This is a genomic window from Companilactobacillus insicii (assembly GCF_003946015.1).
Classification (GTDB): Bacteria; Bacillota; Bacilli; order Lactobacillales; family Lactobacillaceae; genus Companilactobacillus; species Companilactobacillus insicii.
Window position 1 is genome coordinate 1 of sequence record NZ_RHNU01000023.1, and the last position, 41,292, is coordinate 41,292.

Here is a 41,292-nt window from a genome sequence, read left to right on the forward strand (position 1 = left end):
TGTCACCAGTAGAATACCGGGAACATGCTTTAGCAGCTTAAATATTTAATTTTGTCTAACTTTTGTCTTGCACTTCATAATCTACTAAGCATTTTTCTTTTCCATAAAATCAAATGGCGTGACATTATCCATACCAATCATTGGATCTATAGCACTATTCATTACCATATCTAAAGTTAAAATATAGTCTTTAAGTTGTTCTGGTTCTGGTTTTTCTTTATCATCATCACTATCTTCCGGCTCATTTTCTTCTAAAACATCAGGATTTACTTTAAAAGTCTCAAAAACTCTTTCTTTCAATGTAGTATTACGTTCAGATGACTGATCAGTAATAGAACGTTCAAATGCAGACTGATCTCCCACCATAATAAGCAACTTACGAGAGCGTGTTATTGCCGTATATAGCAAATTACGCCTTAACATACGAGATTCCTCATTAACTAGTGGTAATATAACCATCTCAAACTCGGATCCTTGTGCCTTATGGATTGATGTACAATAGGCCAACGCAATATTGGTCCAATCTTTTCTATCCAATGTTACTTCATTTCCATCAAAGTCAATTACTAATTTATCAACATGATCGGTATTTTCCTTAGCTAACAAAATACCAACAATTTTTCCTATTTCACCATTAAAAACATTATCCTCTGGTGTATTCACCAGATATACAACTTTATCCTTTATTCGATAATGTACATTCCCCATCGCTACTTGTTTACGTTTAGGAGTCATAGGGTTAACAACATCTTGAATGGTTTGATTTAGGTTATCAATTCCTGCGATTCCTCTATACATTGGTGCTAATACTTGAACATCAGAAATATCAAAACCTCGCTCACTTGATTTACTGATGATTTGCGACAATACTTCAGGAACATTTCGACTACTACTACGAATAAAGCTTCTATCCGATTTATTTTTAAAAATATCATCATTAACTATACCTTCATTAACATCATGTGCTAATTGAATAATAGTTGAATCCTCATCCTGACGATGAATGTCCTTCAATATTGTCGTAGGAAACACTTTACTATTAATTAAATCAGAAAAAATTTGTCCGGGACCAACTGAAGGCAATTGATCCTTATCACCTACAAGAACTACCTGTGTTCCCGGTTGAACAGCAGTTATTAAAGTTCTAAATAATCTAGTATCCACCATCGACATTTCATCGATTATTAAAAGTTTGCAATTCAATGTTGGTTCAGCATACTCATCATCCTCAGTTCCTGTTAGCCCCAAAAGCCTATGAATTGTCATTGCAGGCAATCCAGTTGACTCTCCCATATGTTTAGCAGCTCTTCCGGTAGGTGCGGCTAAAGCAATCGCATAGTCCTCAGATGATGGATCCAAAGTTGCATCGTTTAATTTGGCATACGCGGCTACAATTCCATTAATAATGGTAGTCTTACCAGTTCCTGGACCACCAGTCAGCAGAAACAATGAATGGGTCAAGGATTGTTTAATGGCTTCTTCTTGTGAAGGATCATATTTTACTTTAAACATTTTTTCAACGTGTTTTAATTCTTTTTTAAAGTCTTCATCTTTCCACGAAACGCCCTTAAAGGTATCAGTAACCATTTTTAATGATTGAGAAATGGACCATTCTGCATCAAAATAATTTTTATCGTAAACTCGATTATCTTCGACTAATAAAACACCATCATTAACTAGATCTCGCAGGCAATTAGCAATCTTTTCTCCTAGTTCCGCACCGTTTTGATTATTAGACTGCAGAACTCCTATTGCCCTCTTTAAGAGATCTTCTTTATTAATATAAGTATCACCAGTACTTTGGATAATAACCGTAACAAATTGCACTAAGGCTCCCTTTATACGACGAGGATTGTCCTCAGGTATACCCAATCTTTTAGCCAATTCGTCAGCTCTTTTAAAACCAATTCCTTTGACCTCTGTAACTAGTTTATATGGATCCTCATTAATAACTTCTAAAGTCTTAACACCGTATTTTTGATAAATTCTAGCACCAAGGACATTCCCAAATCCAAAATTATTTAATTGATACAATACTTGTTCAGTTTGGTGATTTTTCGAAATCTGTTCAACAATCAAATTTGTCTTCTCTTCACCCAGCTTTAAAAAATCTAAGGCATTCGGATCTTGAAGAATTTTATCAATCGCATCGGTCCCTAATTCATCAACAATTTTTTCAGCTTTTTTCTTACCTATTCCTGGAAACTCTTCACCAGAAAAGAAATTGATCAACTCTTTTCGACCATTAGGTCGGCTATGTTGATAAGTATCAGCTTGAAATTGTTTACCATACTTAGGATGATCTACCATTCGTCCTTCAAACTTATATTCTTCCTCTTCAGAAATTTCACCAAAACTTCCCGTTACAACAATATCGCTGCCATCCCAGTCGGTATTGGTCTTCTTTATTTTAATCGTAAAAATTTTAAATAAGTTTTCAGGATTCTCAAAAAAAATAGCTTTGACAGTCCCAATGAAATATTCTTTTTCATTTTCTGTCATCGCTATCTCCTGTCTTGGTTAAAAACTGTTGTAAATTAGACAACTTTTTCTCATTTTTTAAATAGTATTTTTCATCCAACTCTTTAGACTTGTTCAAATAACTCTGATATTTTTGATTGAGGTTCATGGCACACAATGCCATATTGAAATAATATTTTGCGGATGGTTTTATTGCATTAGCTTTTTCATAGTAATTCATAGATTCGTTAAAATTACCATTTGATAGCAACAAATCAGCCATTAGTTCCAATCCTGCAATGTCCTCTGGATTCTTCTCAGTCGCTGTTAAGGCATAAACTATAGCCATTTGTTTATTGCCTTGCTCATCTAAAGTCTTAGCTTGCATAAAAAATGCTTCAAATCCATAATCATCTTGAATTAATTTCTGGAATATTTCACTAGCCTTATCATATTTGGATGCCATAAAATAAACATTACCAAGGTTATAACGTAGATCCTTTTCGCCTGGAAAATTAGTTAACGAACGTATTAGTAATTCTTCTGCTTGTTCTAAATCACCTACTTCAACCAAATAAGCAGATAATTTAAGAACTTTGTTCAATTGTTTGTTGTTTAACTTTAAATCCTTAACTAAATCTTTAATTTCTTTTTCAATTTGTTTCTTATCCATCTAATACCTCATATTGTATCTGTACTTGAAAGTTTCTTGTCCAGATACCCTGTCTCATTCCACTTAATCAATTTATATTGACCATCAGAATATCTCAAATGGGTCAAACTAGTATTTGATAATCCGCCATCTTTACGAATATCCGCAATTTTTGTACCAAGTAATGATTGAATACAAGTTACAAGTGCAGCACCATGACTAACAATTAATGCTGTACTATTTGAAGAGCTTTTATCAACTATTTCTTGAACCGATTCATTGGTACGCTTAGCAACTTGTTCAAATGACTCACCCTTAATTCTTTGATAGTCATAAGTACTTGGTTCAAACCTAAAAGAGTGTATTACTTCTGGCATTTCTTTTTCTAATTTTACAAATTTTTGCCCTTCCATAATTCCAAGATCAAATTCTCGCAGTCCCGGAACAATTGTTAAAGGAATTTCACGATGCATATCCTCAATCAAAGTTTCGGCAGTCGTTTTTGCTCTTGGTAATGGACTTGTATATGCATGGTCTATTCTTACATCTTTTAGTCTTTCAGCCAATTTACTAATATCGTGTAAACTTTCTGGCAATAGTGGTGAATCACCATGACCACCTTGATATTTTCCCTCTAAATTCCATTCAGTTTTTCCGTGTCTGACAAAATACAAATCCATATTATTCACCTTACAAAGTTAATTAGTTACTATTATGAAGATTTACACCGTTTTTTTCAAGTTGTAACAAAGCATATACAAAAATAGACCAAGGTTTTAAACCGTGGTCTACATACTTTTGCTATTTTAATTCTAAATATATTGTAACTTCTTAGTTTTCATGTAAGCAGCATCGATAGTTGCGCCACCAAGACACTCTTCACCATCAAAGAAAACAACTTCTTGTCCAGGTGTAATTGCACGTACAGGATTGTCAAAGTCAACACTGACCTTACCATCACCTAATACGTGAACTGTAACACCAGTATCTTGCTGACGGTATCTAAACTTAGCTGTGCAGTGGAACTCATCACCGTAGTCTAGTCCTGTAATAAATGACAAATCAGATGCTTCCAAATGATCAGCATATAATCTTGGATTATCATATCCTTGGTCAACGTAAAGAATATTCTTAGACATATCCTTACCGACTACAAACCAAGGTTCATTTGACTTACCATTTCCACCAATTCCAAGTCCTGATCTTTGACCAATTGTGTAATACATCAATCCAGCATGCTTACCTTTAACTTCACCATCTGGAGTCATCATTGTTCCAGCTTGTGCAGGTAAGAACTCACCTAAAAACTTTCTGAAGTTTCTCTCACCAATAAAACATACACCAGTTGAATCCTTCTTCTTAGCAGTAGCCAAACCTGCCTCTTCAGCAATACGGCGTACCTCAGACTTTTGCATTCCACCAATTGGGAACAAAGCCTTTTGTAGCTGATGTTGTTGAACCGTACTCAAGAAATAAGTTTGATCCTTATTAGCATCGCCGCCACGAAGTAAATGAACGACGCCATTATCATCACGAAAGCTTTGTGCATAGTGACCCATAGCAATATAATCAGCATTAAGCTTCTCAGCGTAATCCAAAAAGGCCTTAAACTTAACTTCCTTATTACACATAACATCAGGGTTTGGTGTTCTGCCCTTACGGTATTCATCCAAGAAATACTCGAATACACGATCCCAATATTCCTTCTCAAAGTTAACAGAATAGTAAGGAATGCCAATCTTGTTGGCAACCTTAGCTACATCTTCATAGTCTTCTGTTGCTGTACAAACTCCAGCGTCATCAGAATCATCCCAGTTCTTCATGAACACACCGATGACCTCATAGCCTTGTTGTTTAAGTAAAAGAGCACTAACTGATGAATCAACTCCTCCACTCATTCCAACAACAACGCGCTTCTTCTTATTATCCATAAAAAACCTCTCCACTCTAATCCTTGATAAGTACTTTCTTTTCAATCATAAAATCTAATAAATATCTAAGATCACTTACTTCTTTATCAGTATCTTTTAATTTAAAGATGTTAAGATTGTGCATACCACTTTTATCAGTAGTAGCTAATTTAAGATTATCCAAATCTTTATTGATGGAAACCTTCAAGACATAACGTGCATCGTATGGTGAACTACCATTGATTGGACGTTCAAGGCGGAAATTACCTTGTTTAGTTTCTTGAAAACCAACATCTCGTAATGCATACTTTTTAATTTCAGGACTAAGTTCATAAAACTCTGTATCGCCTAAAATTTGTGCCTTTTTACTCATAGTAAAAACCTCCTAAGTGAATTCTCATAATAATTAAAGTCTGAATAAAAGTAACTAATTAGTCAAGTCTTTAATGATATCAACTAATTTATTAGAGAACTTAACAATTTCATCTTCAGTATTGTCTTTTCCAAAACTGATTCGAATCGAATCGTTAACCTTAGGACTGTCTTCACCAAACATAGCTACTAAGACGTGTGAAGGTTCAAGGCTTCCTGCTGTACAAGCAGAGCCACCGGAAACAGCAAATTGTTCTAGATCCAGTCTAGTTAACAATACACCGCGATCAACCCCTGGCAGATAGAGATTGAAGACATGATTCAGAGCGTGTTCGTCGGTTGGTCCGTTAACCTCAAATGGGACATTATTTGTTTTTAAAATTTCTTGAATTTTTTGTTTAAATCCATAATAACGATCACGGCGTTCATTTTTTACTTCAGGAGTAATTAACTTAACCGCTTGGGCAAATCCAGCGATTGCAGGTACATTTTCAGTACCAGCACGTCGTTTTGTCTCTTGATCGCCCCCCTTAACAAATGAAGGAATATGAATATCATCATTTATATATAGAAATCCAATAAATTTAGGACCATTGATCTTGTGAGCTGAAGTTGACATCATATCAATATGCTCAGCTTTCACATCAATATCTTCCTGACCGTATGCTTGAACCGCATCAGTATGGAAGAAAGCTTGATGGTCTTTCAATAAATCACCAATTTTAGATATTGGATTTTTTGCGCCGGTTTCATTATTACCATACATAATAGAAACTAAGATTGTATCATCCGTTAAGGCTGATTTTACTTGATCAACAGTAATTTTTCCACGAGAGTTTGGCATCAGATAAGTGATATCAAAGCCCAATGTTTCAAGATACGCCATCGATTTCAAAATAGCCTCATGTTCGACAGCAGTAGTAATAATGTGTTTACCTAATTTTTGACGTGATAAAGCTGTTTCAATAACAGCAGTATTATCACTTTCAGTTCCACCACTTGTAAAAACGATTTCTGAATCTTTAGCATTAATACTTTTAGCAATAGTATGACGACTTTCATCCAATACTTTACGTGCCTGACGACCAAAATAATTGGTTGCAGACGCATTACCAAAATTATTTGCCATTTGTTCAGAAATGACATCAACAACTTCAGTAGCCATTGGTGTCGTGGCAGCATTATCTAAATAAGTAAACTCCAATTTAAAAATCCCCTTCTATACTTCTTGATTCAAGAAATTTAATAACATTTGTACCGACTTACGACCAGCTTCAATAACAAAGTCGTCGAAATTAACACTAGCATCTTCGTCTCCCACATCACTCATTGAACGAATTACAACAAATGGTGTTTTGAATTGTGCACATACCTGAGCTACAGCTGCACCTTCCATTTCAGATGCCAAGACATCTGGGAACGACTTTTTAATTGTAGCAATTTTTTCTTTTGAGTCAACAAATTGATCTCCAGTCACAATTAAACCTGTATGAGAAACTAAACCTGTCTTCTTTGCTGCAGCTTCAATTTTTTCTACATAATCTTCATCAGCATAAAAATACAATGATTGTTGTGGCAATTGTCCAACAGCATATCCAAAACCAGTAGCATCCACATCGTGATATGCCAAGCGGCGTGAGATTACTACATCACCTATTTTCAATCCTTCGCCAATACCACCTGCAGAACCAGTATTGACAACAAAGTCTGGTTGATAACGATCATTGATCAATGTAGCAGTCATCCCAGCTTGAACTTTACCAATACCACTTTGTGCTAAATAAACTGAATGTGATTTGTAATTACCAATGGTAAATTCCACACCAGCGACCGTTTCATTCTTTACATTACTCAATGATTCTCTGAGTAGTTTAATTTCTTCCTCCATTGGAACAATAACGCCAATTTTCATTAAAAAATCTCCTTTTTAGTTTTAAACAAAAAATAATATCAAAAAAACAATGACAATTAAGCCGAATACCGTAATGATGGCAATATTTAATCTTTTTTTCAAACGATTTGTCTTATTCTCAAAAGATATCATTTTTTCTTGTTTTATTTGATCAGGATGTTCTCTTTTATACTCTAATTCCACACGTTTTCGTTCCTGATCACGTAATTCTCTTTGTCTCTTTTCGACCTCATCAGCCGAAACCACTGAACCGTTAGATTCTTCCTTTTTACCACTTGAAAAAGTATCCATCAAAATATCTTTAAATTTATTCCAAAGTTCATTAAGCTTTTGCATTCATTAACTCCCAATATGTAACAGCATAAATAGATTTGGCATCACAAATTACTCCAGCCTTAATCTGTTCTTTGGCCTCTTTGAGAGTCAATTTTTCAACATTAAGAAATTCGTCAGGATCAAGTGGACGTTTATTTTCAACTTCTCTTAAATTATCCGCTCTAAACATTGTTATTTTTTCATCTGAATAACCAGGACTTGAATAGAACGACGTAATCTCTTCTAATTGATCTGTAGTCAAGCCTAACTCCTCATTCATTTCACGAAGAGCAACTTCCTTCAAGTCTGAACCTTCATCCTTATCAATTTTTCCAGCAGGAACTTCCAGTGTCTCTTGTTCCATTGGCTCGCGCCATTGACGCACAAATACCATTTTATCATCAGACGTAAAAGGAATAATTCCTACGGCACCATGATGCCTTACCAATTCTCTGATTGCTGGAACACCGTTAGGCAAAATGACTTGCTCAACGTCAACATTAAAAATTTTCCCACCAAACATTCGTTTTGAGGCAACTACCTCTTCATAATATCTTGAATCTTCTTTATCCATTCTTTAAACCTCGTGATTTTAATAATCTAATAACAGACATAATTATAGCAATTAAACAAATTACTAATGCAAATGACATTGTAACACGCATACCATCAATAAAGATATCTGGTCTGCCATCGATGTATGTTGTAACCGGCTTGCCATAGAATTGACTCATCGATAAAAACAATACCGTGGTTGAAAATGATACACCTATTATCATCCCTAAATTACGTGACAATGCATTCAAGCCACCTGCAATACCTAAGTCCTTGGGGTCAACAGAGCTCATAATCATCGTATTATTGGGTGCTTGAAATAACCCATTTCCTAAACCATTCAAACCAATGAACAACAATATAAACCAGAGTCCTGTATTTACATTAAAGAATAGATATCCCATTTGAGCAATAGCCAAGACACTTAAACCAGCAATTGTTAGCAAAGTTGGATTAATTTTGGCTGACATCTTACCAGAAATAGGTGCAACAATGACTTGAACAATTGGAAACATCATTAAAATATAACCTGCAATAGAAGCTTTCATACCTAAAGCATTTTCTAGATAAAATGGAGATACAACATTAAAGAAAAAATTAGTTACAAAAATTAAAAATCCAACTACTAAGCCAAGAGTAAAATCATGGTTTTTGAATATTCTTAGTTCAATCATTGGTTGATCTGTAATCTTTTGTAAATGAATAAATAGTAAAAAGAACGCTACAGATGCAATGAATGTCAAAATAATATATATATTACTAAAGCCAACCGATTGACCAATGAATATTGCTGCAAAGAATAATATCAATGTAATAAAGTAAACGGCAAAACCTCGGCCATCGATTTTTTCGGGATTCTTTGGTTCTTTTTTAGGTAAATTCAAATATCCTAACAGTAATGCAATCGCCCCGATAGGTAAATTGATCCAGAAAATATAACTCCAGTGGAACTGCGACAAAATCAAACCACCAATACCAGGCCCAGCAATCGCACCAATAGATACAAATGAACCTATATAACCCAACGCGTATCCTCTCTCATTAAACGGAAATGTTTGAGTGATAATACCATTATTAGTCGCCATTGCCATTGATGCACCCAAAGCTTGTACCACGCGTCCAACTAATAGAATGGGTAAATCTACACCAAAACCACATATCAGTGATCCGATTATAAATAGCATTGAACCTAATTTAAAAACTTTGATCTTTCCAATCGAGTCAGCCAACTTACCGAACAATAATAAAAATATACATATGGTAACTAAGTAAACTGATACGATCCATTCAGCCATATTCATCGGAATATTCAAATCTTTACTAATTACAGGCAAAGCAATATTAACGATAGAGCCATCTAAAGTTGACATTAAAGTAAAAATACCTACCGAGATCAATATCATCCATCGTTTTGGATTTACTTCCTCACTCATATAAACTCTCCTAAATAAATTATTTCAATAAAAAAGAAAGCACTATTCAGCGCTTTCTTCATCTTGTTCAGCTTCTAATATAGTAATATTGACTGCTTGTGGACCCTTGAATCCAGGAGCAACTTCAAATTCTACATTTAAATCAGGCTTAATAAAGTAATCTTCACGATTAAGAATTGAATCCGCAAAGAAAAAGATATCTTCTTCTCCATTATTAATAAATCCAAAACCACGTTCAGTATTAAAACGTACTATTTTTCCTTGAAACATATATTAGCCCTCAAAACCTTCTTCAATTGTTTGAGGATATTCCTCAGTAACAATCTTAGCACATCTTGCACAGAATGTTGGGAAGTTTGAGTCATCTCCAACATCTGTCTTGATCATACGACATCTTTGACATACCTCACCATCAGCCTTTTCAACTAATACACTAGTATCTTCATACTTATCCGCATTAGCTGGAGCAGCGTCAGTACTGATTTCAAATTGAGAAACAATTAATAGTTGACCAAAGTTACTATCAATCTTAGCAAAAGTCTCTTGCAATTCTTTACTTGGATAAACTGTAACTTTAGCTTCGAGTGATTTACCGATCAACTTATCTGCACGTGCAACTTCTAGTGATTTAAGTACATCGTCACGGAAGTTCATGAATACTGACCAGTCTTTTTCGATTTCATCTGAGTCAGGAATTTCTTCAACTTCTGGCATTTCAGCTAATTGAACGTATTCCTCAGGCTCTTTCAAGTATTCCCAAACTTGTTCCATTGTATGTGGCAAGATTGGTGTCATCAATTTAGCAATCTTAACAACTGCGTCATAGATAACTGTTTGCATTGAGCGACGTGAATGTGAATTCTCAGGATCAATATAAACAACGTCCTTGGCAAAATCCAAATAGAATGTTGAAAGTTCGTTAGTAATGAAGCGAACAACATTCTTAGTTACATCTGCAAAATCATATTCATCATACTCTGCATGCAAATCTTTAACTAAATCATTTAACTTAACAGCAATATACTTATCTTCTGGGCGAAGATCTTCATATGCCACACGATTAGTCTTAGGATCATAATCAGTTGTATTAGCAATCATAAATCTAAGTGTATTACGGATTTTACGGTATGTTTCTGAAACTTGCTTAAATGAATCTACTGAAACTTGGACATCTGAACTTGAATCTACTGAAGCAACCCATAGACGAATAATTTCAGCACCAAATTGTCTTTCAATATCAGATGGAGCAATAACATTACCCAATGATTTACTCATCTTAACGCCATTTTTATCCAGCGTGAAACCTTGAGAAAGAATTGCCTTATAAGGTGCAACACCAAAAGCAGCAACAGATGTAATCAATAATGAATTAAACCAACCACGATATTGGTCAGATCCTTCAAGAACTAGATTTGCTGGGAAAGTTAGGTTATCGCGCAATTTAGCAACACCAGCATGTGCTGTTCCTGAGTCAAACCAAACATCCATAATGTCTGTTTCTTTAGTAAATTTACCGTTAGGACTTGCTGGATTTGTGTATCCTTCTGGAAGAAGATCCTTTGCTTCACGTTCAAACCAGACGTTTGAACCATACTTACCAAACAAATCAGCAACATGATCAATAATTTCTTTTGTCATGATAGGTTCGCCATTTTCAGCATAGAAAATTGGAAGTGGTACACCCCAGGCACGTTGTCTTGAGATTACCCAATCACCACGATCACGAATCATATTGTATAGACGTGTCTTACCCCAGTCAGGGATAAAACTTACTTTTTCAAGTTCTGACAACAATTGAGTTCTAAACTTATCGATTGAAGCAAACCATTGTGGTGTAGCACGGAAAATAACGGGCTTCTTTGTACGCCAATCATGTGGATAACTGTGAGTGAAGAAGTCCAACTTCAATAGTGAGCCGTTCTCTGTCATTCTCTCAGTAATCATCTTGTTGGCATCATCGTAGTAAACACCTTTATATTCAGGCACTTCATCAGTAAAACATCCGTGCTCATCAATAGGTGAGAAAATCGGTAACTTATATTTCATACCGACAACAAAGTCATCTGCACCAAAACCAGGTGCTGTATGAACCAAACCTGTACCATCATCTAATGTAACGTGGTTACCAAGAATCAATAGTGATTCACGATCATACAATGGATGTGTTGCTGTTAAACCTTCAAGTTCTGAACCTTTGAAAGTCTTAAGAATTTCAACATTTTCCCAACCAAGTTTTTCTTCCAAGAAACTAATACGTTCTTCAGCAACAACATACTTGTTACCGTCAGCATTAATTAATGCATAGTTGAACTTAGGATTAACACAAATAGCTTCATTTGATGGTATTGTCCATGGAGTGGTTGTCCAAATAATAAATGAAGTATCATTATCTAATAAGTCTTTACCGTCACGAACCTTGAATGCAACAAAAATTGATGGTGATTTAATATCTTTATACTCAATTTCAGCTTCAGCAAGTGTAGATTCTGATGATGGTGACCAGTAAACGGGTTTCTTTCCGCGATAGATATAGCCCTTATCAACCATTTCGCCAAATACTTTAACTTCTTCTTTTTCGAACTCTGGTTGATATGTAATGTATGGGTGATCCCAATCAGCTGAAACACCTAGACGTTTAAATCCAGCCATTTGCTTTTTAATTTCACCTTCCGCAAAGTCTAAGCACATCTTACGATATTCAGACATACCGATTTCCTTACGTTTTACACCTTTTTTGGCCAATTGTTGTTCAATTGGAAGACCATGAGTATCCCAACCAGGAACATATGGTGAACGAAAACCATTCATAGAATGATAACGTACAATAATATCCTTTGAGATCTTGTTCAAAGCGTGTCCCATATGAATATCACCATTAGCAAATGGTGGTCCATCTAATAATTCAAAAGTTGGTTTACCTTCATTTAATTTTTGACGCTTTTCATAAATTTTGTTTTCTTCCCAAGCCTTTTGCCATTCTGCTTCTTTATTCGGCAGATTTCCACGCATCGGGAATTTTGTTTTTCCTAAATTAAGTGTATCTTTGACTTTCATTCCTTCACCCCATTTAAAATTAAAAAGAACCCATCCAATTCTAGGACGAGTTCTTCGTTATACCACCTATTGGTAATTAATTATGCGATTGTTTAAGAGTTGATATACTAAATAAATTATTTTACTAACCTCACACCATACGTTAGCTCGCTGAAAAAATGTTTTATAAAGCACTTGTTCTCTTAATTATTAGATCCCTTTTCATCAGTACCAGAATCATCAGGCTCATCATCGGCAAAATTAAAAGTTGGAGCATTTTGCTCATGATTAACTGTATAAGGATCTTCTGGTTCCTCATCGGGAATATTGTTATTATAGTTCATTTGTTCTTCATTGGGAATGGTATCTGACGAATTTTCATAATCAGTTTGTACATTTTCATAGTTGTCACCTTGTGAATCAACATTATTTTGATTAAAATTATTCGATTCTGAATTATCATTCTGACCCTGAGCAACATTTTGATTTGCATTTTGATTATAATCATCCTGCATACCAACACGTTGCTTCAAATCATTAGTTGATGTTTCCTGAGATAACTTTTCCCATTCTGGACTTTTAATCATATTTAATTGTTGACGCAAAATTTCTTCCAACCCACGTCTATAATCAGCAGACTTTTTCTTTAAATCATCCGTCTCAATTGTAACTTGTCTTGCTTTACTAGAAGCATCCTCAAGTATTTGATTAGATTTAGCAGTAGATTGATCCAATAAGTCTCGAGCTTTTTTTTGCGATTCCTCTACTATAATCTGTGCTTCTTGTTCAGCGTTGGTTTTTACCTTATCCGCAGCATCTTGAGCAACTATAATTGATTGGTTCAAGGCATCTCGCATATCTGTAAAATACTTTAACTGTTCTTTAGTATCTTTCAATTCTTTTTGAATCTGTTCGTTCTTTTGCAGGGCAAGATCATAATCCTGAGCAACCTGTTTCAGAAATTTATCTACTTGATCGCGGTTGTAACCACGGAATTTATGTTCGAATTCCTTATCATGTATTTCTATTGGTGACAATACCATAATCTCCACCCCTATTTATTTATTAATGATATTAACAAACAATATATATTTATTGCCCTTAGACTTACCCATAATATCATTAATTCTTACTCGACCATAACCACGTACACTCAAAGTGTCATTAATCGTAATAAAAGAACTTGCGTTTTTATTTGGCACCCAATTAATCTGGACTTTACCATGTTCAACTAACGTTTTTGCAGTTTGTCTTGACAGATCGTACGCTGTCGCAACAACCGTATCCAAGCGCAATGAGTGTACATTTATTACTTCATCGTGTGAATCGTCCTTTGGTAACAAAAGCTCGTCAAAATTTTTTTGTGACAAATGAACTTTGTATGGTCCTATCTTTTGGACCTGGTCAGATACAAAATTCTTCATCTGATCAAACACAAAGAATTGCCAATTTTCACCATCAGTAATTATATCTCCAAAGTGATCTCGTTCAACTCCTGATCCAGTTAAAGCACCTAAGATTTGTCCGTGATGTAGATTAGCAAACTTTTCTGGATACCTAATCTCAAACATTGAAATCTTAAAGTCAGATTCTTTAGGTACAAAATAGTCAGGAGCAATAATACCCCTGACTCTCTCTGCACCCTCAAACCCGCCAAAATAATGAACATAAAGATCATCATACTTGTTGACGAGATTATTTAGAATCAGCTGTTCTCTTAAATTAAGAAAATCAGTTAATTGTGGGATATACATAGTTTGTGTTCTAAGTAGCAGATCGCTCATTTTATCAATGAAGGGCTTTTCTTCTGGACGAAAATATCCACTTTTTAAGCTTACATTTTCTTTTTCAGTCATTAGATTATATAAAAAATCACTTTCTGTACTAATTCTAGAATAATCAAAGCAATCAGTGGGGAAAAATCAATCATTCCAAATCTTGTTGGAATAATCTTCGAAATTGCTCTGAAAAATGGTTCAACCAGACTAGCAATAAAGCGGCCAAATACGGAATTATATAGTGCCGGTATAAATGTCAAAATACAATAAACAAACACAATCAATTCATATATTTGGAACGCCCCACCAATTATTACTGGTAAACCGTAAGAAATACGATCCATAAGGTTCCCCTATCTATTTTATTCGTTTAGTTCTGGAATACTTCCATCAATTTCAAACTTAGGAGGAGTACATAAGAAAATTTTGTCTCCAACACGTTTGATTTCACCATTAAGAGCATAAATTGAACCAGTTAAGAAATCGACGATTCTCTTTGACTGCTCATCATTTATATTATTGAAATTAACAATTACAGCTTTGTTATTCAATAATTGCTTAGCAACTACTTTAGCATCTGAATATACTCTTGGTTGATAAATAGCTATTTTACTACTTGCAGTTCTAGGCTCGCTTGCAGCATTCATAGAAACTACCTTCTCATTACCAGAATAGTCAGCTGTTGGTTGTTCAACATTATCTTGTTCATCATAACTATCTTCGTCATTAATTCCAAAGAAATTACCTAACTTTTCAAAAGCCATAATAGGTTCTCCTTCTTACTAAAAATTACTTATTATTTCTACGCTTGAAAATTGGAGGAGTTGAATCATCGTCATTATCATTCAAATCAATTGTTTCAGGTTTCTTAAAGATTTCAAAATCACCCTTTTCGCCAGAAACATTGTTACTATTTGAACTTTCATCATGATTAATATCCCAATCAGCCAATGGGTCACTTGCTTGTTGCTTTGGAGCTTGTTTAGGAGCTTCACCTTGAACATTATTATCCAAAGTTGCCATGCGATTATTTAATTGAGGACGCTTTGGAACAGGTCTCTTCTTATCTTCACTTTCAACACCAGTGGCAATAACAGTAACTTTAACTTGATCACCTAGTGTTTCGTCGATTGAAGTACCAAAGATAATATTAACATCAGAAGTAGCTTGTTCAGATACAATTTGTGCTGCATCTTGTGCTTCAAACAATGATAAGTCTGGACCACCTGTAATATTAAGCAATACTTGCTTAGCGCCATCGATAGAAACTTCCAGTAATGGTGAAGAAATGGCTTTGTTTGTCGCATCAGTGATTCTATTCTCACCATTAGCTGTACCAATACCCATAAGAGCGGATCCTTGATCAGACATAACTGTTTTAACATCAGCAAAATCCAGGTTAACAAAGCCAGGTGATGTGATTAAATCAGAAATACTTTGAACACCTTGACGTAGAACATCATCAGCAATACTGAAAGCTTCGCCCATAGGTGTCTTCTTATCAACGATTTCCAATAATTTGCTATTTGAAATGATAACTAATGTATCAACATCCTTCTTAAGCTCAGTGATACCATCAGCAGCAAAACGTGAACGTTTTGAACCTTCAAAAGCAAATGGACGTGTAACGACACCAACGGTCAACGCACCACTTTCCTTAGCAATACCAGCAACTATAGGAGCGGCACCAGTACCAGTTCCACCACCCATTCCAGCAGTGATAAAGATCATATCTGCACCATCAAGTGCTTCTTTAATCGCTTCTTCACTTTCTTGAGCTGCTTTTTGACCGATTTCTGGATTTGAACCTGCACCAAGACCTCTTGTCAGTTTAGGTCCCAATTGAATTTTTGTTTCGGCTTGAGAACTTTCTAGTGCCTGTACATCAGTATTGGCCGCAATAAATTGCACACCCTTGATGCCAGAATCAACCATTCGGTTAACGGCGTTGCCACCAGCGCCACCAACACCGATAACTTTAATAACTGCTCCCGTATTGTTATTTGAATCCAATGAATATTCCATTAAGGAGTTCCTCCTACTACTTTTACTTTTATTAATAATTAATGTTTAATCAAAAAACTTACTCCAGAAGTCCTTAACCTTGCTCATCTTTTTACCCTTTGCAGGTTTTGATTCTTGAACCTTTTTCTTTGGTTCAGGATCTGATTGAACTGGTTTTGATTCAGGTTCTTCTTCAGTCTGTTGCTGTAAAACTCGCTGAGGAGTTGAATTCTTCAAACTGATAGTAGCACCATTAACAACATTATCAGCTATAACACCAATATCATTCAACCTTGAAGCATAAGTAACTAATCCTAATCCAAGTGAATATGAAGGATAACGCATTCCCATTTGTGAAGGAACATAACTCTTAACTTTTACGTCAAAAATTTGTTTAGCAAGTTTTTCAACGTTCGGTGTAGCAGCTACACCACCAGTTAGAACAATACCTCCAGGAAGTGAGAGAGCACCCGCATCTTCAAGTGGGTCTTTTAATCTTGTGAAAATTTGTTCCAGTCTAGCTTCGATTATTTCAGCTAAATACTCTTCTGAAATTGCTTCTGGTTCATTTTTACCGACAACATCTACACTAATTGTTTCATCAGTGGAAGCATCATCAGCATCAGCATTTCCATAGTAAAGCTTCAATTGACTAGCATTTTCAATCGTAGTATTTAATACGACCGAAATATCATGAGTAACATAGTCTCCACCTTCAAAATCAACTGTTGAAAGTTTGAGATTATGATCGTGAACAACTGAAGCCGTTGTCTGACCAGCACCCATATCAATAATTACTGCTCCAAAATCACTTTCACCATCATCCAAAACAACTTGGCTTAAAGCCATAGGTGATATAACTTTGTGAGTAATATTTAGGCCAGCTTGTTGGATAGCTTTTTTTGTATTATGAACGATCGTTTTGGGAGCGGTATAGATAAGTCCCTTCATCTCAAGACGAACACCTATCATACCCCTAGGATCTCGAATATTATTGAAACCATCCACTGAAAACTGTTTTGGTATCAAAGAAACAACTTCACGTTCACTAGGTAAGTTCTGAACCATGGCTGCGGCCATGACTTGTCTTACATCATTTTCATTTATTTCCTTTGACTCAGTACCAACTGCAATCATCCCTTGGCACTTTTCAATTTGTAACATATTAGCGGATATTGCCACTACAACGTCACGTATCGTTATATTTGCCTGAGTTTCAGCTTTTTTTACGGCCTTCTTAATGGCACCTGCAGCTTTGTCTATATCGACTATAACGCCACGGTTGACTCCTTCAGATCTCTCGCTTCCTACGCCGACGACACTAACTTTGTCCCCTGACGATTCAGCAACCACTACTTTGATTGAATTGGTACCTATATCTAGACCTACAAAAAATTCAGAATTGTCCATTAATCGTGGCAGCCTCCCTTACCTAGAAAAAAATCTATTCATTAGAAAATTTTAACACAAATTTGAGTATATTAAACCTATTTCTTATCATTAAACGGATAAGAATATGCACCTACTTCGAGATTTATGACACCTTTCTTTTTCATCTGTGAAGCAATGCCAGGATAATACTCCATCTTTGCTTGAACTGTTCTGATATCCGCTACAACCTTATTACCATCGTTCATATCAATTTTTACTCGATATGGATTAAGTTTAGTTGGAGAATTATAAAACTCTGAAACATTGGTTTTAACATTATCATTTAATTTTTTATATATATTTGATATTTTTTTTAATTCATTTTTATTATCAAAACCACTATATATCGGATAATTACCAATAGGTGCTTTCATCTTTTGATTTATAATGCGCCCATTGTTTATTATTCGATAATAATAGCCGTCTTTATAAATCAACCCTAGGGTTTGATACTCAGTAACTTCAATAGTTAAATCTCTAAAATTATTAGTTTTAAATGAAACATCCTTAATGGATGGCAATTTAGCTCTTGTTCGATCTGTTATTGATTTCTTTTCAAAAAATACACTCATAAGTAATGTATTATCGTTAATCTTAGTTGCATCAATAACTTGTTGACCACCTAAATCATTAACACCTTTAACAGAAATATTTCTGACTTTACTTAAAGGTGAACCAAAATAGGCTATAAAGATAATTACTAAGGCAATGAAAAAAATCACTATATTTTTAATATTATTCTTTCTTTTCGATGCCATTGTAAAAACCTCAACATTATTTATTTACTAAATTAGTCATGACTTTAATCAATCGATCAGATGCATCTGGTACTCCTGCCTTTTTAGAAGCTTCAGACATAGAACTTTGAATAGTTTTGTCATTCATAATCCGATTTATTTCATCAAATAATCCATCAGCAGTTAACTCTGATTCTGGTATAACTTTAGCTGCACCATTTTTAGCTACAGACATTGCATTCTTAGTTTGATGGTCATGTGTAACGTATGGACTAGGAATGAATATTGATGGAATGCCCAAAGCTGTTATTTCCGCAATACTTGTTGCTCCACTACGACCAACAATAAGATTAATATCGGGTAAAACCTCGGGCATATTATCAATATATGGTAATACAGAGATATTTGCACTGTTTAAGTACTTTTTATCAATATTTTTAATTACATCATCGTAATGTACACGACCCGTTACAAATAATACTTGATAGTTTTCGTTAGAAAACTTTTCCATTGCACTTATTGCCGCATTATTGATTGGAGTTGCACCTCGTGAACCACCAAAAATCATGACAGTTGGAATATCAGGCGTTAAGTTTAATTCCTTTAGTCGATCATTTGGTTCAATACTAACAGCTTCCTGAGCACGTGGATTGCCTGTAAAAACAATTTTACGTTTCTCAGAAAATTGGTCTTGAGCTTCTTTAAAAGCAATCGCAATTTTATCAACAAAATGTCCCAAAAATTTATTAGTCACTCCAGCAATTGAATTCTGTTCGTGAATAATCGTAGGTATGTGCAACCTATGAGCTGCATATACCACAGCACTAGATACATACCCACCAGTACCAATAACGATATCAGGTTTAAAATCCTTAACAATCTTTTTAGATCTACCAACACTGGATAAGAACAATTGCATTACTTTTACATTTTCAAAAGTAAGCTTTCGTTTGAATCCTCTTATTTCAATTGTCTCAAATTTAATACCCGCTTGCTTAACTATTTTGCTTTCTAAGCCGTTTTCGGTACCAACGTACAAAACATCATCAATCATATCTCGTTCCTTTAGACGCTTAATTAACGCCATTGCGGGATAGATATGACCACCAGTGCCACCACCGGATACTATAACTCGTAGTTTGTCCATTAGTTTTCCCCTTTTAATGCTTCGACCTCGTCAATATATTGGTCTCCACGTTGTTCAAAAGTATCAAATTGATCCCAACTAGCTGCTGCTGGCGACAATAATACGACTTCGCCTTCAGTACTTTGCTTATAGGCTTCTGGAACAGCCTCTTTCAAATTGTTTACTTTAGTAATGTTACCAATTTCAGCCTTTTTTGCAGCATCAACCATCTTATCAGCTGTTTGACCATACAAAATAATATTTTTGACTTTTCCCTTCAAATATGGAACTAACTCATCAAAACCGTTTCCTCGATCAAGACCACCGGCAATCAAGACAATCGGTTGTTTAAAAGCACTTAATGCAACAATTGTTGCTTCAGTATTAGTGGCTTTCGAATCATTATAAAATTTTCTGCCATTGAATTTATCTACATATTGGATACGATGCTTTACACCTCTAAATGATGTGAGTACATCAATAATATCTTCATTGCTTACATCAAATAATTTAGCAACATTAATGGCTGCTAAAGCATTTTGAACATTGTGCTCACCAGGAACTTGAAGTGAATCAGTATTCATTACAAATTCCTTATTGAAATAAATTTCATCGTTTTTAGCATATGCACCATCAGTCAAAGTTTGTTCATCAGAGAATGGTTTGATGACAGCCCTTGATTGTTTTGCTAAGTTTCTCCACTCTTCTGTATTCCAATTTACAATGAAATAATCATCTTTAGTCTGATTCTTTGTAATATGCATCTTTGCTTTAATATAATTTTCACGACTACCGTGAAAATCTAAATGTGTTGAATAAATGTTATTAAGGACAGCAACATGAGGATGTAAATCAATTGTACCTTCAAGTTGAAAACTTGATAATTCTGTCACAACAACGTCATTTGATGTAGCTTTTTGTATAACATCTGAAATAGGAATACCTATATTACCTGCGTAGTATGAATTCTTAAATTTAGGCGAATGAGCAAGCATTAATTGGATCATTGTTGTAACTGTTGTTTTACCATTTGTCCCTGTAACAGCAACCATAGTAGCATCTGAGTAACTATAAGCAATTTCTGGTTCAGTAATGACTGGCACTCCAATTTCTTGAGCATGTTTTATCAATTCATTTGAATAAGGAATTCCAGGATTTTTAACAACATAATCGTAGGAATCATCAACCAAATTTGCATCATTACTACCGGTAATAACGTTAAATCCTTCATCCAATAATTGTTTAGCTTCTTTATTTCCCTCAAGTGGATTTGAATCAACTACAGTTACATTCGAATTCATCTTTTTTAGTAGTTTTGCAACTGCAAAACCACTCTTTGCAAGACCTAATACTAGTATTTTTTTATTTGAATAATTACTTTCTGTTTTCATGACTGACTTCCTACATAAATAAGATTAAATAAATTCCTGAACAAATAATACCTACAATCCAAAAAACAATATCAACTTTCCATTCATTCCAACCTAACATCTCAAAGTGATGGTGTATTGGTGTCATTTTAAAAATACGACGATGAAAAACTTTGAATGAAAATACTTGTAACATAACACTTGCCGTTTCGATAACATAAACCAAACCAATCAATAACAATGACCAGTATCTACCGAGCAAGATAGAAATAACTGCCAATCCGGCACCTAATGCTAAAGATCCAACGTCACCCATAAAAATTTTTGCAGGTTTATGATTAAATACTAAAAATGCTAATAAAGCACCAACAACCGCAAAACAGATTATTGCTAGATCTATACGATTTTGATATAGAGAAATATACCCATAGGTGGCATATGAAATGGTTCCTAGGCCACCAAGTAATCCATCCAAACCATCTGTCAAATTAGTTGCATTAGAAAAGCCAACCAACCAAAAAATAGTAAATAAAATAAAAATTACTGGCGAATCAATCGATAGAAGTCCTGGGATAGAAAAATTCATTGGTAACTGATTATCGTTATATACATACAAGAAAATGATACCAACAATAATTTGCAAAGACATTTTTTGCCATGCTCTAAGTCCCAAATTTCTTTTTTTAAATACCTTGATAAAATCATCAATAAAGCCAATGCACCCATATATTACAATCACAAAAGTAGTAATCAATAATGAATGAGTCAATTGACCTTGCCAAAGTCCAACCCAAATACTCGTAATAGCAGTAGCTAGAATTATTAGCAAACCACCCATAGTTGGTGTTCCTGATTTTTTTTCATGCCATTTTGGTCCTACTTCACGGATCGACTGACCTTCTTTATGTGCTACTAGATATCCAATTAGAAACGGCATGAGTATGGCAACAATTGCCGCAGCACTAGCGATATCTATAACAATATTACTAAGTTCCATAAAAATCCCCTTAATCATTTAACAATTTATTTATTTTCCAACGTAACTATAATTTTACCACTATCACTAATTACTTGACCTTTTTCAAGAGACTGTTTTGTAACATATCCATCACCTTTGGTCGTAACATGTGCACCAGTGACTTCAGCAAACTTCATTACATCATTCTTAGACCAACCAGTTAAATCAGGCATAGTCATCGCACCATTGGTTAACAGTACAATTCTTTGACCTGGCATAACTTTTTCACCGCTAGCAGGAAGCTGCTGAACAACCTTATTACCAGTGCCAATAACACCTGCTTGCAGTCCCATTTTCTTTATCTCTTTAGTAGCTTCTTCAGTTGTATTATTTAACAAACTTGGAATGCTTACATACTGACTACCAGCTTCTGTGGTATTAGTTGGAGATTTCCCTTGACTGATTAAACGTTTAACTAAAGGATTGAAAATTTCTGAAAGAATTTTTTCAGGGGCCTCACTCATTTGCTGTGGCTGTTGCATTGTTATATACACAATGTAATTAGGATCATTGTATGGAATCAATCCTGCAACAGAAAAAATATAGTTATTTTTACCAGTTAAATAGCCACCATCTGGTGATGCAATCTGTGCTGTACCAGTTTTAACTCCAACTTTGACACCAGGGACATTATAAACCATACCAGTACCATAATTCTTCGTAACGACTTGACGCATAGCTTTTTGAACTTCTTTTGCGGTACTTGATTTAATTGGTGTATCGACAACTGTTCTTTTATATGTTTTGGTTGTTTTTCCAGTTGTTGGATCAACAATTTTTTGAATAATTTGCGGTTTTATCATTTTACCGCCGTTTGCAATCGCTGAAAATACCTGTAACATTTGCATGGCATTTACATTGACACTCTGTCCAAAGGACGTCATTGCTCGATCACTTGTATGTTCATACGAAATACTTCCTGAAACCTCACCAGGTAAATCAATATTCGTCTTATCACCTATATGGAACTTTTTCATATATTCCATCCAAGTTTTTGAACCCATTTCTTCTTCTAAGTGAACCATTCCCACATTTGATGAACGTGGAAATGCTTCAGAAACTGGAATATACCCCCAACCAGCATTGTTCCAATCACTGATTGTGCGTCCACCAACTTCAACAGAACCTGATTTATATAATTCATTTGGCTTATAATTACCAGAATCAATTGCAGCAGACAAAGTCATTATTTTCATAACTGATCCAGGCTCATATTGATCTTCCACTAAGGTGTCACGCCAACTATCATTTAATCCCTTTTTCGTAGTTGGATTAAAGGTTGGGCGTTGAGTAGCAGCTTCAATTGCGCCTGTTTTAGCATTCATAACTACAATTTGTAAATTCTTAGGAACATATTTGTCAGTGATATCTTGAGCTAATATTTCAGCGTATTGTTGAATTCGACTATTTAAGGTCAAATAAATATTTGAACCATCAATTGAACTCTTTTCAACTATTTGTGACCCAGGTAACTCATTACCATTTGAATCAACCTTAGTAATTCGTTTTCCGTTTTTACCAGTCAAAATTTTATTAAAATACTTTTCAATACCCATAACACCACTAATATTACTATTAGTATCATTAGCATTATCGGCTTTAGTAATTCCAACTAAATTAGTAGCAAAAACACCATTAGGATAAGATCTAGAAGGTAGTTCTACAAAATGTATTCCTGGGAGTTCATTATTTTTAATCTTATTCTTTATTTCAATAGATAATCCACGACCAGCTTGACCAAACTCCACTTGATACTGTCCCTTGTTTTTAGGATTCAAGAATTTAATTATTTCTTTTCTAGAAAGGGGCAAATATTTACTTAATACTCGTGCAGTTTTTTGTTTATTTTTAACAAAGTCATCTTTTCCGTCTGTCGTTTTTGCTTTCTTAGATAAAACAGCGTAAATGTTATAGATCGTGGAATCACCAGCAATCATATCGCCATTTGCATCTAAAATATCTCCACGCTTGGCATTTACTTTGGAAACACGCTCATATTTCATTTTTGTTCTTTGTTCCAAATTAACGCCGCTATATTCCTTGCGCGTAGATATAGAAGCAAATCTGTATATACTGACAACAAAAAAAAGGGCAGTCGCAATCAATATTATCCCACCAACGATATAATGATTGCGTCTTGCCTTATTTTTAAATATTTTTCCAAATTTCATTTTGATACGTTCCTTACGTTTTTGTTACTCATTTTTAAATTGTATTTCTTTGCAAAGGCTGAAAGACGATCAAAGCTGGTCATTTCAGATATTTCTTGACGTAAGTTTACGTTATCGGTGTTTACTTTTGTAATTTCAGTTGAGATATGATCCAAATTATTTTGAGCAGAAGTCATTGAAACCTTAATACTTACTAATGAAACCATCAAAACCAACGTTAAAAAACCAAGGCCAACGATTAAAGTTGCCTCTAATTTTGATAACGCTACTTTATGTGTTGCGGGTTTTGGCGCCGCAGCTGGATTTGATTGTGGTTGTTCTACTGTTTCATAATTTGGCAGATTTCTGGCTGTACTTTCTCTCATTATAAATTCTCCATAACTAAATCTTCTCAACAACACGTAACTTTGCACTATGTGCACGATTATTTTTGTCTAATTCATTTTTACTAGGTAAAATTGGTTTTCTAGTAATTTGTTTTAATAACGGTTTTAAATTGTCCGGTACCACGGGGAGACCCCTTGGTAGATCAATTTCTGAATTTTCTTTGAAAATGTGTTTTACAATTCGATCTTCTTTAGATTGGAATGTAATAACGCTGATTCTACCCTTAGGTGCCAGCAAATCAATTGCTTGCTCTAACGATCTCTCAAGTGATCCTAGCTCATCATTTACAGCAATTCTAATGGCTTGAAAGATTCTCTTAGCAGGATGACCACCTGTACGACGTCTTGCAGCTGGAATAGAGTTTTTTACAATATCAGCTAGTTCTAACGTCGATGTTATTCTGTGGTCTTCTCTAATACGCTCTATTGAACGAGCTATTTGTTTAGAAAACTTTTCATCACTATATTTATAAAAAATACTGACTAATTCATTATACGACCAGTCATTAACAATCTTTTCAGCATCTAAATCTTGTCTTTGATCCATTCGCATATCTAATCTTGCTTCTTTTTTATAGCTAAAGCCACGAACCGCATCGTCAAACTGTGGTGATGACACCCCTAGATCATAAACAACTCCATCAACTGCGAAGACGTTTAATTCGTTCAAACACTCTTTCATATTTTCAAAATTGTCACGAATCAACACAAGCTTATTAGTACCAATAATATCGGAACTTTGCTCAATTTTTTCACCGGTCTTTATGGCAGCTTCATCACGATCAAATGCATAAACTGTACTATGGTTAATGCGTCCAAGTAATTCCTTGGTATGCCCTCCGCGACCAAAAGTCGCATCGACAAAAATAGCATTATCCCTAGGATTTACTTCATCAATTGTTTCTTTTAATAATACTGTTTTATGTACAAATTCATTAGAAGTCAAAGTCAGTCATTTTCTCCGATATTTCTTCAAAATTGTCCTCAGCTTGTTGGCTAAACTCTTTCCATTTATCTTCGTCCCAAATTTCAATTCGGTCCGAAACACCAACTACCACGCAATTCTTTTTTAATTTAGCAAATTCTATTAAAGACGAAGACAAGTTAACTCGTCCTTGTTTATCAAATTCCATTTCACCTGCTGCGGAATAAAAGAATCTAGTAAAAGAACGAGCATCCTTTTTAGTTAAAGGCAACTTATCCAACTGAGCCTCAAGTTTGCTCCATTGTTCCATGGAATATCCAAATAAGCATCCGTCCATACCCCGAGTAATTACAAACACATCCCCAATTTCTTTACGAAATTTTGCAGGAATAATTATTCGCCCTTTACTATCTATGGTGTGATGAAACTCACCCATGAACATCCACGGTTCACCTCTATTCTTTAACACTTTCTAATTTACCACAAATCACCACAATTAACCACTTCATATTGTGAAAAATGATACCAATATTTATAAAACGTTTTATTCCTTGATACATCAACATATGTCATGGTGGGGGATATTTCCAAAAACCATGTCTTTTTACCCCTGATTGTTGCATAATTAACCAATGTGAAGTAGTATTTTTGATATATAAAAACTAGGTGGTGGAACGTTTGAACGACGAAAAAAAGCCTAAAAGCACCTTAACAAAAATTACCCAAGTAGTTGTTTGGTTAATGATTTTAGTTACAATCGGTGGAGTAATTCTAGGTTCATTAATGAGCTTCATATGAAAGCAAAAAAATAGTGTAGAGCGAATTTCGCTTCTACACTATTTTTTTAATCTTTAGTAATTATGAATCTTCTAAATATACTACTTAACAAAACAAGCAAAACTAACAACATAATCACGTTAGCAATAAAACTTCCACCATTTATAACCAGCGAATAGATCCAAGGATTCATAGTCTTTGGTGCATAAGCTCCCCAGTAAATACCACCAGCTATAAAATGTAGAAAGTATTTAACCAAAAAGCCTAATCCTGAATACAAAATAATTAATCCTAAAGGATTTTTATTATCTTCAATTCTATTCTTTACTTGAATGCTTCCTAGTCCTACCAATCCAACGGCCGCAAATGCCAAAGGATATTCAACTAACCCTTGTAATGGATTTAAAAATCCTCCACTGCTAAAGCCCTTTAAAATTAAATCTAAAATACCCCAAACAAATCCAGCTGTAAGTCCAGGTTTTAATCCTCGTCTCAATGCATAAATTGCCATAGGAATCAATCCATATTCAACTTGAATCGACGAAACCCCTAAATCGTGTGGTACAAATGACAGTGCTTGTGCGGCTGCAACTATAATTGCCCCCTCAGTTAGCACCACCAAGCTATTAGTTTTAGACATTTCTTTAGCCATAAAAAAACTCCCTTCTGATTTTAAGTCATCACAAGAGAGTTCGAGTTAATATACTTGAACAACACTATCCCTACGCATGTATTAGCATAACAGGTTTAAAGGGTCTGAACTTAATCACTCTCAGCCACTGGCTCCCCCTGTGTTGACTATTAATATAAACATATTGTAACATTATTATTTTTTTCTACCAAATACTCTGCTAAAAAAGCCTATCTTTTTTTCATCATTAAAAATATCTAATGGTATGCTTTCACCCAACATACGATGTGCAATATTACGATAACTATGACCGGCATCGCTATTTTTATCGGAAATAACTGTTCTTCCTGCATTCGAAGCCGCAATCACTTCATCTTCATCGATAACAACTCCTAATAAAGGAATTCTCAAATGATTGACAATATCATCAATACGCATAGAGGTTCCTTCATTGATCATATTTTTACGAACACGATTAATAATTAAATGCGGTGTTATTGGCATTTTCATACTTTCCAAAATTCCAACCACACGATCAGCGTCACTTACTGAAGCTAATTCCGGATTTGTAACTACTATTGCTCCATCTGCAACGGTTACTGCATTTTGGAATCCATACTCAATACCAGCTGGACAGTCAATCATTACAAAATCGAATCTTTGCTTTAAGTAGGTCACAATTCTTCTTACAGAATCCTGATCTAAGACATATTTATCCGCGAATTGTGATGCGGCCAATAAATACAAATTGTCTTCAAATCTCGGATCACGAACTAACGCTTGTGATAAGACAACTCTATTCTGTGCCACATCAACAATATCGTAAACAATGCGATTTGTTAGTCCCAATACAGCATCTAAATTTCTAAGACCTATATCCAAGTCAACCATGCAAACTTTTTTGCCGAGACTTGCTAAGACGGAACTAATATTGGCAGTTGTTGTTGTTTTACCAACACCACCTTTACCAGACGTTACAACAATAGATATCCCCATAACTAAACCGTCCTTTTTCTAGAATTACTCATAACCTCTTTATAATCTTGTAAATCATTAACACTAATAGAATGCATGTCGTCAATGTATGCAAATTGACGGCTATGAAGTTTGTCCGCGTTCTCGTCAGTAACTATTTCTATAACATCAGCTATACGAAGTTGAGCTGCATGTTTCAAATTTCCAAAAATTGCGGCACTAGTATTGTCTGGAAAACCGGCTTGGACAATTCCATTTACTTTTCCAAGTATATAAACTGAACCATTTGTGCTGATTTGAGCTCCTTCATGGAGTACGCCAAGAAATAAAACGTCACCTTCGAACTCTAATTTTTGACCACTTCTAACAATACCAGTCTCTATATTCATTTTATTAGCTTTTAAAAGCTCTGATACTTCAAGCTTAGATTCGACTTCAGAAATAATATCTTTGATTTCAATTTGAGGATACTCAGTAAAAGTTTTCTTAACTTCTTTTATTTGAGCATCAGTTAAAAGACGATTTCCTGTCTTAATAGTAAATTGAATAACATCATCGTCGACAGATCCAATATTCTGTTTGAGAATTAATTCTTTTAAGTCTTTCAACGCTTGCTGAAAATCACTCTCATCGTTAATGATTACAACATACCCCTCTTTACTACCCTTAAGAGTAACGTTGCTCATTTACTATCCCTCCTATATTTAACCAACCAGTCACTTAAGTTTGCCAAAGGAACATAAATCACAAAAAATAAAATCATATTCCAAAGCAATGTTGGTCCCAATACATAAGTTATAAAATCAAAAACATTAGTATTTGTTTGTTGAAGTAATCTTTCTAGTACATAAATACCAGATTGTAAAAATGTCAAAGCTAAAAAGTAAATAGATAATTCATAGCCCATATTTGCTTTTACAAACAAAAATTTAAAATGATCAATACCTACCATAATAAGTGGCAAAAGGACAGTGTACAATCCAATTATTCCATAGTAATACGAATCGTATACTAAACCAAAAATAATACCATACGCCAATAATTGACGTCTGTTATCTATCCTCATAGTTATCAATACGATTGCCATTAACATGATTTGAGGTAAAATCATAAAATCTCCGGTATTCATGTTATTCAAGAATGCCCACTTCATTAGACCGTCTAGGTAAAATGCTAGAATCAAAAACACAACTTGCCCGACGATCTTCCGAGTTTTGATATTCATTATTCTTCACCACTAACCGATGATTTGATAATTGTAACAACAGTAAAGTTTCTTAGCTCAGCTGCTGGAGTTATATATACAGAGTTAGTCATACCATAATTATCTTTTTTAATTCCGTATACTTTACCAATGTATAATCCACGAGGTGTTCTACCACCTAATCCAGATGTAATTATTCGTTGGCCTTTCTTAATGTTCTTTGTAGAGTTAACATTCTCCATAACAAGTTTGCCAGATGCACTATCATAACGACTAACAATACCAGTTATAGCATTATTACCACTGTCTAAGATTTCAGATGCAAATTTGTCATTTAATTCATTATTAGTTGATATTAGTTCAACTTTTGCACTTATTTTATCAACCTCAATAATACGTCCTATCAATCCGTTACCAGACATAACAGGCATATTTTTCTTTAAACCACTAGTTGAACCACGATTTATTGTTAAATAGCTTTGCCAACTGCTTGATGAACGACTCAATACAGATGCATTAACGGTTGTATAATCCGTTAACGTACTATTTAATTTTAATTCTTCTTTTAGTTTCTTATTCTCATCTTGGACAACTTTTAATTTTGCCTGATTTTGGGCTAATTCATCTATTCTTGCCTTCAAATGCTTATTTTCCGTATATGTATTATACAAATCGGAAAATTCTGAAGAAGCGTTCTTAACAGCATTAGTTGGATAGGCAAATATACCCCCAACAACACTAACAACGTCATTCCCCACTTGCTGAACGGCAGGAGGAGTTTCTTTGTTATCGCGAATATTTACAGTTACCGCTAAAAGTCCAAAAGTCACGATAAGAATTACCATTAAAATGATTAACTTTTTGTTTGAAAAAAACTTTTGCATTGCTTCCTCCTACAGTAAACAAAAAAAACGGGATTAACCCGCTTATTTTTGACGACGCATTACATCGATATTTTTAAGTGATTCTCCAGTACCGATGGCTACACAATCTAGTGGGTCTTGAGCAATGAATACAGGTACTCCAGTTGCTTCAGAAATTACTTCTGGCAAATGATGTAACAATGCTCCACCACCAGTAAGTACAATACCATGATCAATTACATCCGCTGCAATTTCAGGAGATGTTTCCTCAAGAGTTTCTTTAATTGTTTCGATTATTTCTTGAACATCTTCATGAATAGCTGTGGCAATGTCTTCACCAGTTAATTGAATTGTCTTTGGAAGACCTGTAACTAAATCTCTACCACGAATTTGCATTGTTTCAAGTTCTTTAGCTTTTTCAATTGAAGCAGAACCTACTTGAATTTTAACATCTTCAGCAGTTCTTTCACCAATTTGTAAGTTGAAGTTTGTCTTAATATAAGCTGAGATAGAGTCATCAAACTTATCACCAGCAACACGAATGGAGCGTGATGAAACGATACCACCAAGTGAAATTGTTGCAACATCAGTAGTACCACCACCAATATCAACAACCATATTACCTGTTGGATCCATAACTGGAAGTCCAGCACCTATGGCTGCGGCGAATGGCTCTTCAATGACATATGCTTCTCTAGCACCAGCATGCTGAGTAGCTTCAATTACAGCTCTTTTTTCAACTTCTGTAACACCACTAGGAACACAAACCATAACTGATGGTTTTGAATTTCCAGCTGTCTTTTCAATGAAATACTTCATCATTGCTGCAGTTGTATCATAATCAGCAATAACACCATCCCTCATAGGACGGATTGCTGAAATACTGCCGGGTGTACGTCCGATCATTTCACGAGCATCGGAACCAACAGCAACGATTTCTCCAGTATTATTGTTCTTTGCAACTACTGATGGCTCGTTCAAAACGATGCCTTTACCTTCGGCATAAACAAGAGTGTTAGCAGTTCCCAAGTCTATTCCTAATTTTTTTGATCCAATACCAAACAATTTATATTCTCTCCTTTAAAGTACACACCACATTTTACGCTATCAAAAATTATATCATACAAAAAGCCAATTTAAAGTAGTCCAAAGACATACCTAAATAATTTTTTCTATTTTCATACTTGAATACGCTTTTTTTGTAACAATTATATGATCAACCAAATTAATTCCTATTAACTGGCAACATTCCAATAGCCTTAAAGAAAAATTTTTATCATTTTCTGAGGGTTCAAGTCGTCCACTAGGATGATTGTGGGCTATAACGACTTGCGTTGCGGACACATACAAGGCTTCTCTAATAATATCCCTAGGATGTACCGTTGCCGCATCAGTTGTCCCAATAAAAATCACTTTTTCATCAATTACATGATAATTATTGTCTAAATAGACAGCAATTAGCTTTTCTTGTGGTGAATTACCTATTTTTTTTATTAAATGCTCGCTTAAGCTCGACATATCAGCAATTTGATCCATTAAAGAATCTGCTTCAAGCTTTCTTTTACCTAATTCAAACGCAGCTAAAATCTTACATGCTTGAGCTATACCAATTCCTTTATAAGCTAATAATTCACTCATAGTAATATTCAAACTTTGTGAATCAAAAACTATCTTATCCGCAAGCTCTACAACATTCTTTCCTTTTGTTCCACGTCCTAATATTACAGCAATTAATTCTTTAGTTTCTAACGATCTAATTCCATTTTTTGTAATTCTTTCTCGTAAGTTTACCATTATAAACTAAATTACGAAAAATATGACTCAAAATCTGAAACTAAATAGAATGAACCTAAAACTAACAATATTTGATTTTTGCTTATTTCCTTCATCAAATTATTTAGACAAGAAAAATGATTCTCAACGTAGACAATATTTGAATATTTTGATAAATCATAATCATTAAGTTTTGCGGCACGCGGCATACTCAAACTAGTTACATAAACTTTTTTTGTATTATCAGTCAGAAAATCTAAAATATCATGACGATCTTTATCTTTCATTCCTGCATACATAATAATTATATCTTTATTAGGCTCATTTGTTGTTAAAGAATTGATTAAATTCTTAATTGCAGCTAAATTATGTGCTCCATCAAGTATGACTAAAGGATTTTTATTGACAATTTGTAGTCTCGCCATAATTTTATGATTATCTATCTGAGAAACAATTTGTTGCAAATCATAGTTTTCCTTATACTTTTCTTGATAACACATGAATGTTTGAATGGCTATACATGCATTTATGGCCGTTGTTTTTTCAATACCTTTAATTTTGACTGGAACTTCATCAAATTCAAAAGTAATTTCAAAATCATTAATTTTCAGATTATCAATATTAAATCCGTGATTATACTCATAAACTGAACTGTTCAACGAATGTGCTTGTTCCAAAACAATTCCACGCACTGAGTCTTGTAAAAAGCCAGTAACTAAAGGTGTATGTTCCTTGATGATTCCTGCTTTTTCGACAGCTATGTCTTGAATAGTCGGACCAATCAATTGTTCATGATCCATTGCAATTGAAGTAATGACTGAAACGTCAGGAGTAATAACATTAGTTTTATCATGCTTTGCACCAATGCCAACTTCAATTATAGCTACATCGACGCGATCTCTAAAATATAAAAAGCCCATGCAAGTTACAAATTCAAACTCCGATAATGTATTCAAATCAATCTTATCTATTATGTAATTTACAAGCTGTAATAAGTCACTATCACTTATCATTGTATGATTTACTTGAATTCGCTCATTAAAAACTTTTATAAATGGTGATGTAAACATACCGACACGTTGTCCATTTGCCTCAAATAAATTTGAGAGATAATTACAGACAGTCCCTTTTCCATTCGTTCCTGTAACATGTATTGTTGGATAATCATTTTGAGGATTACCGAGTTTATTCAACGCATCCTTGATGCGATCCAACTTATTGGTACGATGAAATTTCGGTAACGCATGAATATATTCTACCGCTTCTTGATAACTATTAAGCATTATCTTACCTTCTTAAACAAAAAAAGAGGGAGACAAATAAATGTCCTTCCCCCATTATTTAATTATTTATTAGCTTTTAATTGTTCAATACGTTGTTTGATTTTAGCTTGTTTAGCTTGATAATCAGCCAACTTTTCTTTTTGTTCAGAAACAACCTTTTCAGGTGCTTTTTCAACAAAACCTTTATTAGACAATTTCTTGTCTAAACGGCTTATCTCTTTATCCATCTTAGCTGATTCCTCTTCTTGACGTGCAATTTCTTCATCAAGATCAATCAATTCAGCCAATGGAATATAAACTTCAGTTCCATTTGTTACTGCTGTCATAGCCAATGCTGGAGCTTTCAAATCTGTTTCAACTTTTAGCTCCTTAGGATGTAAGAATCTATCCACATATTCAGTATTATTCAAAACAACATCTTTAATTTCGTCATTTTGTGGCTTAATAAGAATATCAACAGCCTTTGACAATGGAGCGTTAGCTTCAAGACGAATCTTTCTAACTGACTTAATTAAATCAATTAGAATATCCATATCATTCATGGCTTTTTCATCTTTAAATTCATCATGATTTTCAGGATATGATGCTAATGAAATTGACTTACCATTATGAGGCATTGATAGCCAAATCTTTTCTGTAACAAATGGCATGATTGGATGCATAAGCTTCAATATCTTATCTAAAACATAAGTTAAGACCATTCTCTTTTGATCCTTAGCATCTCCATCCTCACCAGTAAGGGTAGCTTTACTCATTTCGATGTACCAATCACAGAAATCATTCCAGATAAAGTTATATAGATTACGACCAACTTCACCAAATTCAAATTTATCCATCAATCGATTAACTTCATTAACGGTACTATTTAACTTAGCCAAAATCCATTTATCCGATAGGTCATAATGAGTTACCTTAGACAAGTCATCCATAGCCGGTGTCTTATCATCAAGATTCATAATAACAAAACGACTAGCATTCCAAATCTTATTAATAAAGTTCCAAGCTGAATCCATCTTATCATAGCTGAAACGTGTATCTTGACCTGGGGTTGAACCATTCATCAAGAACCAGCGCAATGCATCAGCACCGTACTTCTCGATAACATCCATTGGATCAATACCATTTCCCAATGACTTACTCATCTTACGACCTTGTTCATCACGAATTAATCCGTGAATAACAACGTGCTCAAATGGACGTTTTCCAGTAAACTTCAAACTTTGGAAAATCATTCTTGATACCCAGAAGAAAATAATGTCATAACCAGTAACTAGAGTATCTGTTGGGAAATAACGTTTGAAATCGTCAGAATTTTCATCTGGCCATCCCATTGTTGAAAATGGCCATAAGGCACTAGAGAACCAAGTATCTAGAACATCACTTTCTTGTGTCCAATTTTCAATATCCTTAGGTGCTTCCTCACCGACATACATCTTACCAGTTTCTTTGTTATACCAAGCTGGAATTTGGTGTCCCCACCATAATTGACGTGAAATAACCCAATCATGAACATTGTCCATCCATTGTTTGAATGTATCCTCAAAACGGTCAGGTACAAAGTTAACCTTATTGTCGCCTTCTTGATTCTTCAAAGCCATTTCTGCAAGTGGCTTCATCTTAACGAACCATTGTGTAGATAATCTTGGTTCCACTTGAGCATTTGAACGCTCAGAATGACCAACACTGTGAACAATTGGCTCAACATTTAACATGTAATCTCCGGCTTCAAGGTCCTTAACAATTGCCTTACGCGCATCAAAACGATCCATACCGTTATACTTGCCAGCATTTTCGTTCATTGTACCGTCAGCATTCATAGTATTTATGCGTTGAAGGTCATGACGATTACCAACTAAGAAATCATTAGGGTCGTGAGCCGGTGTGATTTTAACCATACCAGTACCGAACTCTTTATCAACATAATGGTCAGTTATAATTGGAACTTTACGATCAACTAGTGGAACGATTACTTCCTTACCAACAATGTCCTTATATCTCTCATCACTTGGATTAACAGCAATTGCAATATCACCAAACATTGTCTCAGGACGTGTTGTAGCAATTTCAATATAACCTGAACCATCGGCATATGGATACTTAACGTGATAGAATGCACCTTTATCATCTTTATGGATAACTTCAATATCTGAAAGTGCTGTTTGAAGTTCTGGATCCCAGTTGATGATGTATTCACCACGATATATTAGACCTTCATTGTATAGCTTAACAAAGACTTTACGTACCGCTTTTGATAATCCTTCATCCAATGTAAATCTTTCACGTGAATAATCTAATGAAAGTCCTAATTTACCCCATTGAGATTTGATAATTGAAGCAAACTCGTCTTTCCACTTCCAAACTTCATCAACAAACTTTTCGCGTCCAAGATCATATCTTGAAATACCTTGCTCACGTAATTTTGCTTCAACTTTGGCTTGTGTAGCAATACCAGCATGATCCATACCTGGTAAATACAAAGTGTCATATCCTTGCATACGCTTGTAACGAATTAATGTATCTTGAATTGTAGTATCCCATGCGTGTCCTAAATGCAACTTACCAGTAACATTTGGTGGTGGGATAACAATTGAATAAGGCTTTGCTTTTTTATCACCAGAAGGCTTGAAGACATCTTCATCAAGCCATGCTTGATAACGACCTTCTTCGACTTCTTTTGGATTATATTTAGTATCCATGTCGATTTCTCTCATAAATTTTCCTCCATAAAATAAAAAAGCACCCGTCCATAATAGGACGAATGCTCGCGGTACCACCTAAATTGAGAATCTACGTATAGATTCTCCTCTCTACAGATAACGGTGGCCCGATCAAAATTTTGATAGCTCACAGGTAACAATTAAATCTCCCGACTGTACACTTCTCAGCTAACATGTACTCTCTGAAGTCGCTAGACTTAACACTCCCGCTCAAAGCTGTTGATTTGATGATAAAACATATTTCACAAAACGTCAATTATAAATTTATAGCAAATTGCCTATATCTTCTTGTTGTTGTTCCATGAAGTGGTCACCATGTTCAATTGTTGTAATCTTAACCCCAGCCAATGAACGTCCAATCAATCCATCAATATCAAGAGAGCTTTCAAACTTACGTGTCTTTTCAATATTTGGACGAGTCTTAGGACTTGGTGGAGCAAAAACAGTACAACAGTCTTCGAATGGCTGAATAGATAGATTGAATGTATCAATATTTTCAGCCAATCTGATAATTTCTGTTTTATCCATTGTAGCAACAGGACGCAAAATTGGTGTAGTTGTAACATCATTAATTGCTGCCATACTTTCAAGCGTTTGAGATGCCACTTGTCCAACAGCCTCACCATTAAAAATTGCTAACCCATTTTCCTTTTCACGTAGTAAATCAGTTAACCTTAACATGAAACGACGTTGAATGGTCATTAAGTATCCTTCTGGAACTGATGACTTGATGGTTTCTTGAATTTCTGCAAAGGGAACTTCAATAAACTTGATATTACCACCAAAAACCGTCAACTTACTTGTTAATTCTTTAGCCTTATTCAAAGCTTGTTCTGAAGTATATGGTGGACTAAAGAAATGAACCATTTCAATATCTACCCCGCGCTTCATTGCCAAGTAACCAGCGACAGGCGAATCAATTCCACCAGACAGCATAAGCATTGCCTTACCAGCTGTTCCGACCGGCAATCCACCAGCACCTTTAATAGTCAAGTATGATAAGTAAATGCCATACTGACGCACTTCAACTGAAATTTTAATATCAGGACGTTTCATCTCAACATCAATTCCAGGAAATTCATCACAGATTGCATCCCCAAGTTGTAAATTAACTTGGTTAGTATCTAGCTTATAAGTATGATCTGAACGCTTTGTCCCAACCTTAAAGCTCATGCCCGGCTTATATGCCTCGTGCATCATTTCAATAGCTTTCGCTTTTACATCTTCGAAATCTTTTGAGACTTTAACACTCAAAGAAAAAGTTTGAATACCAAAAACATTCTTTAGTTTCTCCATAATTGGCTGAGCATTTTCACCATTCAATTGAATGTGTAGGCGGTCACGATGTGGTCTCATTACTAGATTAGGGTAATCCTTTAAAACTTTAGCAACATTTCCGTGTAAACGATCAATGAAGCTTTTACGATTTTTACCCTTCGTTGACAATTCGCCGTAACGAACCATGATTTCAGTATATTCCATTAAATTCTCCTAGTTTAAAATTTGGAAATGTTCATGTATTTCATCCAAATTTTTAATAAATTCTTTCATTTCTGATTCTGTATTATTTTCGTCCAAACTAACACGAACGGCACTTGTAGCAATCTTTTCAGGAGTACTCATAGCCTTCAAAGTACTAGACTCAAGTCCCTTCTTTGATGAGCAAGCACTTGTTGTCGAAATAAAGATATTACGATCTTCAAAAGTATGAACAACTGTTTCTCCACGAACACCATCAATCGTAAAACAAATAATATGTGGAGCAAAATCATCAGTCACTTTTGAGAAAACATGTGTATTAGGCAAGCTTTGAATATGATTGATCAACTCTGTCTTAAGCTTGATCATCTTATCAGCCTTTTGAGCTTCATTTTCTTTTAACAGACGCAAAGCTCGTGCCATTGCAGCAATAGCTGGTGTATTTTCAGTACCACTTCTAAGATTTTTCTCTTGGCCACCACCAGCCATAAGAGGTTCTAATTGTTTTCCTGACTTCATATAAATAAAGCCAATTCCACGTGGAGCATGGAATTTATGTCCTGAAAATGTATAGAAGTCCACACGTGGATCGATAAACTTATCTTCGATGTTCTTACCAATGGCTTGTGTACCATCAACGTGATAGCTAATATTCGGATAATTATCCAAAACACGAGCCATTTCGTGAATAGGTTGAATTGAACCGATCTCATTGTTAACGGCCATTGTTGAAACCAAAATAGTATCATCTCTAATGGCATTCTTCAAATCTTCTGCACTGACATGACCAGTTTTATCAACTGGTAAATAAGTAACATCGTAACCTAATTCTTCTAATTGGTGCATCGAATTCATTACTGAAGGATGTTCAATTGAAGTTGTAATAATATGCTTACCAAATTCACGCTTCTTAAAAGCAGTTCCCTTAATAATCCAATTATTACCTTCAGTTCCACCACTAGTGAAAACCACTTCATAAGGCTTAAAGCCCATTAGTTCAGCAATTTGTTTACGTGATGTTTCAAGCAATTCATATGCCTTTAATCCCAATTTATGCAAACTCGAAGGATTACCAAAATAATTCAAACTAGCAGCATTATATGTATCGAGAACTGTTTTCTCGATTTTCGTTGTAGCACTATTATCAAAATAAATCATATTTTTTCCCACCAAAATAAAAAGGCCTTGAAGGCCTTAATTTTTTTACTATCTTATAAGATAACGCAAAATGCATATTTATGCATTAATTGTTTCTTTAATTCTTTTAACCGATCCAGCCTCAACACGTTCTAATGCTGCAGAAATTGTTTCGACCGACTCACTATATTCATAATCATTATCAAATAAAGCACGAGCTCTAATTAGTTGATCAGCAAAATCAGCATCTTTATCAGCATATCGATTTGCATATTGTAATAACTTTTCAGCTAATTTAACATTCATCTTCAAATCAGTTGTTTTCTGAACAAGATTCTCAAGATCCTCTTGAGTTACAATTACTTGCTTACTTATATCTTCCATATTGATTTGATCAGCATCTAATTCATTATAAAGCTTTGTAATTTCATCATAAACCATATAAAAGTAATCTAAGTAATCATCAGGCAGCCCGTTAAGACGTAATTGCTCAACAACCTTTTTTTGAATTTCCAGCCGTTTGGCGTACTTATCCACACTATTACGAGCAATTTGTTCACTAGAAATCATTTGATTAAAGTTATCATTAATTGCTTTTTCACTAGATTCGATATCATCCAATTGGTGAACTATTTCTTTGAAATCATTCTCAGCATGGGAGAATATCGCATTTTTATCGGCAATATCTTGAACATCTTGATCGTACTTAGTCCTAATTCCATTTAATGCTACAAGATTATCTTTGAATTTTTTCAAATCATCTTCAGCTAAAATATAGTTTCTATTCAGCTTTTGAATTCTGCTATCTAATCGATTGTGTTGAAATTTAGCATGATTGATATAATCTAATACTGGTTTTTGTTGTTTCAAAACACCTTGTTTTGCTTCGATTTCAATAGTCAAGACGTCATAAAGATGATCAATACTTTGGCGAATTTCTTCATTAATATTATTCACACGATCAAAATTCAATTCACCCAATTCAGAATCAGCTAAATCCAAACTATTCTGAACATCTTTAATTAATGACTCTACGTCATCATCAAAATTGAATTTTTGATTAATGAGTTTTTGATATACAGAACTAATTTCTTCAATTTGTCCTGGAAATACATCACTTAATTCGTGGTGCAAAGGTTCAATAACTTTTAACTGATCAGTTATGAGTCCTAATTTAATTTTGACATCATCCAAATACTGACTAGCCTCAATATGATCTCCCTTGTCAGTAAGTTGCGTTTCCTTATCTAACAAACCAGCAATTTCAGTCAATTCATCTTCTAATTTGTCAGCAGCATTACCGTAATTAAATGATTGCGTCAAAATCTTTTTACGTAAATCTTCGTATGTCTGCTGAAGAGCTTCGCTTTGAGTAGCGTTCAATTCATCACTCTTAGATAGTTCATCTAATTCTTCAGATATAGCGTCAAGTTTTTCTTTCAATCCATTTAAAGATTGATCAACCTGCTTTAGCTGCTTTGAAGAACTAAACACTCTAAATTGAGTATTTTTATATTCAGATCCACGAATTTCGCGCAAAATAGACGGAACAACTTCATTTAATTGTTCTTGATACTCAGACTTGAGCTTTCTAAACTGCTCACGACTGGCACCTGCAAGTTTCATTTCTTCTAATTTCTTTAATTTATCATTCAATCTGTCTTCTTTTAATTCATCAGTACGTTCCTTATACGAATTAAGAGTAGCTGCGTTTTTCTTTTGCAAAAACCACATATACCATAGGAAAACTAAGATCAAAACAATTATTCCAATAATTATTGTCGACACTTTAACACCCCTAATGATGATTCATATCATATAACTTGAATTATACCAGAGAACAACCTTACAATTTATTTTAATAGTTTTTCATAATAAAGTTTTAAATATTAGCCTAAAAATTTCTTTTGACTTTGGTCGTCAATCAAGTTACACTACTCTTTGTGTAAAATATGCAGCAAAGAGCGGCAAGAACGTCAACAGTTATCGACATATTTGTTCAATTAGTAACCCACAGCTGCATGTGGTGAAAATTGTAGCGATAACTGCACGAATGCTAAACTCTTGTTAATTATTTTACTCCATACAAATTTTTGGAGGAATTTATTTATGTCTAGATATACAGGACCTCGTTGGAAATTATCACGTCGTTTAGGAATCTCACTTTCAGGTACAGGTAAGGAAATCGCTCGTCGTAACTATGCTCCTGGTCAACATGGACCAAACAGTCGTCGTAAGATTTCAGAATACGGTCAACAATTAACAGAAAAGCAAAAGCTACGTTTCATGTATGACGTTAACGAACGTCAATTCCGTAACTTGTTCTTGCGTGCTGGTAAACTTGACGGTATCCACGGTGTTAACTTGATGGTTCTTCTTGAATCACGTCTTGACAACATGGTTTATAGATTAGGTCTTGCAAGTTCACGTCCACAAGCTCGTCAACTTGTAAACCATGGTCATATTACTGTTGATGGCAAACGTGTTGATATTCCATCATACGAAGTTCAAATCGGTCAAAAGATTAGCCTTCGTGAAAAATCAAAGGATTTAGCTATTGTTAAAGCTAACCTTGAAAATGTTGTTGGTCGTCCTGGTTTTGTTTCATTTGATGAAGACACAATGACAGGTTCATTAGTACGTAACCCAGAACGTGACGAACTAGAACCAAATATTGATGAATCACTAGTTGTTGAATACTACAACCAAATCCTTTAATATTTATCAAAACATTCACCTCGTGTGGATGTTTTTTTATTTATACAAACAAAGAGGCTGCGGATTATTTTGAAGTGCCCTACAATTGTTAGACAAGAAATCTAACGATTGTAGGGCATTTTTTATGACAAAATATGATCCAATCTT

General features: G+C 34.6%; 40 protein-coding genes, 1 riboswitch and 1 other annotated feature. Of the genes, 2 read left to right on the forward strand and 38 right to left on the reverse strand.

Translation table 11 applies throughout. The features are described 5' to 3' along the window. Window positions 1-84: 84 nt before the first annotated feature. From recD2 to mraZ, 26 genes are all read right to left on the reverse strand, one after another. Complete coding sequence (gene recD2, locus EKM79_RS08045) at window positions 85-2,502, reverse strand: SF1B family DNA helicase RecD2 (protein WP_125567685.1); 2,418 nt, start codon at window positions 2,500-2,502, stop codon at window positions 85-87. Then, window positions 2,489-3,133: a tetratricopeptide repeat protein gene (locus EKM79_RS08050; RefSeq protein ID WP_125567687.1), complete on the reverse strand. Its 645-nt coding sequence runs from the start codon at window positions 3,131-3,133 to the stop codon at window positions 2,489-2,491. Before EKM79_RS08050 ends, recD2 begins: the two co-directional genes overlap by 14 nt. 8 nt (window positions 3,134-3,141) lie before the next feature. Then, on the reverse strand, window positions 3,142-3,792 hold the full coding sequence (locus EKM79_RS08055) for a histidine phosphatase family protein (RefSeq protein ID WP_125567689.1): 651 nt from the start codon (window positions 3,790-3,792) through the stop codon (window positions 3,142-3,144). A 132-nt stretch (window positions 3,793-3,924) separates the two neighbouring features. After that, window positions 3,925-5,043, reverse strand: coding sequence for a tRNA 2-thiouridine(34) synthase MnmA (gene mnmA, locus EKM79_RS08060; RefSeq protein WP_125567691.1), 1,119 nt, complete (start codon window positions 5,041-5,043; stop codon window positions 3,925-3,927). 16 nt (window positions 5,044-5,059) lie between these two features. After that, entirely contained in the window at window positions 5,060-5,395 is a 336-nt protein-coding gene (locus EKM79_RS08065; RefSeq protein WP_125567693.1) for a hypothetical protein, read from the reverse strand. A gap of 54 nt (window positions 5,396-5,449) precedes the next feature. Continuing rightward, window positions 5,450-6,598: a cysteine desulfurase family protein gene (locus EKM79_RS08070; protein WP_125567695.1), complete on the reverse strand. Its 1,149-nt coding sequence runs from the start codon at window positions 6,596-6,598 to the stop codon at window positions 5,450-5,452. Window positions 6,599-6,613: 15 nt separating this feature from the next. Then, window positions 6,614-7,306 carry a 5'-methylthioadenosine/adenosylhomocysteine nucleosidase gene (locus EKM79_RS08075; RefSeq protein ID WP_125567697.1) on the reverse strand — a complete coding sequence of 231 codons (693 nt, stop codon included), beginning with the start codon at window positions 7,304-7,306 and terminating at the stop codon, window positions 6,614-6,616. Window positions 7,307-7,327: 21 nt separating this feature from the next. Beyond that, a complete protein-coding gene (locus EKM79_RS08080) occupies window positions 7,328-7,642 on the reverse strand; it encodes a hypothetical protein (protein WP_246005654.1) in 315 nt (104 codons plus the stop codon). After that, the gene (locus tag EKM79_RS08085; RefSeq protein ID WP_125567699.1) at window positions 7,629-8,195 is read right to left on the reverse strand and encodes an NUDIX hydrolase; all 567 of its coding nucleotides are present in this window, start codon (window positions 8,193-8,195) and stop codon (window positions 7,629-7,631) included. The genes EKM79_RS08080 and EKM79_RS08085 overlap by 14 nt, the downstream gene beginning before the upstream one ends. Continuing rightward, window positions 8,188-9,609: an MFS transporter gene (locus EKM79_RS08090; RefSeq protein WP_125567701.1), complete on the reverse strand. Its 1,422-nt coding sequence runs from the start codon at window positions 9,607-9,609 to the stop codon at window positions 8,188-8,190. Before EKM79_RS08090 ends, EKM79_RS08085 begins: the two co-directional genes overlap by 8 nt. A 42-nt stretch (window positions 9,610-9,651) precedes the next feature. Further along, window positions 9,652-9,879, reverse strand: coding sequence for a cold-shock protein (locus EKM79_RS08095; RefSeq protein ID WP_125567703.1), 228 nt, complete (start codon window positions 9,877-9,879; stop codon window positions 9,652-9,654). 3 nt (window positions 9,880-9,882) lie between these two features. Then, window positions 9,883-12,663, reverse strand: a complete 2,781-nt coding sequence (gene ileS / locus EKM79_RS08100) for an isoleucine--tRNA ligase (protein ID WP_125567705.1) — start codon at window positions 12,661-12,663, stop codon at window positions 9,883-9,885. Window positions 12,664-12,845: 182 nt separating this feature from the next. Then, window positions 12,846-13,685, reverse strand: a complete 840-nt coding sequence (locus EKM79_RS08105; protein WP_125567707.1) for a DivIVA domain-containing protein — start codon at window positions 13,683-13,685, stop codon at window positions 12,846-12,848. Window positions 13,686-13,700: 15 nt separating this feature from the next. Further along, a complete protein-coding gene (locus tag EKM79_RS08110; protein ID WP_125567709.1) occupies window positions 13,701-14,498 on the reverse strand; it encodes a YlmH family RNA-binding protein in 798 nt (265 codons plus the stop codon). After that, window positions 14,498-14,764, reverse strand: coding sequence for a YggT family protein (locus tag EKM79_RS08115; protein WP_125567711.1), 267 nt, complete (start codon window positions 14,762-14,764; stop codon window positions 14,498-14,500). The genes EKM79_RS08110 and EKM79_RS08115 overlap by 1 nt, the downstream gene beginning before the upstream one ends. 18 nt (window positions 14,765-14,782) lie before the next feature. Then, entirely contained in the window at window positions 14,783-15,184 is a 402-nt protein-coding gene (locus EKM79_RS08120; RefSeq protein WP_125567713.1) for a cell division protein SepF, read from the reverse strand. A gap of 25 nt (window positions 15,185-15,209) precedes the next feature. Then, window positions 15,210-16,445 (reverse strand): cell division protein FtsZ, encoded by a 1,236-nt coding sequence (gene ftsZ, locus EKM79_RS08125; protein ID WP_125567715.1) that lies wholly within the window; start codon window positions 16,443-16,445, stop codon window positions 15,210-15,212. 45 nt (window positions 16,446-16,490) lie between these two features. Then, window positions 16,491-17,834: a cell division protein FtsA gene (gene ftsA, locus EKM79_RS08130; protein WP_125567717.1), complete on the reverse strand. Its 1,344-nt coding sequence runs from the start codon at window positions 17,832-17,834 to the stop codon at window positions 16,491-16,493. Between the two features lie 77 nt (window positions 17,835-17,911). Further along, window positions 17,912-18,613, reverse strand: a complete 702-nt coding sequence (locus EKM79_RS08135; RefSeq protein ID WP_125567719.1) for a cell division protein FtsQ/DivIB — start codon at window positions 18,611-18,613, stop codon at window positions 17,912-17,914. Between the two features lie 16 nt (window positions 18,614-18,629). Next, window positions 18,630-19,739, reverse strand: coding sequence for an undecaprenyldiphospho-muramoylpentapeptide beta-N-acetylglucosaminyltransferase (gene murG / locus EKM79_RS08140; RefSeq protein ID WP_125567721.1), 1,110 nt, complete (start codon window positions 19,737-19,739; stop codon window positions 18,630-18,632). Further along, window positions 19,739-21,109, reverse strand: coding sequence for a UDP-N-acetylmuramoyl-L-alanine--D-glutamate ligase (gene murD / locus EKM79_RS08145; RefSeq protein WP_125567723.1), 1,371 nt, complete (start codon window positions 21,107-21,109; stop codon window positions 19,739-19,741). Before murD ends, murG begins: the two co-directional genes overlap by 1 nt. A 10-nt stretch (window positions 21,110-21,119) precedes the next feature. Beyond that, entirely contained in the window at window positions 21,120-22,085 is a 966-nt protein-coding gene (mraY, locus tag EKM79_RS08150) for a phospho-N-acetylmuramoyl-pentapeptide-transferase (protein ID WP_125567725.1), read from the reverse strand. 26 nt (window positions 22,086-22,111) lie between these two features. Next, the gene (locus tag EKM79_RS08155; protein WP_125567727.1) at window positions 22,112-24,277 is read right to left on the reverse strand and encodes a penicillin-binding transpeptidase domain-containing protein; all 2,166 of its coding nucleotides are present in this window, start codon (window positions 24,275-24,277) and stop codon (window positions 22,112-22,114) included. After that, window positions 24,274-24,642 (reverse strand): cell division protein FtsL, encoded by a 369-nt coding sequence (ftsL, locus tag EKM79_RS08160; RefSeq protein ID WP_125567729.1) that lies wholly within the window; start codon window positions 24,640-24,642, stop codon window positions 24,274-24,276. Before ftsL ends, EKM79_RS08155 begins: the two co-directional genes overlap by 4 nt. A gap of 16 nt (window positions 24,643-24,658) precedes the next feature. Then, the gene (gene rsmH / locus EKM79_RS08165) at window positions 24,659-25,609 is read right to left on the reverse strand and encodes a 16S rRNA (cytosine(1402)-N(4))-methyltransferase RsmH (protein ID WP_125567732.1); all 951 of its coding nucleotides are present in this window, start codon (window positions 25,607-25,609) and stop codon (window positions 24,659-24,661) included. After that, a complete protein-coding gene (gene mraZ, locus EKM79_RS08170; protein ID WP_125567763.1) occupies window positions 25,599-26,030 on the reverse strand; it encodes a division/cell wall cluster transcriptional repressor MraZ in 432 nt (143 codons plus the stop codon). The genes rsmH and mraZ overlap by 11 nt, the downstream gene beginning before the upstream one ends. 236 nt (window positions 26,031-26,266) lie before the next feature. Between mraZ and EKM79_RS08175 the strand changes: the two genes are divergently transcribed. Then, complete coding sequence (locus EKM79_RS08175; RefSeq protein ID WP_125567734.1) at window positions 26,267-26,386, forward strand: DUF4044 domain-containing protein; 120 nt, start codon at window positions 26,267-26,269, stop codon at window positions 26,384-26,386. A 46-nt stretch (window positions 26,387-26,432) separates the two neighbouring features. Here EKM79_RS08175 and thiT read toward each other — a convergent pair whose 3' ends face one another. The 12 genes from thiT to EKM79_RS08235 form a co-directional block, all read right to left on the reverse strand. Further along, window positions 26,433-27,017 (reverse strand): energy-coupled thiamine transporter ThiT, encoded by a 585-nt coding sequence (gene thiT / locus EKM79_RS08180; protein WP_125567736.1) that lies wholly within the window; start codon window positions 27,015-27,017, stop codon window positions 26,433-26,435. 49 nt (window positions 27,018-27,066) lie between these two features. After that, window positions 27,067-27,165, reverse strand: a riboswitch (TPP riboswitch). A 26-nt stretch (window positions 27,166-27,191) separates the two neighbouring features. After that, on the reverse strand, window positions 27,192-27,992 hold the full coding sequence (gene minD, locus EKM79_RS08185; protein WP_125567738.1) for a septum site-determining protein MinD: 801 nt from the start codon (window positions 27,990-27,992) through the stop codon (window positions 27,192-27,194). 2 nt (window positions 27,993-27,994) lie between these two features. After that, window positions 27,995-28,657 (reverse strand): septum site-determining protein MinC, encoded by a 663-nt coding sequence (locus EKM79_RS08190; protein WP_125567740.1) that lies wholly within the window; start codon window positions 28,655-28,657, stop codon window positions 27,995-27,997. Then, window positions 28,654-29,196, reverse strand: coding sequence for a rod shape-determining protein MreD (gene mreD, locus EKM79_RS08195; protein ID WP_125567742.1), 543 nt, complete (start codon window positions 29,194-29,196; stop codon window positions 28,654-28,656). The genes EKM79_RS08190 and mreD overlap by 4 nt, the downstream gene beginning before the upstream one ends. Beyond that, a complete protein-coding gene (gene mreC / locus EKM79_RS08200; protein WP_125567744.1) occupies window positions 29,196-30,059 on the reverse strand; it encodes a rod shape-determining protein MreC in 864 nt (287 codons plus the stop codon). The genes mreD and mreC overlap by 1 nt, the downstream gene beginning before the upstream one ends. Before the next feature lie 42 nt (window positions 30,060-30,101). Beyond that, on the reverse strand, window positions 30,102-31,103 hold the full coding sequence (locus EKM79_RS08205) for a rod shape-determining protein (RefSeq protein ID WP_125567746.1): 1,002 nt from the start codon (window positions 31,101-31,103) through the stop codon (window positions 30,102-30,104). Between the two features lie 93 nt (window positions 31,104-31,196). Continuing rightward, window positions 31,197-31,832: a RadC family protein gene (gene radC, locus EKM79_RS08210; RefSeq protein WP_246005655.1), complete on the reverse strand. Its 636-nt coding sequence runs from the start codon at window positions 31,830-31,832 to the stop codon at window positions 31,197-31,199. A gap of 11 nt (window positions 31,833-31,843) precedes the next feature. Further along, the gene (locus EKM79_RS08215; protein WP_125567750.1) at window positions 31,844-33,094 is read right to left on the reverse strand and encodes a bifunctional folylpolyglutamate synthase/dihydrofolate synthase; all 1,251 of its coding nucleotides are present in this window, start codon (window positions 33,092-33,094) and stop codon (window positions 31,844-31,846) included. Between the two features lie 62 nt (window positions 33,095-33,156). After that, entirely contained in the window at window positions 33,157-35,805 is a 2,649-nt protein-coding gene (locus EKM79_RS08220; RefSeq protein ID WP_125567752.1) for a valine--tRNA ligase, read from the reverse strand. Between the two features lie 36 nt (window positions 35,806-35,841). Continuing rightward, window positions 35,842-36,034 (reverse strand) — a binding site (T-box leader). A 41-nt stretch (window positions 36,035-36,075) separates the two neighbouring features. Next, entirely contained in the window at window positions 36,076-37,293 is a 1,218-nt protein-coding gene (gene thiI / locus EKM79_RS08225; protein WP_125567754.1) for a tRNA uracil 4-sulfurtransferase ThiI, read from the reverse strand. Window positions 37,294-37,302: 9 nt separating this feature from the next. Then, window positions 37,303-38,448 carry a cysteine desulfurase family protein gene (locus tag EKM79_RS08230; RefSeq protein WP_125567756.1) on the reverse strand — a complete coding sequence of 382 codons (1,146 nt, stop codon included), beginning with the start codon at window positions 38,446-38,448 and terminating at the stop codon, window positions 37,303-37,305. Window positions 38,449-38,526: 78 nt separating this feature from the next. Next, window positions 38,527-40,215 (reverse strand): septation ring formation regulator EzrA, encoded by a 1,689-nt coding sequence (locus EKM79_RS08235; protein ID WP_125567758.1) that lies wholly within the window; start codon window positions 40,213-40,215, stop codon window positions 38,527-38,529. A gap of 321 nt (window positions 40,216-40,536) precedes the next feature. On the opposite strand from EKM79_RS08235, the gene rpsD reads away from it, so the two are divergent. After that, the gene (gene rpsD, locus EKM79_RS08240; RefSeq protein ID WP_125567759.1) at window positions 40,537-41,145 is read left to right on the forward strand and encodes a 30S ribosomal protein S4; all 609 of its coding nucleotides are present in this window, start codon (window positions 40,537-40,539) and stop codon (window positions 41,143-41,145) included. The last annotated feature ends 147 nt before the right edge of the window (window positions 41,146-41,292 follow it).

Coding starts and splice junctions, on each gene's coding strand:
- EKM79_RS08055 (WP_125567689.1), bottom strand. CDS start 3,792: ATGGATTTGTATTTTGTCAGACACGGAAAAACTGAATGGAATTTAGAG.
- EKM79_RS08230 (WP_125567756.1), bottom strand. CDS start 38,448: ATGATTTATTTTGATAATAGTGCTACAACGAAAATCGAGAAAACAGTT.
- EKM79_RS08075 (WP_125567697.1), bottom strand. CDS start 7,306: ATGAAAATTGGCGTTATTGTTCCAATGGAGGAAGAAATTAAACTACTC.
- thiT (WP_125567736.1), bottom strand. CDS start 27,017: ATGGCTAAAGAAATGTCTAAAACTAATAGCTTGGTGGTGCTAACTGAG.
- EKM79_RS08095 (WP_125567703.1), bottom strand. CDS start 9,879: ATGTTTCAAGGAAAAATAGTACGTTTTAATACTGAACGTGGTTTTGGA.
- ftsA (WP_125567717.1), bottom strand. CDS start 17,834: ATGGACAATTCTGAATTTTTTGTAGGTCTAGATATAGGTACCAATTCA.
- EKM79_RS08220 (WP_125567752.1), bottom strand. CDS start 35,805: ATGAGAGAAATCGACATGGATACTAAATATAATCCAAAAGAAGTCGAA.
- ftsZ (WP_125567715.1), bottom strand. CDS start 16,445: ATGGAATATTCATTGGATTCAAATAACAATACGGGAGCAGTTATTAAA.
- rpsD (WP_125567759.1), top strand. CDS start 40,537: ATGTCTAGATATACAGGACCTCGTTGGAAATTATCACGTCGTTTAGGA.
- minD (WP_125567738.1), bottom strand. CDS start 27,992: ATGGGGATATCTATTGTTGTAACGTCTGGTAAAGGTGGTGTTGGTAAA.
- mreD (WP_125567742.1), bottom strand. CDS start 29,196: ATGAATATCAAAACTCGGAAGATCGTCGGGCAAGTTGTGTTTTTGATT.
- recD2 (WP_125567685.1), bottom strand. CDS start 2,502: ATGACAGAAAATGAAAAAGAATATTTCATTGGGACTGTCAAAGCTATT.
- mnmA (WP_125567691.1), bottom strand. CDS start 5,043: ATGGATAATAAGAAGAAGCGCGTTGTTGTTGGAATGAGTGGAGGAGTT.
- thiI (WP_125567754.1), bottom strand. CDS start 37,293: ATGGAATATACTGAAATCATGGTTCGTTACGGCGAATTGTCAACGAAG.
- mraY (WP_125567725.1), bottom strand. CDS start 22,085: ATGGAACTTAGTAATATTGTTATAGATATCGCTAGTGCTGCGGCAATT.
- EKM79_RS08215 (WP_125567750.1), bottom strand. CDS start 33,094: ATGCTTAATAGTTATCAAGAAGCGGTAGAATATATTCATGCGTTACCG.
- radC (WP_246005655.1), bottom strand. CDS start 31,832: ATGGTAAACTTACGAGAAAGAATTACAAAAAATGGAATTAGATCGTTA.
- EKM79_RS08120 (WP_125567713.1), bottom strand. CDS start 15,184: ATGGCTTTTGAAAAGTTAGGTAATTTCTTTGGAATTAATGACGAAGAT.
- EKM79_RS08050 (WP_125567687.1), bottom strand. CDS start 3,133: ATGGATAAGAAACAAATTGAAAAAGAAATTAAAGATTTAGTTAAGGAT.
- EKM79_RS08155 (WP_125567727.1), bottom strand. CDS start 24,277: ATGAAATTTGGAAAAATATTTAAAAATAAGGCAAGACGCAATCATTAT.
- EKM79_RS08110 (WP_125567709.1), bottom strand. CDS start 14,498: ATGACTGAAAAAGAAAATGTAAGCTTAAAAAGTGGATATTTTCGTCCA.
- ftsL (WP_125567729.1), bottom strand. CDS start 24,642: ATGAGAGAAAGTACAGCCAGAAATCTGCCAAATTATGAAACAGTAGAA.
- murG (WP_125567721.1), bottom strand. CDS start 19,739: ATGGACAAACTACGAGTTATAGTATCCGGTGGTGGCACTGGTGGTCAT.
- EKM79_RS08190 (WP_125567740.1), bottom strand. CDS start 28,657: ATGAGCAACGTTACTCTTAAGGGTAGTAAAGAGGGGTATGTTGTAATC.
- EKM79_RS08080 (WP_246005654.1), bottom strand. CDS start 7,642: ATGCAAAAGCTTAATGAACTTTGGAATAAATTTAAAGATATTTTGATG.
- EKM79_RS08065 (WP_125567693.1), bottom strand. CDS start 5,395: ATGAGTAAAAAGGCACAAATTTTAGGCGATACAGAGTTTTATGAACTT.
- EKM79_RS08115 (WP_125567711.1), bottom strand. CDS start 14,764: ATGGATCGTATTTCTTACGGTTTACCAGTAATAATTGGTGGGGCGTTC.
- EKM79_RS08105 (WP_125567707.1), bottom strand. CDS start 13,685: ATGGTATTGTCACCAATAGAAATACATGATAAGGAATTCGAACATAAA.
- EKM79_RS08090 (WP_125567701.1), bottom strand. CDS start 9,609: ATGAGTGAGGAAGTAAATCCAAAACGATGGATGATATTGATCTCGGTA.
- mreC (WP_125567744.1), bottom strand. CDS start 30,059: ATGCAAAAGTTTTTTTCAAACAAAAAGTTAATCATTTTAATGGTAATT.
- mraZ (WP_125567763.1), bottom strand. CDS start 26,030: ATGTTCATGGGTGAGTTTCATCACACCATAGATAGTAAAGGGCGAATA.
- EKM79_RS08085 (WP_125567699.1), bottom strand. CDS start 8,195: ATGGATAAAGAAGATTCAAGATATTATGAAGAGGTAGTTGCCTCAAAA.
- murD (WP_125567723.1), bottom strand. CDS start 21,109: ATGAAAACAGAAAGTAATTATTCAAATAAAAAAATACTAGTATTAGGT.
- ileS (WP_125567705.1), bottom strand. CDS start 12,663: ATGAAAGTCAAAGATACACTTAATTTAGGAAAAACAAAATTCCCGATG.
- EKM79_RS08135 (WP_125567719.1), bottom strand. CDS start 18,613: ATGGCATCGAAAAGAAAGAATAATATTAAAAATATAGTGATTTTTTTC.